Genomic DNA, 45,657 nt, shown 5'->3' on the forward strand with positions numbered 1-45,657 from the left:
ATCATCATCGCAGTTCGCCGGCATGGCGCGGCCCCGCCGGGGCGGGGCCCGGCGGCGCCTCGTGGGGTGTGACTAGAACATCGGCTGGCCGGCGCGGACGAGGCGCCAGGAGTTGGTGAAGAAGTCGGCGGGGTCGATGACGCCCTTGGCCTTGACCCAGGCGATCATGGTGTTGCGGATCTCGTCGGAGTTCGTCCAGACCACCTTGGCGGTGGCGACGTGCGGGAAGTTGCCGCCGCCGTTGGCGCGGTAGTTGTTGACCGCGAACACGAACTGGGCGGTGGGGTCGATCGGCTTGCCCTGGTAGGACAGGTTGACGATCCGGCTGCCCTTGGGCTGGGCGATGTCGATGTCGTAGCTCAGGCCGTAGACCGAGTCGTAGTTGTAGTCCGGGGTGGTCTCGGCGCCGGTCATGGCGTTCTTGTCGACCGGGGCGCCCGGGGCGAGCTGGTAGTAGTACTTGGCCGAGAACTCCAGGTAGTCCTTGAGCTGGGCGCCCGTCAGGACGCGGGCCTCCAGGGTGTTCTCGTAGATGTACAGGCCGGCCGCGTCGCGCAGCTTGACCTGGCCGGACGGGATCAGCGCGGTGCGGTTGAACGGGGCGGCCTGGGCCAGGACCGGGAGGTTGGCGTACTGCCCGCCCGCCAGCGCGGCCTTGACGGCGTCGGCCTGGACCTTGCCGATCAGGTCGATGATCGGGGTGGCCTTGAACCGGGCCTCGGCGATCGACAGTTCGATCTTGCTGGTGCCGATGTTCTGGTTGACGTACGCGACGGTCTTCCTGTGCTGCTCGAGGATCGCGTTGCTGATCTCCGGGTTCTCCGGCACGGTGTTGGAGTTCAGCACCCGGGAGGAGACCGAGGCGACCTTCCAGTGGCCGTCGACGAACTCGACCTCGAAGTCGAAGCAGCTCAGGCGCTGGCCCCAGCACAGCGGCTCGGAGAGCACGACCGTCTTGCCGGTCTTCTTGTTGACGAGGAGGCGCTGGGCGACCTCCTTGTGGGTGTGGCCCACCAGCACCGCGTCGATGTCCGGGACGGTCTGGGCCATCTCGCCGGAGGCGTCCTCGGGCCAGGGCAGCTGGTCGCCGTAGGTGGTCGGCTCGTCGATGCCGGAGTGGGCGGAGACCACGATGACGTCCGCGCCCGCGGCCTTCATCCGGGGCACGTACTTGGCGGCGGTCTCGACGATGCCCGGGAAGACCATCTGCCCGGCCACGTTGGCCTTGTCCCAGATCGCGATGCCGGGGTTGGTGAGGCCGAGGATGCCGACCTTGATCGGGGTGTCCTCGTCCAGCCACACCTCCTTGATCACGTACGGCTTGAAGGCCGGCTTCTCGTTCTTCGCGTGCAGGGCGTTGGCGCCGAGCAGCGGGAACTCCAGCTGGTCCTCGAAGGCCTTCACGGTGGGGATGCCGTAGTTGAACTCGTGGTTGCCGAGCGCGGCGGCGTCGTAGCCCATGAGGTTCATGGCGACGGCCATCGGGTGGTCCGGCACGTTGTCGCCGTCGGTGGCGATCGGCTCGACCCGGGCGTAGTAGTAGGACAGCTGGGTGCCCTGGATGATGTCACCGGAGTCGATGAGCAGGCAGCGGTCCCAGCCCTTCTCCTCGCGGACCTGGTTGGCCAGGGTGGAGATCTTGGCGAGGCCGACCGCGTTGTGGGCCTGGTCGACGTACTCGGCGTCGGTGAAGTAGTCCCAGTTGAGGACCCGGCCGTGCAGGTCGGTGGTGCCCATGACGGTGAAGGCCTGGCGGCGGGGCTGCTTCTTCTTGCCCTTGGCGGCCGCCGTGTCCGGCTCGGCGGCCGCGGCGGCGGGGGCGGCGGCGACGACGGCTCCGCCGGTCAGGGCGGCACCGGCGGCGGTGGCGGCGGACCGGGTGACGAAGTCACGGCGGTTCAGCGACATGGACGACTCTCCCGAGTGGGAACGACGGCGGATGGGCCGTCAAGTGGTGTGCGGATGAGGTGCGTGGCGCGTCCGCGAGAGCGGTGACGCGCGTAGAAGGACGCGCGTAGAAGTGTGCCGTGCGAGCCGGGCCGCTGGATAGCCCTCCGACGTTTCCAACAGGTGAGATCTTGGCGACTCGTTCGTGACCGGGATGGGCGGAGAAAGGGGTGGTACCGGGGCGGGACGGTCGAATTCCGGCCACCTCTTCCCCCGCCTCCGGCCACCTCTTTCTCCGCCTCCGGGGTTCGCTGCTCCGCCTCCGGGCCGTCCCGTCGGCGGGTCAGTCCAGTTCGGCGGAGAGCTGCTTCACCTCCCGGCCCAGCTCCGCCGCCGGGTCCGGCGCGTCCGGATCCGCCCACGGCAGCCAGGCCCGGGCCCGCAGGTAGCCGTCCACCGCGACCGGCAGCCGGTGCCGGACGATCGGGTCGACCACCGCACCGGGCCCCGCCTCGCGCAGCGCCACCAGCAGGGTGTCCACCCCGGCCGAGGCCGGCAGCGGGACGCTCGCCAGGTAGCCGGTCAGCACCTCCAGCTCGGTGTGCACCGGAACGGGCCGCGGCGGGGTGGGCGGCTCAGGCGGCTCCGGCGGTTCGGGCCGCGCCGTCCGGCCGGGCGCCAGCAGCGCGCCCACCCCGTACAGCCCCGCCACCACCCCCGGCCACCACGACCCGCCCAGGCCCGCGAAGTGCAGCCCCAGCCCGACCGCCCCGCCCCCGCAGCCGGCCAGGTTCCTGGTCGACTCCAGGTAGCCCAGCAGCAGCCGGCCGATCCCGGCGCGGTTACTGGTAGCCACGGATCTCCTCGAACACCCCGTCCAGCGAACCCCCGCCGTCGAACAGCTTGCCCCCGCTCACGTCCGCGATCCCCTGCAACTGGCTCACCGCCGCCTCCCCGAACTTGATCGGGAACACCGGGATCGACTTCTCCGCCGACGGCAGCCCGTCGTGGAAGCGCTTGAAGTCCCCGTCCGTCGCGCCCTCGTTGCTCTCCCCGTCCGTCATCAGCACGATCGAGGTGAACCGGTCGTCCCCCGCCGCCTTCTGCTGCGTCTCGATCACCCGGTACGCCTGCTCCAGCGAGTCGTACAGCGCCGTACCGCCCTCGGCCCGCAGCGACTGGACGTCGGTGTTGATCGACGCCAGCTCGGACTCCGGACCGGGTCGGCTCCCCGAGGCCGGGACGACGTGGGTCTTCGACCACTTCACCGAGGACGCGAAGGAGATCAGCGTCACCTCCTCGCGGTCCCGGAAGCGGCGCAGCCCCCGGGTGTCGTCCGTGCCGGTCAGCCGGCCCAGCGCCGCCTTGAGCGAGGCCAGCCGCTGGCCGTCCATCGAACCCGAGGTGTCCAGCACGTACACCGTCCGGGACGGGCGGCGCAGTTCGTTCTGGTACGAGGCCAGCAGGCCGTCCGCCACCTCCCGGGTGCCCGGGAACGGCAGCTCGCGGCGGCGGTCGGTGGGCAGCCCAGCCGCCGGGGCCACCCCCGCCGTCACCGGGCGGCGCAGCGTCAGCTCCGAGATGCGCTTCTGCACGTCCTCCTTCAACAGGTAGCCGACCAGCCGCTGGAAGGACTCCCGCTCGCCCTGCCCCGCCGAGGACAGCAGCGACAGCGGGTAGTCCGCCGACACCACGCCGTCCACCGGGCGCACCACCGTCAGCCGCTGGTCCGCGGGCAGGGTCCGGTTCAGCGACAGCAGCACCGACTCGTAGTTCACCAGGGCGCCGACCCGGCCCGGCTCGGCCTTGGCGTAGGCCTGCGCCAGCCAGCCCGAGGAACCCGAGGTCAGCTTCTGGCCGGTGAAGAACTGCTTCAACTGCGGCGTCGCCTTCTGCACGTCCGGCGCGGTCAGCGCCGCGCCCGCGCCGGAGAACGCCGAGGCCACCGCGACCAGCGCGGAGAAGCCGGAGTTGGAGCGCGACGGGTCGGACATCCCGTACGACAGCTTCCCGGCCGCGGCCGCGTCGCCGATCTGCGCCCAGGTGACCTTCGAACCGTCCCCCCAGCCCAGGTCGGCGAGGACCGAGGACCGCACCCCCACGGCCACCGGGGAGACCATCACCGGGGTCTCCGACAGCACCTTGGACCGGCCGGCCGGATCCAGCCGCAGGTACTGGTTCGACGGGAACCAGACCGCGTCGTACTTGCCGTCCGCCCGACCGGCGGAGATGGTGTCCGCGCCGTCCAGCGTGCCGCCGAACGCGAGTTGGACCGTCACCCCGGTCGCCTTCCGGGCGTCGTCCAGGACCGGTTGCAGGTCCTGGAGTTCACTGCCGGCCAGGACCCGCAGCACCCCGGGGCGCGCGGTCCCGGCCAGCGTGCCGGACGGGTCCGGGGGCGGCGTCGGCCCCGGGGCCGGCGAGGAGGTGCAGGCGGCCAGCGCGGCGAGCACCGCCGCCAGCACGGCGGCCAGCCGGGCGGGCCGCTTCGTCCGGAGGTTCACTTCGGGCTCCCCTTCGCCGCCTTGGTCAGCTTGGTCAGGTTGTCCAACGACGGGACGGTCGCCTGCTTCACCTTCGCCGCGTTCAGGTCCTGGGCGAGGACCGGCTGCTTGACGCCCTTCACCCGGTCGGCGAACGCGTCGTGGCCGGCCTGCGGACGGAAGCCGAACCTGATCTCCAGGGCGATCAGCGCCGGGTCGTTCTGCAGCAGCCCGGCCAGCTTCCGGCCGTTCTCGGTGCGGGCGATGATCGTGTGGTCCGAGTACGCCGTGGTGTCCGGGTACATCACCACCATGTCCCCGGTCGGCTGGCCCTGCACCGCCATCGCGGCGACCTGCGACTCGTAGCCGAAGATCAGCGGATTGCCGACCCCCGCCAGGAAGTCCCGGAACGGCTCGTCACTGCTGCTCTTCTGGCCGCCCTGCAACGCCGTCGCCTGGTACAGCACCGGCCGGGCCGCTTCCACGCCCTGGTCGTCGGAGACCACCAGGTTGCCGTTCAGGACGTACGACAGCAGCGCGACGTAGAGCGCGCCCGAGGACGAGCTCTCCGGATCCGTGGTGGTGACGAAGATCGGGCCCGACAACTCCGCGTGGCCCTTCGCGCCCGGCAGGTCCTGCCACTTGCTGCCCTTCTTGAGGGCGTTGACGTACTCGTCCATCCTGAACGTCCAGACGCCGCTCGCATCGTCCAGCGCCGCCAGGTTGCTGTCCCGCAGGATCTGCGCGACCGGCGCGTGCGCCACCACCACCAACGGCGAGTAGAACGGCACCAGCGGAGAGTCCTGCAACCCCCAGTTGCGCTGGATCTCGCGGGCCGGAGCCGTGCTCGCCGGAAAGGCGAAGTCCAGCCCGGACGCGCTCCGCGCCTGCTCGCTCATCGTCCAGGAACCGGTCGAATCGGCGTGCACCTCCAAGCCCTGCTTCGCCAACTCGGCCTTCACCTCCGGGCTTTCGAAGAACGCCCGCTTCTCCGAACCGATCAGCCCGGTGACCGCGACCGTCCTCACCGGATCGGCCCCCCCGCCGTCCGGGACCAGCGCGTACGTCACCCCGCCCAACAGGGCCAGGGCCGCGATCACCCCCAGAGCGCGTCGTCTCATCGCGCGCGCCTCCCCCCTCATCGCCGCAACACCCCCGGGTGCGACACCCGGGGGTGACGAGCGTCCCGCCGGGCGGGGAGCGCGGACGGAAGGTGCGGTGAACCGGGGGTGAACACCGTTTCACGGAATCGCATCGGCCGGGGCACCCGGGAGACGCCCGGGGACGGCCCTCGCACACCGGTCCGAGGATGTGTCAGATTGTTCAACTCGCCTTACGGCAAAGGTCATCCCGCAGTCCGGACCCGCGTCGAGGTTACGCACCGGTAATGCCTACCCTCAGCAGTATGCGCCGAGCAAAAATCGTCTGCACCCTCGGGCCGGCCACCGACTCGTACGACCAGATCAAGACCCTGGTCGACGCCGGAATGGACATCGCCCGATTCAACCTCAGCCACGGCACCCACGCCGAGCACGAGGAACGCTACCGTCGGGTCCGCAAGGCCGCCGACGAGACCGGCCGGAGCGTCGGCGTCCTCGCCGACCTCCAAGGCCCGAAGATCCGACTCGACACCTTCGCCCACGGGCCCGTACTCCTCGAACGCGGCGACGAGTTCACCATCTCCACCGACAACGGCGTCGTGGGGGACAAGGACATCTGCGGCACCACCTACGCCGGCCTCGCCGGCGACGTCAGCCGCGGCGAACGCATCCTCGTCGACGACGGCCGCGTCACCCTGGAGGTCGTCGCCGTCGACGGACCGCGGGTGCGGTGCCTCGTCATCGAAGGCGGACTCGTCTCCGACCACAAGGGCCTCAACCTCCCCGGCGTCGCCGTCTCCGTCCCCGCACTCAGCGACAAGGACGTCGCCGACCTGCGGTGGGCGCTGCGCACCGGCGCCGACCTGATCGCGCTCTCCTTCGTCCGCAGCGGGCGCGACATCGAGGACGTGCACCGGGTGATGGCCGAGGAGGGACGCCACGTCCCGGTCATCGCCAAGATCGAGAAGCCGCAGGCGGTCGAGAACCTCGACTCCATCGTGGACGCCTTCGACGGCATCATGGTGGCCCGCGGGGACCTGGGCGTGGAGATGCCCCTCGAACAGGTCCCGCTGGTCCAGAAGCGCGCCGTCAAACTGGCCAGGCGCAACGCCAAGCCCGTCATCGTGGCGACCCAGATGCTCGACTCGATGATCAACGCCTCCCGGCCCACCCGCGCCGAGGCCTCCGACGTCGCCAACGCGGTGCTGGACGGCACCGACGCGGTGATGCTCAGCGGCGAGACCTCCGTCGGCAAGTTCCCGGTCGAGACCGTCAAGACCATGGGCCGGATCATCGAAGCCGCCGAGAACGACATCCTGGCCGCGGGCCTGCCCCCGCTGACCACCGGCAGCAAGCCGCGGACCCAGGGCGGCGCCGTCGCCCGCGCGGCCGCCGAGATCGGCGACTTCCTGCACGCCAAGTACCTGATCGCCTTCACCCAGTCCGGCGACACCGCCCGGCGGCTCACCCGCTACCGCTCGCCCATCCCGGTGCTCGCCTTCACCTACGAACCGGCCGTGCGCAGCCAACTCGCCCTCACCTGGGGCGTGGAGACCTTCCTCGGCCCCTTCGCCCCGACCACCGACCAGATGGTCGAACAGGTCGACGCGGCGCTGCTCTCCCTCGGCCGCTGCCAGAAGGGCGACATCGTCGTCATCACCGCCGGCTCCCCGCCCGGCCTGGCCGGCTCCACCAACCTCGTCCGCGTCCACCACGTGGGGACCCTGGACGACTGAGCGGTACTCGAACGGTTGCGCGTGGGCGGCGTCCCCCGTTGGGAGGGATGCCGCCCGTGGGCCGTCGGAACCGCGTGAGAGCGTGCTGGCGTCTCCATAACATCCGTGTTATGACTTGGGGAGAGGTGGAACTCGAACCGGAGGTTCGGGACTGGATCCGCGCACTGAGCCAGGACGATCAGGAGACGGTCGCCTTCTACGTTGAACTGCTCGCCGTCCGCGGGCCCTTGCTGAGCGAGCCGCACAGTCGGCAACTCGACGGCAAACTCCGGGAACTGCGCTTCCACCTGAACGAATCGGACCTGCGGATCACCTACTGGATCGCGTCGGGCAGGAGGATCATCCTGCTGACGGTGTTCCGCAAGACCCGGATGCGGGAGGCCGGCGAGGTCGACCGCGCGAGACGGGCGTTGCGCCGTTGCGTGGCCGAGCAGCACACCGTTGACGAGGACGAGGAGTGGGCGAGATGAGCGAGCGCACGTCCTGGCGCGCCATGCGTGAGGAGATTCTGAACCGTCCCGGCGCCGGCGCGGCGTACGAGGCCGCGCGGATCCGGTTCGAGCTCGGGGAGAAGGTCAGGCTGCGCCGGGAGGCCCTCGGCATGACCCAGGCACAGCTGGCCGCGGCGATCGGCATGCAGCAGCCGGCGGTGGCGCGGTTCGAGGCCGGAGCAACGATGCCCACGATCGTGGTTCTGGAGCGGTTCGCCGAGGCGCTCGGCATGAGGCTCACGGTCGAGCTGGAGCCGCTGGACCGGGCGAGCTGAGCGACGCGTCGGGGCGTTCACCCGCAGCGGTGACAACACACGTCAACCGCATCTCCTTCGGATGGAAGGAGGACGTACCCCGAGTGGGATTCGAACCCACGCTGGATGGTGTTTGAGACCACTGCCTCTACCGCTGGGCTATCGGGGCCCGCCCCAGAATCGAAGGCTGGCCCCGACCCTGAGTGCCCTAAACATACCGTGTCTGGGTACCCTCGTGCATGCAGTACCCCGCCGGAACTAGGAGCCCCGTGAGCACCGCCGACGAGCAGGCACAGCCGCTTGAGACCGATATGCCCCAGATCACCCGGATCGTGATCGCCGAGGACGAGGCGCTGATCCGTCTCGACCTCAAGGAGATGCTCGAAGAGGAGGGGTACACCGTCGTCGGTGAGGCCGGGGACGGGGAGACGGCGGTGCGGCTGGTGCAGGAGCTCAAGCCGGATCTGGCGATCTTCGACGTGAAGATGCCGATCCTGGACGGGCTGTCGGCCGCCGAGCAGATCCACGAGCAGCACCTGGCGCCGGTGCTGATGCTGACGGCGTTCTCGCAGCGGGAGCTGGTGGACCGGGCGCGGGACGCCGGGGCGATGGCGTACATCGTGAAGCCGTTCTCGAAGTCGGACCTGGTGCCGGCGATCGAGATGGCGGTGTCGCGGTACACCGAGATGCGGGAGCTGGAGAAGGAGATCGGGGATCTCACCCAGCGGCTGGAGACCCGGAAGCTGGTGGACCGCGCCAAGGGCGTGCTGCAGACGAAGTTCGGGCTGAACGAGCCGGCCGCGTTCCGGTGGATCCAGAAGACCTCGATGGACCGGCGGATGACGATGGCGGCGGTGGCCGAGGCGGTCATCGAGGAGGGCGAGGCCCAGGACCGCAAGAAGGCCGACGAGGCAGACAAGCCGGAGTAGAAGAGTGTGGAAGGGCCCGGCGGATCGGATCCGCCGGGCCCTTCGCGTGTGCGGGGTCAGTCCTCGCCGAGGTAGGCCTTGCGGACGGACTCGTCGTGGAGGAGGTCGGCGCCCGTCCCGGAGAGGACGATGCGGCCGGTTTCCATGACGTAGCCGCGGTCGGAGAGCGACAGGGCGGCCTGGGCGTTCTGTTCGACTAGCAGGATGGTCGTGCCGCTCGCCTTGAGCTCGACGATGGTGGACATGATCTTCTGCATCATCAGCGGGGAGAGGCCCATCGAGGGCTCGTCCAGCATGAGCAGCTTGGGCTGGGACATCAGGGCCCGGCCCATGGCGAGCATCTGCTGCTCGCCGCCGGACAGCGTGCCGGCGGCCTGCTTGCGGCGTTCGCCGAGGATCGGGAAGAGGGTGTAGGCCCGTTCCACGTCGGACTGGATGCCGGCGGTGTCGGTGCGCAGGAAGGCGCCGAGGAGGAGGTTCTCCTCGATGGTCATGCGGGGGAAGATGTGCCGGCCCTCGGGGGAGTGGGCGAGGCCGAGGGCGACGATCTTGTGGGCGGGGACGGTGCTGAGGTCCTGGCCGTCGAAGGTGATCCGGCCGGCGGTGGGCTTGAGGAGGCCGGAGAGGGTGCGCAGGGTGGTGGTCTTGCCGGCGCCGTTGGTGCCGATGAGGGTGGTGACCTCGCCCTGTTCGACGGTGAAGCTGATGCCCTTGACGGCTTCGATCTTGCCGTAGGCGACGCGGAGGTCCTCGACCTCGAGGAGTGCGGTCACTTGGGGTCCTCCGGTGTTGCGGGGGTTTCGAGCGGGGCGCCGAGGTAGGCGGTGATGACGCGTTCGTCGTTCTGGACGGTCTCGCGGTCGCCTTCGACGATCTTCTGGCCCTGGACGAGGACGGCGGTGCGGTCGCAGAGGTTGAAGATGAACCGCATGTCGTGCTCGATGACGAGGATGGAGATGCCGCGGTCGCGGATGGCGAAGACGAGTTCCTCGGCGGCGCGGGTCTCCTGCGGGTTCATGCCCGCGGTGGGTTCGTCGAGGAGCAGCAGGCCGGGGTCGGAGGCGAGGGCGCGGGCGATCTCCAGCTTGCGCTGTTCGCCGTAGGGGAGGTTGCGGGCGAGGTGGTCGGCCTTCTCGGCGAGGCCGGTGAAGGCGAGGAGTTCCATGGCCTTCTCGCGGCTCTCGGCCTCGGCGCGGTGGTAGCGGGGGCCGCGGAGGATGGCGGCGAAGATGCCTTCCTTGGTGCGGCTGTGCCGGCCGACGAGGACGTTCTCCAGGACGGTCATGTTGGCGAAGAGCCGGATGTTCTGGAAGGTGCGGGCGATGCCGGCCTGGGTGACGAGGTGGGGCTTGGGGGGCAGTTGGGTGCCGCGGTAGCGGACGGTGCCCTCGGTGGGGACGTAGAGGCCGGTGAGGCAGTTGAAGAAGGTGGTCTTGCCGGCGCCGTTGGGGCCGATGAGGCCGATGATCTCGCCCTCGCCGACGGTGAGGGAGACGTCGTTGACGGCGGTGAGGCCGCCGAAGCGCATGGTGACGCCGGTGACGTCGAGCAGGGGGGTTGCGGTCGGTGGCGTTGCGGTGGTGGTCATCTGGCGCGTCACGCCCCTGCCTTGGTGAGTGCGCCCGGTTCGCCGGTGGGCTGGGCCGGGATGGCGGCTTCGTGGAACTCGAGTTGGCGGCGCCGGTTGGGGATGAGTCCTTCGGGGCGTACGCGCATCAGGACGATGAGGGCGGCGCCGAAGGCGAGGAGCTGGTAGTCGGAGAGGAATTCCAGCTTCTTGGGGATGAGGAAGAGGAGGGTGGCGCCGGCCAGGGGGCCGCTGATGGTGCCCATGCCGCCGAGGATGACGGCGGCGAGCAGGAAGGCGGAGTTGGGCGGGAGGGCCTCGGCGAAGGTGTACTGGTCGGGGGTGACGGTGTAGCTGACGTGGGCCTGGACGGTGCCGGCCAGGCCGGCGAGGCAGGCGCCGAGGGCGAAGGCGAGGAGCTTGAGGCGGAAGCCGTTGATGCCCATGGCCTCGGCGGCGGTCTCGTCCTCGCGGATGGCGACCCAGGCGCGGCCGATGCGGGAGTTGCCGACGCGGGCGAAGATCAGTACGACGACGGCGGTGACCAGCAGCATCAGCAGGTAGTAGTTGGAGAAGCGGCCGAGTTCGATGCCGGCGACGGTGTGCGGCTTGCCGAGGTCGAAGCCGAAGATCTCCAGGTCGGGGATGCGGGGGATGCCGTTGGAGCCGTTGGTGATCTTGGGGCCGGTGGTGCCGTTGAGGTTGAGCATGGTGATGCGGAAGATCTCGCCGAAGCCGAGGGTGACGATGGCGAGGTAGTCGCCGCGCAGCCGCAGGGTGGGGGCGCCGATCAGGACGCCGAAGACCATGGAGACGGCGGCGCCGGTGAGCATCGCGGCCCAGAACGGGAACTGGACGTGGATGGGCGAGGCGGGGGAGCCGGAGACCAGGGCGGCGGCGTAGGCGCCGACGCCGAGGAAGGCGACGTACCCGAGGTCGAGCAGGCCGGCCAGGCCGACGACGATGTTGAGGCCGAGGGCGACGGTGGCGAAGATCAGGATGTTGGTGGCGACCGAGGTGTACTGGTCGCTGCTCTGGGTGAAGGGGAAGCTGGCGGCGGCGGCGAAGGCGGCGCCGGTGGTGACCGGGCGGTACTTGACGGTCAGGGCGCGCAGCCGGCCGAGCAGTCCGGACTTGGCGAGGGCGGCGATCGAGGGGGCGGCGAGCAGCAGGTAGCAGATGAAGAGTTCGCCGTACTCGGTGTCGATGCCGAAGGTGATCGCGTACAGGCCGAGTCCGAAGGCCAGGACGATGAGCAGGACCTCGACCCAGGAGGGGAGTTGGCGGGCCGCGGGGAGCGGGCGCTCGACGGTGCCGAGGCGGATCCGGCTGTTGGCGAGGTGGCCGAGCTGGAGCAGCAGGACGACGCCGGCGGCGATGGCGAGGGCGCCGGCGAGGGCGGTCATCACCGGGGCGACGGGCTGGTCGTCGGGGATGGCGTGGGCGGCGAACCAGCCGACGGGCGCGACGGGGACGAGCAGGAAGAGCCGCTTGTCGAGGATGCGCAGCGGGACGGCGGTGCGCCGGTCGAGGGGGAGGCCGAGGGCGCCGGTGATGCCGAGCAGGCCGCCGGCGGCGAGGACCCAGCCGCCGGGTTCGAGGTTGGCGAGGCCGCCGAGTTCGACGGAGATGGCGGTGACGGAGTAGGCGGCGACGGCGAGGGCGCCGGTGGCGGCGTACAGGACGGCGTTGTTGCTGCGGCTGGGGGCGGCCCAGCGCAGGCCGGGGACGCCCTGGCCGGCGAGCAGCAGGACGAGGGTGAGGACGCCGGCGACGACGGCGAGCCACTGGAGTCCGGCGGGGGAGCCGTAGTAGGTGAGGTCGCCGGGGAAGTCGCTGGTCCAGGTCCAGGACATGGCGGCGGAGGCGGCGGTGAGCAGGGCGCCGAGGCCGGTGAGGGCGGTGGCGGCGGGGGCGGGCAGGGGGATGACCGGGGTGGTCTCGGTGCTGGTGGTGGTCATGGTGGTCACGCCCTGTCCGAGACGCGCTCGCCGAGCAGGCCCTGTGGCCGGACGAGGAGTACGAGGATGAGGAGTACGAAGGCCCAGACGTCCTTCCAGGCGCCGCCTCCGAAGAGGTGCATGCCGGGCAGGTGCTGGATGTAGCCGGTGGCGAGGGCTTCGGCGAGGCCGAGGGCGAGGCCGCCGAGCATGGCGCCGTAGATGTTGCCGATGCCGCCGAGGACGGCGGCGGTGAAGGCCTTGAGGCCGAGGATGAAGCCCATCCGGAAGTCGACCTGGCCGCTGCGCAGTCCGTAGGCGACGGCGGCGACGGCGGCGAACGCGGCGCCGATGGCGAAGGCCATGACGATGATGCGGTCGGTGTCGATGCCCATCAGCTTGGCGGTGTCGGGGTCCTGGCTGGTGGCCTGCATGGCGCGGCCGGAGCGGGTGCGGGTGACGAACCAGCCGAGGGCGAGCATGCACAGCGGGGCGGCGATGATCAGGAAGATGTCGCTGCGCTGGATGGTGACGGAGCCGAGGCTGAACGGGTCGCCGGGGAGCTTGGGGAAGACCCTGGCCTTCTTGGCGTCCGGGTAGAAGGAGAAGACGAGCTGCTGGAGGAAGATGGACAGCCCGATCGCGGTGATCAGGGGGGCGAGGCGGGGGGCGTTGCGCAGCGGCCGGTAGGCGAAGCGCTCGGCGGCGACGGCGGTGAGGGTGGAGACCAGGATGCCGGCGATCAGCATGAGGGGTAGGGCCAGCCACAGGGTGGTGCCGCCGGGGAGGGCGAGGTAGGCGGTCAGGGCGCCGAAGCCGCCGACCATGACGATCTCGCCGTGGGCGAAGTTGATGAGCTGGACGATGCCGTAGACCATCGTGTAGCCGATCGCGACGAGTCCGTAGAGGGCGCCGAGGATCAGGCCGTTGGCCAGCTGCTGCGGTAGGTCGTGCACCGCTGGGCCTCCGTAGTGCGTTCGGGGGTGTCCGCGTGGGTGGTGGATGTGGGGGCGCGCGGGGGCACTCGTGGTGCCCCCGCGCGCTGGTGGTTCGGTGGGGCCGGCCGGTGTGTCAGCCGTTGAAGGTGCCGGACTTCTCCACGGCCCACTTGCCGTCCTTGACGGTGTAGACGGTGAGCTGCTTGTTGGTGGTGTCGCCGAACTCGTCGAACGAGACCTTGCCGGTGACGCCGTCGAAGGAGACCTTCTGGACGGCGTCGCGGACGGCCTTGCGCAGGCCGTCGCCGGTGGGGAGCTTGCCGTTGTTGCTGGTCACGACGGACTTGACGGCCTGGATGATGGCCCAGGCGCTGTCGTAGGAGTAGCCGCCGTAGGTCTCGTAGGCGTCCTTGTAGCCGGCGGCCTTGTAGTCGGCGATGTACTTCTTGGCGGTGTCGAGGGACTCGACGGGCAGGCCGACGGCGGTGGCGAAGTCGCCCTGGCTCTTGGGGTTGAGCTTGATGAAGTCGCCGCTCTGGATGCCGTCGCCGCCCATCAGGGGGATGGCGACGCCGGCGTCCTTGAGCTGGAGGGAGAGCGGGCCGGCGGCGGGGTACTCGCCGCCGTAGTAGACGGCGTCGGCGCCGGAGGCCTTGACCTTGGTGACGATGGCGGAGAAGTCGCGGTCGTCGGGGTTGACGTGCTCCTCGCCGGCCAGGGTGCCGCCGAGCTTGGTGAACTCGCCCTTGAAGGTGGAGGCGAGGCCGGCGCCGTAGGTCTTCTGGTCGTCGATCAGGAAGACCTTGGTCTTCTTGGCGTCGTTGTAGAGGAACTGGGCGGCGAAGGGGCCCTGGACGGCGTCGGTGGTGGCGGTGCGGAAGTAGGACTTGAAGGGGCGCTTCTTGTCGCCGCTGGCCCACTTCTCGCCCTGGCTGAGGGCGACGCCGGTGTTGGCGGGGGAGATCTCGGTGAGGCTCGCGTCGTCGAAGATCTGCTGCATGGACTGGGCCACGCTGGAGTTGAGCGGGCCGACGACGCCGAGGACCTTGGGGTCGCCGACGAGCTGGGTGGCGTTCTGCTGGCCGGGGGCGGGCTTGGCGGTGTCGTCGAGGGCCTTGACCTCGAACTTGACGCCGGGGACCTCGTTGGTCGCGTTGGCGTTCTTGACGGCGAGGTCGACGGAGTTGCGGATGCCGAGGCCGAGGGCGGAGAGGTCGCCGGTGAGCGGGGCGTCGACGCCGATGACGACGGTGGTGGAGCCGCTGTCCTTGCCGCCGGCGGTGTCGCCGGACTTCCCGCCGCGGGAGCCGCAGGCGGTGAGGCTGAGGGCGCCGATCACGGCAATGCTCACGACAATTGCGGAACGATGACGCACGAGGGTCCCCATTCGGTTCAGGAGGCGCCCGCGCCTGAGTGGCGGGAGCCGGGATGCGCGGAGGGCCGGGCCCATTCCGGATGGCGCGGTGACTGGCCGTGACTCTAGATGCCCTTGGGCGGCTCGGGCAGTGCTGTGGGCAGGCTGTGATTCTCTTGTTATGAGCACACGGAGCATTTGTCTCAGCATGTGGTCGTTCCGGTTCGACCGATCCTGAACTGCTGGGCGTTTACGCGCTGGTGGAGGGATGTAAGGGCCAGAAATGGGGGTTGCAGCTGGCAGCGTCGATAATCGGACAGAGGTGTCCGGTGTACTGCATTCGACCGTGCACGTCCGCATTTCGGACGATGGGGGTGCGGCGAAGGGGTTCCGCGTCGCGGGGGCCGCGGAACTGTCACCTGCTGGGATTTCCCGCCTGTTACGCAGCGTTACAGGTTTGGGGGCGCGCCGAGCGCGTCCGGACATGCCGGCGCCCCCTCGTTCAGACCAACGCCTGCCCAGGGTGGCGGAAGGTCAAACAAGGGGGCGGGAAAGAGACTTGATGTTCTGGGTGGTGAACTGCTGCTGCCCGGGGGCCCGTTGTCCCCTCCGGGGAGGCCGTCGCGCTTCCCGGGGGCCCGTTACAGGTCGCGCAGCATGCAGGTCAGCCGGCAGCTGGTGATCCGCTTGCCGGTGTCGTCGGTGATCGCGATCTCGTACGTCGCGGCGGTGCGGCCCTTGAACACCGCCGTCGCCACGCCGGTGACCAGGCCGGACGTGGCCGAGCGGTGGTGGGTGGCGTTGAGGTCCACGCCCACCGCGTACCGGCCCGGGCCGGCGTGCAGCATCGCGCCGATCGAGCCGAGGGTCTCCGCCAGCGCCGCCGAGGCGCCGCCGTGCAGCAGCCCGTACGGCTGCTGGTTGCCCTCCACCGGCATGGTGCCGACGACCCGGTCGCCGGAGGCCTCGACGATCCGGATGCCGAGCTTCTCGCCGAGGTGGCCGCCGGAGAAGGTCTCCGGGTTCACCCCGAGCTTGGCGAAGTGGTCCAGCACGTCCTGCGGGACGTTCAGGACGGGGGCCGGGGCCGGGGCGGGGGTGCCGTCGGAGGCGCCGTCGGTGGCGGTGCCGGGGGCGGTGTCGGGGGCCGCGTCGGTCATCGGGGGAACTCCTGCCGCTCTGGGGTGACGTCGTCGTGCTGCCTGTGATCGTACGACCGTCCTACTCGCGGGTACCGGGCCAGGACCGACCGGCGCGGCGCCCCTTTTGTCGGTGCCGGGCCATAGGATCGGGGACCGGTAGTGGAATCGGCAGGAACGGACGTTGACGTGGCTACGCAGAGTACGGACAAGGGCGCGACGGGTGGCGGCGGGGCCGGCCCGCGACCCCGGCTGATGCTGCTCGACGGGCACTCGATGGCCTACCGGGCCTTCTACGCCCTGCCCGTGGAGAACTTCAACACCTCCACCGGACAGCCCACCAACGCGGTCTACGGCTTCGCCTCGATGCTCGCCAACACCGTCCGGGACGAACGGCCCACCCACCTCGCCGTCGCCTTCGACCTCTCCCGGCAGACCTTCCGCTCCGCCGAGTTCCCCGACTACAAGGCCAACCGGGCCAAGACGCCGGACGAGTTCAAGAGCCAGATCGGCCTGATCGGCGAACTCCTCGACGCCATGCACGTCCCCCGGATGACGGTCGAGGGCTTCGAGGCCGACGACATCATCGCCACCCTCGCCACCGCCGCCGAAGCGGCCGGCTACGACGTCGACATCGTCACCGGCGACCGCGACTCCCTCCAACTCGTCACCGACCACGTCACCGTGCTCTACCCGACCAAGGGCGTCTCCGAGCTCACCCGCTTCACCCCGGAGAAGGTCACCGAGAAGTACGGCGTCACCCCGCGCCAGTACCCCGACCTCGCCGCCCTGCGCGGCGACCCGTCCGACAACCTGCCGGGCATCCCCGGCGTCGGTGAGAAGACCGCCGCCAAGTGGGTCAACCAGTTCGGCTCCTTCGACGAACTCGTCGCCCGCGCCGACGAGGTGAAGGGCAAGATCGGCGAGAAGCTGCGCGACCACCTCGACTCGGTCAAGCGCAACCGGGTGCTCACCGAGCTGGTCCGCGACGTCGAACTCCCGCTGGGCGTCCCCGACCTGGCCCGGCAGTCCTTCGACCGGGACGCCGTCGGCACCCTGATGGAGTCGCTCGAGTTCCGCAACGCCAACTTCCGCGACCGGGTGTTCGGGATCGACCCGGCCGGCGCCGCCGAGGCCGCCGAGGCCGAACTCGCCCCCGGCGTGGAGGTCGACGGCGAACTCCTCACCGACCCGGGCACGCTCGCCGCCTGGCTGCGCGAGCGCGCCTCCGACGACAAGGCCCCGGTGGCGCTGGCCGCCGTCTACCAGTGGGCCCTCGGCACCGGCGAGGTCACCGAAGTCGCCCTCGCCGTCGGGGATTCCGCCGCCTGGTTCGACCCGGCGCAGCTCGCCGAGGAGGACGAGCGGGCCTTCGCCGACTGGCTCGCCGACCCGGCCGCCCCCAAGGCCCTGCACATCGCCAAGCAGGTCATGCGGGCCTTCGCCGAACGCGGCTGGACGATCGCCGGGGTCGTCGCCGACACCGCGCTCGCCGCCTACCTGGAGAAGCCCGGCCGCCGCACCTTCACCCTGGAGGTGCTCGCCGAGGAGTACCTGGCCCGCTCGCTCACCCCGGCCGCCCCCGCCGCCGAGAGCGGCCAACTCGCCTTCGACGCACCCGAGGACGACGGCGTCGACGCCGAGGCCGCGCGCGCCCAGGCGCTCATGCTCCAGGCCCGCGCCGTGCTCGACCTCGCCGCGCTCTTCGACACCCGCCTCGCCGAGGTCGGCGCCGCCGGGCTGCTGCACGACATGGAACTGCCCATCGCCGCCCTCCTCGCCCGGATGGAGCGCCACGGCATCGCCGCCGACCGCGACTGGCTCACCCGGCTCGAAGCCCAGTTCGCGGCCGAGATCCAGCGCTGCGTCGAGGAGGCCCACGCCGCCGCCGGGCGCGAGTTCAACCTCGGCTCGCCCAAGCAGCTGCAGGAGATCCTGTTCGGCGAACTCGCCCTCCCCAAGACCAAGAAGATCAAGACCGGCTACACCACCGACGCCGACGCGCTCACCTGGCTCGCCACCCAGACCGACAACGAACTGCCGGTCATCCTGCTGCGCCACCGCGACCAGGCCAAGCTGCGCACCACCGTCGAGGGCCTGCTCAAGACCGTCTCCCCGCAGGGCCGGATCCACACCACCTTCAACCAGATGGTCGCCGCCACCGGCCGGCTCTCCTCGCAGGACCCGAACCTGCAGAACATCCCGGTCCGCACCGAGGAGGGGCGCGCCATCCGCCGCGCCTTCGTCGTCGGGGCCGGCTACGAGTCGCTGCTCACCGCCGACTACTCGCAGATCGAACTGCGGATCATGGCCCACCTCTCCGAGGACGAGGCCCTGATCGAGGCCTTCGCCTCCGGCGAGGACCTCCACACCACCGTCGCCTCCCAGGTCTTCGAGGTCCCGGGCGCGGCGGTCGACGCCGAGATGCGGCGCAAGATCAAGGCGATGTCCTACGGCCTCGCGTACGGGCTCTCCGCGTACGGGCTCTCGCAGCAGCTCAACATCAAGCCCGCCGAGGCCCAGGGCCTGATGGACACCTACTTCGAGCGCTTCGGCGGCGTGCGCGACTACCTGCACCGGGTCGTCGAGGAGGCGCGGGCGACGGGCTACACCGAGACCCTCCTCGGCCGCCGCCGCTACCTGCCCGACCTCAACAGCGACAACCGCCAGCGCCGCGAGATGGCCGAGCGGATGGCCCTCAACGCCCCCATCCAGGGCTCGGCCGCCGACATCGTCAAGATCGCCATGCTGCGGGTCGACGAGGCCCTGCGCGCCGCCGGGCTGACGTCCCGGATGCTGCTCCAGGTGCACGACGAAATCGTGCTGGAACTCGCCCCGGGCGAGCGCGAGTCGGTCGAGGCCGTCGTCCGCGAGCAGATGGCCGGCGCCTACCCGCTGCGCGCCCCGCTCGACGTCTCCGTCGGTGTCGGCGCCGACTGGGAGGCCGCCGCGCACTGACGCGCTGCGCTGCGGTCGTCGGCGGCGGGCCCGGACACGGTGGGTGTCCGGGCCCGCCGTCCGTCGTTCCCGCCCGTTGTTCCCGGGTTCAGCTCCTGCGGTCCGTGACCGTCCAGGCGTCACCCAGGTCGTGGCGCAGTGCCGCCAGGGCGGCGTCGGCGGCGGTGCGGAACGACTCCCACTGCTCCGGGGTCCAGGGGGAGGGGCCGCCCGGGTCGTCCCGGTCGAGGGAGGGCTGGTACCGGTCGGAGAGCCGCCTCAGTTCGTCCCGGGTGGCCGGGGCCGGTGGGGGGCGGTTCGTCGAGTGTGCCCACCCACCCCGCCTCACCCCGGTCCGAGCGCGAGCATCGCCCCGGTCACCTCGCCGACCGCCGCGTCGGGGATCGCGGTGGCGGCCTCCGGGAGGACGAGCAGCCGCGCCCCGGGGATCTCGCGGGCGAGCGCCTCGCCGTTGCCGAGGGGGAAGAACGGGTCGCGGCGGCCGTGGACGACGAGCGTGGGGACCCGGATCCCGGGCAGGCGCTCGCGCCAGCGGGGTGTGCAGTCGAGCGTGGCGAACACCAGGCCCAGCTGGTTGGCCAGTTGGACCGGGGGAGCGGTGCCGGGTGTACGGTCCCAGATGCGCGCGGCGGTCGCGCGGGCGGTGCCGGGGTCGTTGCCGAGGATCTCCGCGCCGGCGGCGGCGAACTCCGCCACCGCCGTGCGGCTGCTCCAGTCCGGCGCGGGACGGGCGAACAGTCGGCTCATCGTCGCCGGGTCGTGGTCGGGGAGGTCGTCGTCGGGCGGGCCGGGGGCGACCGCGCGGGTGCCGACCAGGGTGAGGGCGCAGAACGCCTCCGGGTGGTCGAGCGCGGCCACCTGGGCGACCATGCCGCCGACGCCGATCCCCGCGAGGTGCGCGGGCCTTCCGCCGCCGCCGAGCGCGCCGGCCAGGGCGGCGGCGTCGGCGGCGAGGTCGCGCAGGGTGTAGCCGGGCGCCTGCGGGTCCACCGTCGTCGACGTCCCGCTGTCGCGCAGGTCGTAGCGCACCACCCGGCGCCCGCCGGCGGCGAGGCGTTCGCAGAGGGCGTCGGGCCAGGACAGCATCGTCGGCCCGCCCACGAGCAGGACGAGCGGCGCGTCGTCGGCACCGAACGACTCGGTGCCCGAGACGACCCCGTTGGCGTGGACGGCGGCGCGCACGGCGGCGTGGGCGGCGGTCATCGGGTCACCGGGCCCCGTCGTCCCCGAGACCGCGGTCGGGCAGGCTCATGTCGCCCGTCCTGGGCGTGCCCTCGGCGAGCCCGTACCGCAGGTAGACGGTGCCCTGCGGGCCGGCCACCGGGGGTTCGAGGAGCGTGAGGTTCGTGGGCACCGCGCCCTCCTCGAAGACCTTCTTCCCGACGCCGAGCACGATCGGGTGCACCCAGAGGTCGAGGCGGTCGAAGAGCCTCTCGCGCAGGAGGGTCTGCACCAGGTTCAGGCTCCCGACGACCTTCACGTGCTCGTGCCGGTCGCGGATCTCGCGCACCGCGCCGGCCAGGTCGGGGCCCAGCCGGGTGGAGCCGGCCCACGGGAGCCCGGTCGTGCCCCGGGAGGCCACGTACTTCGGGACGCGGTTGAACAACTCGGCGATCTCGCCCTCCTTCTGCTGCGGCCAGTAGGCGGCGAAGAGGTCGTACGTGCGCCGGCCGAGCAGCAGCGCGTCCGTGCCCTCGTACGCGGCGAGGATCTGCGCCCCCGTGGCCTCGTTCAGCAGCGGCGCCTGCCAGCCGCCGTACGGGAACCCCTCCGGGTCCTCGTCGGGCCCGCCGGGCGCCTGGCCGACGAGGTCGAGGGTCGCGAACATCTCGATGTGAATGAGGCCCATGGCTGTACTCCTGGTGAGGTCGGTCGGTCCCGTCGAGATGTAGACCGGTCGGGGCCGGAAAACTCATCGCCACGCCGACACCCGGTTTCACCATCGAGCAGGCTGGACACGGACGGCCCCGCGCGGGAAGTCGGCGGGGGCGACTTCCTGTGCCGGGCCGTCCTCGCGGGGTCGGGTGGTCAGGGGGCGGAGTCGATGCGGACGGAGCCGATCGAGGTCGGCGGGGTGAAGAACAGGGGGCTCCGGCCCTGCCGGATGACGGTGCCGGTGCAGTTGCGGGACTGGAAGACGGTGGCGCTGCCGTTGCCCGCCCGGTTCCCCACGGCGATGCTCTGGATGTGGGTGGTCAGCGAGGGGTTGACGCACTGCCCGACCGTGACCTGCCGGGAGCTGACGGTGGTGCCGTCGTCGATCTGCAAGGACGTGGGGCCGGCGGAGGCCGCCGTGGCGGCGGTCGCGAGGACGGTCGCCAGGGCGATCGATCCGATGGTGCCGCCGGTGCGGACGAGCCGGGACGGGGGGACGCGCATGGGGGTGCCCTTCCTCCGAGGGATCACGCGGGCCCGGGGAGGGCCCGGTGCCACCTTGACCGGGGGCGGTCACGGCTGTCCCGAGATCGGCCGGGAGTTCCCCCGAAAGAGCGGTCGGCCCTGCGGAGTTGTGGCCGCGGAGCGGGAAGTCGACCGGGCCGACGTCCGGTGCGCACGGGTGGGAAAAGGGGTTGAGGGATGATCGCCCGGGCTGGTAGCTTCCGTGTGACCGTGCAACCGCCCGAGGAGGTGAGACCCATGAACGCTGGACCCATATGGGTGCTCCCCCGCTCGTCACGGTCGGGCGATTGACGTAGGTGTCGCCGGGAGCGCCTCGACAGCCAGGCACTCCCGAAAGGCAACACCTCGTGCACTCTCCGCACTTCACCGCGCAGTCGTCCTCGAACGGCGTCCTTGAGCGCGACTTCACCCTGGGCGAAGTCCCCGGTGTCCTCTGGTCGCCGGCCTCCGGCGCGGCCGACCGCGCGCCCCTGGTCCTGATGGCCCACGGCGGCGGCAACCACAAGAAGCACCCGGCGATGTCCGGCCGGGCCCGACTCCTGGTGGCCGGCTGCGGCTTCCACGTCGCCGTCGTCGACGCACCCGGTCACGGCGACCGGCCGCGCACGGCGCACGACGAGGCGGAGATCGCCGCCCTGTACGCGGCCCGGGCGGCGGGCGAGCCGGAGGGCCCGATCGTCGTGCGCTACAACGACCACCTGGCGGAGCAGGCCGTGCCCGAGTACCGGGCGCTGCTGGACGCCCTCCAGGAGCTCCCGGAGATCGGCGCCGACGGGCCGGTCGGCTTCTGGGGCATCAACATGGGCACCGCGATCGGGATCCCCTTCGTGGCGGGCGAACCCAGGGTCTCCGCCGCCGTCTTCGGCCAGCACTGGCCCGACACCCTGGCCGAGCAGGCGAAGCGGATCACCGTCCCGATCGAGTTCGACCTCCAGTGGGACGACGAGCACATCACGCGCGAGGAGGGCCTCGCGCTGTTCGACGCCTTCGCCTCGACGGAGAAGTCCCTGCACGTGAACTCGGGCAGGCACAAGGACCTCCCCCGGTTCGAGGCGGACAGCGCGGCCCGCTTCTTCGCCCGGCACCTCGGCCGCCCGGCCGCCCCGTCGGCCTGACCCGTACGGTCCCGGCGCGGGACGCCCGGCGCGGGAAGTCGGCCCCGTCGACCTCCCGCGCCGGTTCAGCCCGCGAGGTGTTCCAGGAGCAGCGGTACGACCTGGTCGGCGTTGGCTTCCGGCAGCCAGTGGGTGGCGCCCTCCAGGGCCACGAACCGGTACGGGGCGCTCACGTGCGCGGCCGTCAGGTCCGCGGCGTCGCGGCCCAGGGCCCGGTCCTCGGTGCCCCAGACGTAGAGCGTGCGGACGGTGATCTCGCCGGCCGGGATCCGGAGTTCCTCGTTGACGGCCCGGTACCAGTTGAGCCCGGCCGTCAGCACTCCGGGCTCGGTCAGCCGTCGGACGTTGGACTCGGCCAGCTCCGCCGGCAGCACGTCCCGGTAGATCGCCCGCAGCCGGGCCGCGTCGTCGGCCAGCACGGCTTGCTCGGCCACGTGCTCCGGCAAGCGGAACTCCCTTATGTACTGCGAGCGTTCGCGCTGGTCGCCGCCGTTGTTCAAGGCCGCGTAGAGCGCCTCGGGGTGCGGGGTGGAGAGCACGGTCAGGCTGTGCAGCCGCTCGGGGTGGGTGGAGGCCAGTGCCCAGGCGACGAGGCCGCCCCAGTCGTGGGCGACCAGGTGGAAGCGTGGTGCGTCCAGGGCGTCGGCGAAGCCGAGGGCGTCCGCGACCAGCAGTTCGACGGCGTAGTCCGCGATGTCCGCGGGGCGGGCGTCGGGGGAGTAGCCGCGCTGGTCCACCGCCACCGCGCGGTAGCCAGCCGCGGCCAGTGCGGTCAGCTCGGCGCTCCAGCAGTCGGCGAACTCGGGGAACCCGTGCAGCAGCAGGACGAGTTCACCATCGGCGGGCCCGGCGGCCAGCCCGTCGAAGGTGTGCCGGCCGACGCTCAGGCGTACGGCGGTGGGGAGGGGTGAGGACACGGGTCAGCTCCTGTCGGTGGCACGTCAACGAGATGATCAGACCACGCGGTCGGGCCGGGCGACGGCGGATCCCCGGATCCCGCGTGGTTCACTCCGGGCGGGACGGGCCAGGGGGCGCGGCGGCTCCTGCGGGCGCCGGCATCATCCCGGCGCGCGCCTTCCGGGCAGGGGGGAGCGCCGATCGGTCCCTAGGCTGGGTGCCGGCCCGCCAGCCCCGTCGAAGGACCGCGTATGCGCCGCTCCCGTCTGCTGCTGTCCCTGGCCCTGTCCGCCGTGACCGCCGGTGCCCTCGTCGCCGCCGATGCCGCGCCGGACGGGTCGGCCGCGCCGGACGGGCCGGACGGGCCGGTCCGCTCGGTGAGCCTGCCGGTGCTGCGTGATCCGCAGGCCCAGCAGAAGCTCCACCGGATGACGGACCCGGTGCAGGACTGGGTGGAGTCCGGCGCCCCGGCGGCGGACGGCTATGCCGGGACGGTGATCGACGCGTCGGACCAGCACGCCGACCTCTACTGGAAGGGCGAGGCCCCGGCAGAGGTCCGGAGGCTGCTCGACGCGCACGCCGACCCCGGCTACACCGTGGACGTGCACCACAGCCCGTACTCCCGGGCGGAGATGCGCGCCGCGATCGACCGGTTCACCGCCGCAGTGGCGCCCGGGGCCTGGACGTCGATCGGCCCGCAGGAGGACGGCGCCGCCATCGCGATCACGTACGCGCCGACGGCGGCCGCGCGGCTGACCGGGGGCGACGCGAGCGAGCGGGCGTACTCCCGGCGGGCCGCCGAGCTCGCCGGGATGCCGGTGACGGCCGCCGTCGGGGGCGCCCCGGCGGCGCTGTCCGGCAGCCGGCACTCCGACGGCGCGCCGTACTACGCGGGCGCCGAGGTCAGCACCGGGAGGTCCGCGTTCTGCTCGACCGCGTTCAGCGGGTGGAAGGGCCGGACCAAGGTGCTGCTGACCGCCGCGCACTGCGGCAACGGCCGGTACTACAACGGCACCGGCGCGTACATCGGCGACCTGTCCGCGATCGGCGACGGTCTGGACGTCGGCACGGTCGCGATCAACGGTGACGGCGCCGGCCGGTTCTACGACGGCGCCTGGTCGGACCGCGGCGGTTCCTCACGGCACACCTACGGGGCCGGGCGCAACAACGTGGGGGACCTCGTCTGCCTGAGCGGTGCCCAGTCGGGGTGGACGTGCGACGTGCAGGTCAGGAAGGTCGACGTCGAGACGACGAACGACGAGGGGACGAGGATCAAGCCGGTGGACGTCGCGGAGTCGAAGGGCGGCGACCGGCGCGCGATCGGCGCGAAGGGCGACAGCGGCGGCCCGGCGCTGGCCAACCCGTCCGGTCCGAACGGCGACATGGAGGCCCGCGGCGTGATCGTGGCCGGAGGGTCGGAGGTCGGCTGCCCGGCCGGATCGACGGCGCACCCGACGACCTGCTTCGCCCAGGTGCTGTACGTGCCGATGACGCCGGTGGTGAACCGGCTGGGCTTCTCGCTCTCCTGACGTCACTTCCGGGTGTTGGCGCGGCGGGTGGGTTCGGCCGTGGTCGGGTCCTCGGGCCAGGGGTGGCGGGGGTAGCGGCCCCGTAGTTCGGCGCGGACGGCTCGGTATCCCTCGCGCCAGAACGACGCCAGGTCGCCGGTGACGGCGGCGGGGCGGCCCGCCGGGGAGAGCAGGTGGATGGTCAGCGGCACGCGGCCGGCGGCCACGGCGGGGGTCGTGGTCCAGCCGAAGAGTTCCTGCAACTTGACGGCCAGGACCGGGCGTTCGGTGCCGTAGTCGACCCGTATCCTCGAGCCGGACGGCACGGTGATGCGTTCGGGGGCCAGTTCGTCGAGGCGGCCCGCTTCGCCGGTGGCCCAGGGGAGGAGACGCTGGAGGGCGGCCGTGGTGTCGATCCTCGCGAGGTCGGCGCGGCGGCGGGCGCGGGACAGTTCGGGCTCCAGCCATTCGTCGGCGCGCTCCAGCAGGGCCTCGTCGGAGACGTCGGGCCAGGGGTCGCCGAGGGCGGTGCGGAGGAAGGCGAGGCGTTCGCGGAGGCCGGAGGTGAAGGTCAGCAGCTCGCTCACGCCCTCGCGGGCGAGGCCGTCCAGGAGGGCGCCCCGGACGAGGGCCGGGTCGGGGCGCTTGAGGGGCTTCTCGGTGAGTTCGACGGCGCCGAGGGATTCGACCCGGCGGGAGGTGACCTCGCCCCGGCGGGTGTCCCAGTGGACTTCCTCGCGGGCGGTGACGAGCGGGGCGCCGGCCTGGAGGGCGGTGGACTCCTCCAGCGCCGCGGCGTGCAGGATGCGGGCCGAGTGCGAGCCGGCCGGGCGGTCGGCGGCGGCGACGGCGAGCCAGGGGAGGGAGCCCAGGGCCGTGCCGGGCGCGAGTTCGGCGGCCGTGCCGGAGGCCATCAGGTACGGGCTGCGCTCGCCGGGGGCGGGCCGCTCGACCCGGGCGCGGGCGATGCGTTCGGGGAAGGCGAGGGCGACGACGAGGCCGACGGCGGTGGCGTCGGGCAGGGCGGTCGTGCCTTCGTCGGAGGTGGCGCGCCGCAACCGGCGGACTTCGTCGCGCCAGCGGCCCGCGTACGGGTCCCGGGAGTCCTGCACCGCCCGCCAGACCGCGCCGAGGTCGTCGCCGAGGGCGCGCGGCGGTTCTTCGGAGAGCAGGGCGACCACCTCGGCCGCCCGGCGGGCACCGACGGCCGCGGCCCCGTCGACCAGGGCGCGGCCCAACCGGGGGTGCAGCCCCGTACGGGCGAGCCGGACGCCGCGGGCCGTGGCCCGGCCGTCGCCGTCCACCGCGCCGAGGGCGGTCAGGGTCTGCCGGGCGGCGGCCATCGCCCCGGCGGGCGGGGCGTCGGGCAGGGCGAGCCCGGTGGCGTCCGGGTCGCCCCAGCAGGCGGTCTGGAGGGCGAAGGAGGTGAGGTCGGCGAGGGCGATCTCGGGGGTGGGAAAGCGGGCGGCGAGGGCGTCCTCGGCTTCGTTCCAGCAGCGGTAGACGGTGCCGGGGGCCTCGCGCCCGGCCCGCCCGGCGCGTTGGCGGGCCGCGGCGAGCGAGGCCCGTACGGTGACCAGTCCGGCCAGCCCCCGGGCGTGGTCGGTGCGCGGCTCGCGGGCGAGTCCGGCGTCGACGACGACCCGTACGCCGGGCACGGTGAGCGAGGACTCGGCGACGGCGGTGGCGAGGACGACCCGGCGCCCCTGGGACGGGGTGAGCGCGGCGTCCTGGACGGTCTGCGGGGCGCGGCCGTGGAGTTGCAGCACCTCGGCCGGGGCGCCGCTCAACTGCCCCGCCACCCGGGCGATCTCGCCGACCCCGGGCAGGAAGCAGAGCACGTCCCCGTCCTGCTCGCCCAGCGCCCGCCGCACCACGGCCGCGACGTGGTCGAGCAGCGCCGGATCGACCCTGGTCCCGTGCGCGGGCCGGACGGCGCGCGGCGGCGGAGCCCACACCACGTCGACCGGGTGGGACACCCCGTGCGCCGCCACCACCGGTGCGCCGCCGAGGAGTTCGGCCCAGGCCCCGGTGTCGGAGGTGGCCGAGGCGCAGACCAGCCGCAGTTCGGGCCGCAGCGCCGCCCGGACGTCGAGCAGGAAGGCGAGCGCGGTGTCGGCGTCCAGGTGCCGTTCGTGGCACTCGTCCAGGACGACCACGTCCACCCCGGGCAACTCCTGGTCGCGCTGGAGGCGTTGCAGCAGCACCCCGGTGGTGACCACCTCGACCACGGTGTCGGGGCCGACGCGCCGCTCCCCGCGCACGGTGTAGCCGACCTCGCGCCCCACGGACGAGCCGAGCAGCCAGGCCATCCGCCGGGCGGCGGCCCGGACGGCGAGCCGGCGCGGTTCGGCGACCAGCACCCGGCGCACCGGCCGGCCGTCGGCGAGCAGCCCCGCCAGGGCGAGCGGCACCAGGGTCGTCTTGCCGGTGCCGGGCGGGGCGGCGAGGACGGCCGTGCCGCCCCCGTCCAGGGCCTCGTGCAGCGCGGGGAGGGCGGTACGGACCGGGAGTTCGCGCCACGCGGGGTTCAAGGGGCTCAGCCCCGCTCGGTGACGAAGATCGCCGTGCCGGGGATCAGCCGCCCGCGCAGCGGGGACCAGCCGCCCCACTCCTGCTCCAGCCCGGCCGGCCACTCGGGCTCGACCAGGTCGACCAACCGGAAGCCGGCGGCGACGAGTTCGCGGACCCGGTCGCCCACGGTGCGGTGGTGCTCGACGTAGGTGGCGTGGCCGTTCTCGTCCTGCTCGACGTACGGGGTGCGGTCGAAGTAGGAGGACATCGCGGTCAGGCCCTCGACGCCGGGCTCGTCGGGGAAGGCCCAGCGGATCGGGTGGGTCACCGAGAACACCCAGCGCCCGCCGGGCCGCAGCACCCGGTGCACCTCGCGCATCAGCCGCTCGGTGTCGGCGCTGAACGGCACGGCGCCGTAGGCGGAGCAGGCGAGGTCGAAGGAGGCGTCCGCGAAGGGCAGGACGGCCGCGTCGGCCTGGACGACGGCGACCGGCTCCACGCCCCGGCCGAGGTCGATCCGGCGGGAGTGCTGGAGCTGGCGGTAGGAGATGTCGAGGGCGACGGGGCGGGCGCCGCGGGCGGCCAGCCAGCGGGAGCACTGGGCGGCGCCGGCGCCGATCTCCAGCACGTCCCGGCCCGCCACGTCGCCGAGCAGGCGGGCGTCGGCCTCGTCCAGGCCCTCGGGGCACCAGGTGAAGCGGTCGTCGCCGAGGAACTCGCCGTGCTCGTCCTGGTACTCGTCGGCGTTGCGGTCCCACCAGTGCCGGCTGGCCCGGCTGCTCTCGCCGAGCCCGGCCTCGCGCCGGACCGCGTCGTCGCCGTCCTCCTCCTCCAACTCGTCGGATCCGTCGGCCCCTGCGGGAGAGGTGTCAAGATCGTGAAGGGCGGACTGGGGGGTGGTGGCCACGGTGACAATGCCCATCGCGTAGGGTATGGAGTGCGGAAGCGCCGCTGCCGCGAAACGGCCCCGACCGGGGCCGGATCCTGGCGGTGGCATCCGGGGAAGGGCCCCTTCGGGCGCCACCGCGAGGTGCGCAACCGGAGGATATGGCCTGATCCGTACCAGGCTCCACCGTCTTGCCTCTTCTGGCGTTGACCGTGCCTGGCCGTCCCCGTATGCTACAAGTTGCGCTGCGGGCCTGCGCGCCTCGGACGGAGCAGGTCGCGCTCGCATCTGTCGAAGACCCCACGGTCGCAAGACGGACGCCGATTTCTCGTTGTTCACGGGATTTCCGGTGTGCCGTGTTCTTGGCTGTCCGGCTTTCGGTGGGAGCGATACGGGCCCTCCGCGTGGCATTACCTACGACTTTCATGTCCGTACCGGAGCCCTTTTCCTAATGACGAGCCCCACCGACTCCTCCCTCAGCACCACCCCGCAGGTCGCGGTCAACGACATCGGCGACGCGGAGGCCTTCCTCGCCGCCATCGACGAGACCATCAAGTACTTCAACGATGGCGACATCGTCGAGGGCGTCATCGTGAAGGTCGACCGTGACGAGGTCCTCCTCGACATCGGTTACAAGACCGAGGGCGTCATCCCGTCCCGCGAGCTCTCGATCAAGCACGACGTTGACCCGCACGAGGTCGTCGCCGTCGGTGACAACATCGAGGCCCTGGTTCTCCAGAAGGAGGACAAGGAGGGTCGTCTCATCCTGTCCAAGAAGCGCGCTCAGTACGAGCGTGCCTGGGGCACGATCGAGAAGATCAAGGAAGAGGACGGGATCGTCACCGGTACCGTCATCGAGGTCGTCAAGGGTGGTCTCATCCTCGACATCGGCCTCAGGGGCTTCCTCCCCGCCTCGCTGGTCGAGATGCGCCGCGTCCGCGACCTCCAGCCCTACGTGGGCAAGGAGCTCGAGGCCAAGATCATCGAGCTGGACAAGAACCGCAACAACGTGGTCCTGTCCCGCCGTGCCTGGCTGGAGCAGACCCAGAGCGAGGTCCGCCAGACCTTCCTCACCACCCTCCAGAAGGGTCAGGTGCGCTCCGGCGTCGTCTCCTCGATCGTCAACTTCGGTGCCTTCGTGGACCTGGGTGGCGTCGACGGCCTGGTGCACGTCTCCGAGCTGTCCTGGAAGCACATCGACCACCCGTCCGAGGTTGTCGAGGTCGGCCAGGAGGTCACCGTCGAGGTTCTCGACGTTGACATGGACCGCGAGCGCGTCTCCCTGTCGCTGAAGGCGACCCAGGAGGACCCGTGGCAGCAGTTCGCCCGTACCCACCAGATCGGCCAGGTCGTTCCGGGTAAGGTCACCAAGCTGGTTCCGTTCGGTGCGTTCGTCCGCGTGGACGAGGGCATCGAGGGTCTGGTCCACATCTCCGAGCTGGCCGAGCGCCACGTCGAGATCCCGGAGCAGGTCGTCCAGGTCGGCGACGAGATCTTCGTCAAGGTCATCGACATCGACCTCGAGCGTCGTCGCATCAGCCTGTCGCTCAAGCAGGCCAACGAGGCCCTGGGTGCCAACCCGGCCGAGGTCGAGTTCGACCCGACCCTGTACGGCATGGCCGCCTCGTACGACGACCAGGGCAACTACATCTACCCGGAGGGCTTCGACCCCGAGGCGAACGACTGGCTGCCCGGCTTCGAGAAGCAGCGTGAGGAGTGGGAGCGCCAGTACGCCGAGGCGCAGACCCGCTTCGAGCAGCACCAGGCCCAGGTCATCAAGAGCCGCGAGGCCGACGCCGAGGCCGCTGCCGAGGGTGGCGACGCCGTCGCCGCCGCTGCCGGTGGTTCCTACTCGTCCAGCAGCGACGAGGGCTCGGGCGCCCTGGCCTCCGACGAGGCCCTGGCCGCCCTGCGCGAGAAGCTGGCCGGCGGCCAGAGCTGAGGCTCTCGCCCCCCGCTAGCTGACAGCTAGGGAACGGGCCCCATCCGGATCACTCCGGGTGGGGCCCGTTTCGCGTTCTCCGACCGTTTCGCGCGCCCCTCACGCTTTCGTTTCACACCGTCGTTCGCACCTTCGATTCACGCCTTCGTTTTCCGGTTTGACTTATGTGTGGTTTATGTGAAGGGAAATGTGAGATGAGGCTCATTGCCCTGCTATAGGCCGGACTTCGGGTTGCACCTACATTGAGTGGAGCTGCCCGAAAGGCTCCTTCATGCGCATGCGCAACCCCTCCTCCGCCGTCCCCACCGCCGTGGTCGGTGGCCGGCTCGCCGCGATCGGCCGGTTCTGTTTCCGCCACCGTCGCTGGGTGCTCGGCTTCTGGGCCGCGGTCCTCGTCGTCGGGGTGCTGATCGGCGGCCGGGTGTTCGAGGGTTCGGTGGCCGGGGCCTCCTCCGCGACCGCCGAGGCGGACCGGGGCAGTGCGGTGGTCGCCGCGGCCGACCCGGTGAAGGGGACGCTGACCGCGGTGGTGGACGGCAGGCCGGTGGACGACCCGGCCGTACGGTCCGCCGTGCAGAAGGCCACCGCCGAGATCGCGGCGCTGCCCGGGGTCGCCGGCACCCAGGACCCGTACGGCTCCGGCCCGGGTGCGGCCGCGCTGCGGGCCGCCGACGGCAGGGCCGGCCTGGTCAGCGTACGGATGGCCGACACCGCGACCTCCGCGCAGACCGACGCGGCCACCCACCGGCTGGCCGCCCTGAACGGCGCGGGCGGGGCGCACGTGACCGTCGGCGGGGACCTCGTCCTCCAGCAGGAGGTCAAGAAGCAGACCGAGCAGGACACCCGCTTCGGCGAGATGGTGACCCTGCCGCTCACCCTGGTCGTCATGGTGCTGGTGTTCGGCGGCCTGGCCGCCGCCGCACTGCCGGTGATCGGCGCCGTCGCCTCGGTGGGCGGGGCGCTGCTGGCCATGTTCGGGTTCAGCCGGATCATGGACATCGACACCAGCGTGCTGCCGATCGCCACCGTGCTGGGGCTCGGGCTCTCGATCGACTACGCCCTGCTGATGGTGAATCGTTTCCGCGAGGAGCGCGGCCACGGCGCGGGCATCGCCGCCGCGGTCGAACGCACCGCCGCGACCGCCGGACGCACCGTCGCCTTCTCCGGACTGACCGTGGCCGTGGCGCTGTCCGGACTGTTCGTCTTCACCAGCCCGGTGCTGGGCGCGGTCGCCGCCGCCGGGGTGAGCGTGGTGGTGATCGCGGTCGCCGCCGCGCTCACCCTGATCCCCGCGCTGCTCGGCTTCGCCGGCGGCCGGATCAGGACACCGAGCGCGCCCGTCCCCGACGAGGGCTTCTTCAGCCGTACCGTGCGCCGGGTCCGCAAGCGGGCGGTGCTCGTGACCCTCGCCTGCGTGGGCGTGCTGATGGCGGCCGGGGCGCCGTTCCTGCACGCCGACATGCGCAGTTCCGGCGCCGCCGTGCTGCCCGCCTCCTCGGCCGGGCGGCAGGTCGCGGAGGCGATCGACCAGCGCTTCCCGCAGATCGCGGCCGCGCCGATCACCGTCGTGGTCGAGGGCGGGGCGCCGGTGGCCCAGGCGTACGCGGACGAGGTGGTGGCCAAGCTGCCGGGCGTCAGCGCGGTCCGGGCCGTGACACCGGTGAGCGGGGCGGTGTCGACGGTCGACGTGCTGGTGCACGGGGACCCGCAGGGTGCCACGGCCAAGCAGGTGGTGGACGAGCTGCGGGCCGACCGGGGCGGGTTGAAGACCTACGTCACCGGCGGCGCGGCCTCGGTGGTGGACTTCCAGGACGAGCTGCTGGCGCGCGGGCCGTGGGCGCTGGGCCTGGTCGCGGCCGGGACGCTGGTGCTGCTGTTCCTGATGACCGGCTCGGTGGTGATGCCGGTCAAGGCGCTGCTGATGAACGTGCTGTCACTGGGCGCCTCGCTCGGCGCGCTGACCCTGGTGTTCCAGGACGGCTGGCTGAGCGGGCTGCTCGGGTTCAGCTCGACGGGCGGGCTGGAGACCTTCATCCCGGTGCTGGTCTTCGCCTTCGCCTTCGGGCTCTCCATGGACTACGAGGTGTTCCTGCTCGCCCGGATCAAGGAGCTGACCGACCGCGGGTACGGCTGCGTCCGGGCGGTGGAGCTGGGCGTCCAGCGCAGCGGTCGGATCATCACCTCGGCGGCGCTGCTGATGGTGATCGTCTTCGCGGGCTTCGCGCTCGGGGACATGCTCATGGTCAAGCAGATGGGCATCGCGCTGGCGGTGGCCGTCGCGGTGGACGCCACCCTGGTGCGCTGCCTGCTGGTGCCGGCCGCGATGAGCCTGTTCGGCGAGTTCAACTGGTGGGCGCCCGCACCGCTGCGACGGCTGCACCGGCGGTTCGGGCTGAGCGAGCACGTGGACCTGCCGGAGATCGAGCCGGCGGTGCTCCCGGCGCAGCGGCCGGCGGCCAAGGATCTGGTCGAGGCGTAGCAGGACCGGGCGGCGGCTGCCCTGCCGGAGCGACGGCGGTTCACGCGAGGCGGTTCAGCAGGCCGACGGCGGTGCGCAGTTGCTCGCGCTCGGTGGTGCTGAGGCGGGACTCGATGGCGGTGGCGATGTGGTGCTCGCGGCGGGCGCGCTGGTCGAGCAGGGCCAGTCGGCCCGCTTCGGTGGTGGCGATCAGCTGCTTGCGGCCGTCGGTGGGGTGGGGCTGCTGGGCGACCAGGCCGGCCTCGGACATCAGGGCGACGGTGCGGGCCATCGACTGGTGGCGCACCCGGCGGAGCTCGGCGAGCTCGGCGACGGTGTAGGAGCGTTCGTCGCGGACCAGCAGACCGAGCACCGCGGCCTGGTTGGGCGGCAGGTCGTCGCTGTCGCGCAGGGTGCGGACCAGGCTGCCGAGGGCGGAGCGCAGGTCGGCGGCGAGATCCAGGGTGTCCGGGTGCGGGGCGTTGCTGGGCATGGGAGAAGTGTATCGGGAATTTGTGCAGCAAGACTGTACAGCTGTGCTGTATGGTTTCCTCCATGCGAATCACGAAGTTCGGACACGCCTGCGTACGCGTCGAGCACGCCGGAACCACGCTCGTCATCGACCCCGGAGCCTTCACCGACCCCGCCGCCCTGGCCGGGGCCGACGCCGTCCTGATCACCCACGAGCACATGGACCACTTCGAGCCGTCCCGGCTGCGCGCCGCGCTGGAGGCCGACCCTGCACTGCGGGTGTGGACCAACGGCGAGGTCGCCGCCCAGCTGGACGGCGTCGGGCAGCGGACCACCGTCGTCGGCGAGGGCGACGCCTTCGAGATCGGCGGGGTCGGGGTCTCCGTCCACGGCGAGTGGCACGCCGAGATCCACCGGGACATCCCGCTGGTGAAGAACATCGGCTTCCTCCTCGACGGCCGGCTGTTCCACCCCGGCGACGCCTTCACCGTGCCGCCGCACGCCGTGGACACCCTGCTGCTGCCCCTCGCGGCGCCGTGGAGCAAGGCCGGCGAGGTGGTCGACTACGTCCGGGAGTCGGGCCCCCGGGTGGCGGTGCCGGTGCACGAGGCGACGCTCAGCCCGATCGGGCACATGATCGCCACCCGGCTGCTCGGGCCGGACGGGCCGGGGACCGGATCGGAACTGACCGTGCTGGGCGACGGCGAGAGCCTGGAACTGGGCTGAGCCGGGCCGGGCTGACGCGTCCGTCGCCGCGCCGGTAGCCTGACGCCATGCTGAAGATCGGACTGACCGGCGGGATCGGCGCGGGCAAGAGCGAGGTGTCCCGGCTGTTCGCCGCGCACGGCGCGGTGATCGTGGACTCCGACCTGATCGCCCGTGAGGTGGTCGCCCCCGGGACGGACGGCCTGGCGGCCGTGGTCGCCGAGTTCGGCCCGCAGGTGCTGCGCGAGGACGGCGCGCTGGACCGGCCGGCCCTCGGGGCGGTCGTGTTCGCCGACCCGGAGAAGCTCCGGGCGCTGAACGCGATCGTCCACCCGCTGGTGCGGGCCCGCTCCGCCGAACTGGAGGCGGCGGCCGCGCCGGACGCGGTCGTCGTGCACGACGTGCCGCTGCTCGCCGAGAACGGGCTGGCACCGCTGTTCGACCTGGTCGTGGTGATCGACGCGGACGACGAGGTCCGGCTGGACCGGCTGGTGCGGCTGCGCGGGATGGCCGAGACGGAGGCCCGGGCCCGGATGGCCGCGCAGGCCTCGCGGGCGGACCGGCTGGCGGTCGCCGACCTGGTGATCGACAACGGCGGGCCGCTGGACGCGCTGTCGGCGCGGGTCGACGAGGTCTGGGCGCAGCTGGTCGAGCGGGCCGCCGTCTAGGACCTTCCCCGGCCCTCCTCCCCTGGGGACGACCGTCGGATCATGTGACCGATCCGGTGGTCCGGAGGGGACTCGGACGCCGTTCCGTGGGGAAGGGAGCATGGAGTGATGGATGATCGTTTTTCCCCTGAACCGCTGAACGTCGAGCGCTTGGAGAACTACTCCCGCGCCGAACAGGACCAGATCCTCGGCCCCGGCGAGGACCCGTACGGCGTCGCCTACACCGGGCTCGCCTTCCGGCCCAAGGACGTGCACTTCGGCATCCGGGCCGCCGACGGCCGGCTCGTCGCCCACACCGGGCTGCTCCCGGTCCCGCTCACCGTCGGCGGCACCGACCTGGACGCGATCGGCGTCGGCGGTGTCTGCGTCGCCGCCGAACGGCGCGGCGAGGGGTTGGCGCACGCCGTGGTCGGCAGCGCCGTGGACCACGGGCGCGCGCTCGGCTTCCGGTATGCGCTGCTGTTCTGCCGCCCGCCGCTGGCGGCGTTCTACCGGGGGCTCGGCTTCCGGGAGGTGGCCGAGGAGGTGACGGTCGAGCAGCCGGAGGGGCGGCTCGCGGTCATGCCGCTGCGCACCATGTGGCGGCCGCTGGCGGAGGGCGCCGGGTGGCCGGAGGGGCCGGTGCGGCTGCGCTCGCTGCCGATGTGAGGGTCGATCGGCTGCCGGCCGGCTGAGGCTCAGGCCGCCCTGGCCCAGCCGGTGTCCGCGTGGGCGACGGCGGCCTCCGCCAGGGCGCGGATCATCGGGTGGGCCCGGGTGCCGTCGCCGGACAGCTCCGGCTGGAACAGCGAGGCCAGGAAGAACGGGTGCCCGGGCAGTTCGAGGATGCGGACCTCGCCGGACGGGTCCGCGCCGCTGAAACGCAGCCCGTGGGCGTGCAGCCGGTCCAGGTAGTCGGCGTTGAGGCCGTAGTTGCAGCGGTAGCGCTCCTGGGTGGCGGTGGCACCCAGGGTGCGCTCGGCCAGGCTGCCGGGAGTGATCGCGACGGCGCCCTCGTGGCCGACCAGGGAGCAGCTGAGCGGGACGATCACCTGCTCGTCGAGGTCCGGGTCCTGCTCGCCGTTGACGGCGTTGGTGATGCCGCAGACGTTCCGGGCGAACTCCAGCGCCGCGTGCTGGAACCCGGCGCAGGTGCCGAGGAAGGGGATGCCGTTCTCGCGGGCGGTCCGGATCGCGGCCAGGGCGCCCTGCTCGCTGCGGTACGGGCTGCCGGGCAGCAGCCAGACGGCGTCGAAGCCGTCGAGCGCGCCCGGGGCCCCGGCGTCCTCGGTGGGGATCCAGTAGGCGTCCAGGACCAGTTGCTCGCGCTCGGCGAGGGAGGCGAGCAGGCCGGGGACGCGGGCGTGCGAGCGGACGGCGGGGGAGCGGTCGCCGACCAGGGCGATCCGGGGGGTCAGATAGGTCATGGGGCTATCCTGACCCCGCATCCGAGATCAGCGCCAACGATGATTTCTTACACCTCGATCAGATCGGTTGATGGCCGCCGTGGATCCGCAGCAGCTCCGCACCTTCGTCACCGTCACCCGGCTCGCCTCCTTCTCCGAGGCGGCCCGGGACCTCGGCTACACCCAGTCCGCGGTGTCCCAGCAGATCGCCGCGCTGGAGGCCGACCTCGGCACCGCCCTGCTGGGCCGCCGTCCGGTCGCCCCCACCGCGGCCGGACGGCGACTGCTGGAGCACGCCGCCCCGCTGCTGGTCCGCTTGGAGGCGGCGCGCGCCGACGTCGCGCGCCTGGCCGGCGCCCCGAGCGCCCGGCTGGTGCTCGGCGCCACCCCGCTGGCGGTCGGAGCGGCCCTGGGGCACGCGCTCGGCGAAGTGCGCCGGGCGTTCCCGCAGGTGGAACCCGTCGTCCAGGTGCTCGCCCAGGGGGTGCTGCCCGCCCAGGTCGCCACCGGCGAGGTCGACCTCGCGCTGATCGACGGCCTGGCCGCGCCCAGCGACCCGCTGCCGCTGCCCGAGGTCGGCCCGCTGACCACCGTCGCCGTCGACGAACAGCCGCTCGCCGTCGCCCTGCCGCTCGGACACCCGCTGGCCGGCCGCCCCGGCCTCGCCCTCGCCGACCTGTCCGCCGCCCGCTGGCTGGACGCCCCCGACCTCACCCCCACCGCGGACCGGCTGCGCGCCGCCACCGGCACCGACGGCTTCCGGCCCGCCACCCGCTACCGCGGCACCGACCTGCACGGGCTGCTCACGCTGGTCGCCGCCGGACACGGACTCACCCTGCTGCCCGCCCCCGTCCTCGCCCGGGCGCCCGGCATCGCGTCCGCCCCGATCGCCGCACCCCGACTGGTGCACCGCACCGAACTCCTCCACGGCAGCCTGCCGGAGGGGCCGGCGGCGCTGCTGGTACGGCTGCTGGCGGGGTGAGGGGGCGGTCGGTATTTCACTTGGCGGGTTGACCGGCACCCGGCAGAGTCGGCGCATGACGCGCGACGACCTCGTCGGGATGCTGGCCGGGCAGACACCGGCCTGCGGCCCCGCACGTGAAGCCCTGCTCGCCGGGGGCACCTTCGACATCGGGGGCACCCTGGTCCCGGCCAGACGGCACTTCGGCGTCTTCCGGCGTCGACTCCAGCGCACCCGGCGAATCGGGGTCGAGGTGCCCGGTCTCGCCGAGAGCGTCGTGATCTTCGAAGCGGCCGGGGACGAGGGCCTGCGCCTCGGCGTGATCAAGGCGCCGGACCAGATCTTCTGGGTCTACTTCAACGCCGCGGCCACGATGGTCATGGCCTGCATCGGCGGCCGCTGGCAGGGGAAGGGCTGACGCCGGGCCGAACGGCGCTCGGTCGCAGCGGTCAGGCCGCGGTCCGGCGGTCGTCGGTCCGGTGCTCGTCGGTCCGGTGCTCGTCGGTTCGGGTGAGGAAGGCGGCCACGGTGGCGGTGAGCTCCGCCGGGTCGTCGAGCCAGGGGTAGTGGCCCGCGCCCGGCTGGACGGTGAGGGTGACGTCGGGGAAGAGTGACGCCGCCGCGGTGGCGGAGGCCGCGGTGGGCCAGAGGTCGACCTCCCCGGCGAGCAGCAGGACCGGGCAGGTGAGCGTGGCCAGTCGGCGGCGCAGGGCCTCGGTGTCGGGGGTGTAGTCGGCGTAGTAGTGCTCGCTGACCGGCAGGGAGCGCTGGGCCGGGTCGGCGGCGGCGTGGGCGCGGGCTGCGGCGTCCCAGCGGCCGTACATCAGCGGCTCGAAGGCGAAGCGGTGCCGGGCGGCCTCGGCGAAGCTGGTCGCGGACCGCATCCCGTCGTACCCGAGGACGGCTACGGCGTGCCAGGGCTCGCCCGCCCGGGCGGCGATCACCTCCCGCGCACCGGTGTCGGAGGGCAGGCCGACGGCGGCGAAGGAGGGGGTGAGCAGGGTGAGGCTGGTCAGGCGGTCGGGGTGGGCGGCTGCGTAGAGCATGGCGAGGGCGCCGCCGGCGGAGTGGCCGAGCAGGTCGATCCGGTCCAGGCCGAGGTGGCGGCGCAGTGCCTCGACGTCGGCGACCAGGCGGTCGACCCGGTAGCTCGCCGGGTCAGCGGGCGTCCCGGAGGCGCCGGTGCCCCGGGTGTCGGGCAGGATCAGGGTGCGGTGGGCGCCCAGGCCGCCGAGGTCGCCGAGGTACTCGGCGGCGCGGCCGGGGCCGCCGGGGAGGCAGAGCAGCGGCGGGCCGTCGCCGAGGGTGCGGAAGGCCAGGTCGGTGCCGTCGTACGAGGTGAGGAACTCCATGGCGGACAGCCTGGAGGGTCGGTGGGCGCGCGGCTATCGTTCAGCCAGGACTGAATGATCGAGGACCGGGAGACCGAGCACCGGACGACCGAGGAATCGACGATGGAGGGGCGGTGGCCGCGTGGCGGTGGAGATCCGGTTGTCGGCGGCCGAGGTCGCCCGGGTGCGGTTCGCGGTCTCGCCGCTGGCCGAGACGGTGCTCGGGCTGCGGCCGGCGCTCGGGGTCGGTGGGCACGACGTGCACCGGGCGTGGGTGCGCGGGGCCCGGTCGGTGCTCGCCCGTGAACCCGAACTCCCCCTGCTGCGCGACCTGTTGACGGGGTGCCTGCCGTCCTTCCTGTTCCCGGTGCCGGAGCTGCGGCTGCCCTCCTTCGAGGCCGAACTGGCCGGGCTGCGGGCGACCGACCCGGCGTACGTGGCGGCCGAGTGCACCGCCGCCCTGGGCGCCGCCCGGGCGCGTCGGCTGCCGGACGCGGCCGAGCTGTTGGGGCGGGTCGCCGATGCGCTGGAGCGCCTCCACGGCGAGCTGGTCGCCCCGCACTGGGGGCGGATGCGGGCCCTGCTGGAGGCGGACCTGGGCCGCCGGGCGGTGACCCTGGTGGACCGCGGGGTGGAGGGGCTGTTCGCCGAGCTGCACGGTGATGTCGTCTGGCGGGAGGGCGAGTTGGTGGTGCACGGCCGCCGCCGTACCGGGTCGGTGTGGACGGTCGAGGCGGGCGGGCACGGTCTGGCGCTGATGCCGTCGGTCTTCGGTTGGCCGGACGTGATCGTCGACCACTCCCCGCGCGCCGCCGCCTCGATCCGCTACCCGGCGGCCGGGGTCGGGCTGTTGTGGGAGGAGCCCCGGCCGTCCTCCGCCGGGCTGGCCGCCGTGCTGGGGCGCACCCGCGCGGAGCTGCTCGCCGTGCTCGGCGAGCCGTTGAGCACCCCGCAGCTCGCCGAGCGGCTCGGCGTCACCCCTAGCGCCGTCTCCCAGCACCTCGGCGCGCTGCGCGGCGCGGGGCTGGTGGCCACCCGCCGGAGCGGGCGCAACGCGCTGCACCTGCGGACGGCGGTGGGGGCGGTGCTGGTGGGGGAGGCCGGCGCCGTGCAGCCGGGGGCCGAGGGCTGAGGGCCGAGGGCGGGAGTCCCGGGGGCGGGCGGATGTGGAGGGGGTGAACACCACTCGTTCACGTCCCGGACCTGACGATCGTCGCGCGGGCGATGCTGTCATGGGCACAGTCGCCCGGCGAACGGCCGGGCCGGACCGGGAGAGCTTCCCCCATGATGCTCCGTCAGCGTTCCACCGTCATCGTCGCGGTGGCCGCCCTCGCCGCCGCCGGATTCGCCACCGGTACCGCGCAGGCCGCCACGGCCGCGCACAAGCCGGGCAAGTCCGGTGCCACGAGCGCCAGTTGTTCGCAGGCGTACCTGCCGCTGCCCGACCCGTCCTGCACCCCCGGCGCGTACAACCCGGCGGTCACCCAGGCCACCATCGGCCAGACCATCTGCGTCTCCGGCTGGACCGCCACCGTGCGCCCGCCGACCAGCTACACCAACGCGTTGAAGACCCAGCAGATCGCCCAGTACGGCTACGCGGACACCAACCCCGCGGACTACGAGGAGGACCACTTCGTCCCGCTGGAGCTCGGTGGCGCACCGCGCGACCCGCACAACCTGTGGCCCGAGCCGCGCTACGGCAACGAGCCCGCGCAGAGCAAGGACTCGGTCGAGACCAGATTGAAGAACGCGGTGTGCGGCCACAAGGTGACCCTGGACGCGGCCCGCAGCGCGATCGCCAGTGACTGGACCACGGCGCTCAGCCGCCTGGGGCTGTGACCCCGCGGGGTTGAAAGAAGCCGCCAGGTCCGTCCGTTCCCCTGTGCCGGACGGGCCTGGCGGCGGTCTGTCGGTACGTCAGCGGCAGCCGGGGAAGGCCTCGCAGAGCGGGGCCGTCATGCCGGTGGCGACGTACTTGTCCTCGGGAGCCTTCCAGGCGTCCTTGGGCTGGGCGCCGGCCTTGGCCGTCGCCCAGACGGCCAGCTCGGTGACCGCCCCGCCGCCCAGCACCACGTACTCGTGCAGGGTGGCGGTGGAGCCGTCGGGCTGCGGGGCCGTCACGGTGGCGGCGAAGTAGGGCGCGTCGGCCGCGCTGGTCACCTTCACCGTGGCGCCCGGCGCGGTCCTGGCGCAGTTCGTCACGGCCTCGGTGATGCCCCGCTCGATCGCGTAGGCGGTCTGGGCGTTGCCGCTGCTGTGGGTCGGGTCGCCCCAGAAGTCCACGGTCTGCTGGGCCGTCCAGCGGTCCCCGCCGAAGCCGACGGCGGCCTTGGCCCGCGCCGCGCCGTCGGTGTACATGTACTCCTCGCCCTTGGGCGGCGCGGCGTGGCACAGCTCCATGCCCTTGAAGCCGATCGGCCCGGTGACCGGCTTGGCGTTGGCCGCCAGTGGGGCGAAGTGGTAGGTCTCGTCCATCGGGATGCTCTTGGTGTCCGCCCAGGCCTTGGCCGGGACGGCCTTGCCCTGGTCGGCGCCGGTGGTGGGCCCGGCGCCTCCGCCGGTGGGCTTGGCCGTGCCGCCGGCGGGCGCCGCGGTGGTCGGCGCCGCCGGGGCGGCGCTCTTGCCGCCGTCCTGGCCGCTGTCGTCCGGTCCGCAGGCGCTCAGGGCGCCCGCGCAGAGCAGGGCGGCGGCGGTGACGGTGATCAGGCGGGTGCTGCTGCGCACGTGACGATTCCTCGGGTGTCCGGTGTCGTGGAGCGGGGCCGGGGCCGGTGGCGCGCCGGCCACCCGGCCCCGCCGCCCGGCCGACCCGTGACTGCGGGCACTCGGCATGGCTGTTCCCCCCGTTGCTGCTGCCGTCAGACCCCCCTGGCTCCGCAGCTCACCGCAGGTCTGAGGAACGGTCAGAGCGGATGCTGCGTCGACGGCGGACGAAACCTATGACACGGCGGCGCCGGTCGCAAAGCGGGATTCCGCCGGGTGCGCGGGCGAATGCGACGGTTGCAGCGGGCTGGTGGTGAACATGTGTGCGGCCGCGGCGGAACCGATGTCCGGCGGGGAGTGCCGTCCGGCCGGCCCGCGGGCCGCCGGATCCCTTGCCGGGCACCGGATCCGGGCCCCCGGGGCCGGGAACCGGCGGTGGGTCGTGCCCGTTCGGGGCGGCGTCGGCCCGCCCCGGCCGGGGTGCCGATGCCAAGGCTTCCTCCCGGCCGCGGGGCGGATGTGATCCCACCCACGGTCCGGGTCGGGGCAGGTCGCGCGGGGTGTCCGCCTCGTTACGGCTCGGGGTGTCCGGCCCGCCGGGGCTGGGGGTGTCCGGCCCCGGCGGGGCACGGGGTGTCCGGCCCGCTACGGCTGCGGGTGGGTGCCCGGGACGCCGAGTTGGGCGGCGAGCCAGGGGAGGGCCTGGGTGAAGGTGGCGGAGCCGGTCTGCCAGGTGTGCTTGCCGGAGCCGACGGCGGCGGTGGTGCGGATGCCGTCCTTCTTGGCGGCCGCCTCCAGGAGCTTGGCGGACTCGATCTGGCCGTGCTCCTCGTCGCCCTGCCCGAAGTAGCCGGAGACGCCCTGGTACTTGGGGTGGTGGGCGAGCACCGTCAGCGGGTCGTGGGCGGCCCAGGCCGCCGCGTCGCCGCCGTACAGCTCCTGGATCGTGTGGTCCTTGTCGCCGATGTACGGGCCCTTGTCGCCGGAGAAGTCGCCGAAGTGGGTGAAGACGTTGGGGTGCTCGACGACCAGGTCGACGGCGCAGGTGCCGCCCATCGACCAGCCGGCCACGCCCCACTTGTGCGGGTCGGTGGCGGCGTTGAAGGTCTTCTGGACGTACGGGGGGACGTCCTTGAGCAGGTGGCTCTCGGAGTTGCCGTGCGGGCCGTCCACGCACTCGGTGTCCACCCGGAAGCCGCCGGTGGCGTCCACGAAGACCAGGATCGGGGCGAAGCCGTTGTGCTTCGCGGCGAACTCGTCGGCGGTCCGCACCGCGTTGCCCGAGCGGATCCAGTTGTCGGGCGCCGCGAACTCGCCGCCGATCATCTCCAGCACCGGCAGCTTCGGCCGGGCCTTGCTGCGGAACCAGGCCGGCGGCAGGTAGACCAGCTCCTGGCGGTGGGTGAAGCCGCTCGCGGTGTCCGGGATGTCGACCTGGACGATGCGGCCGGTCGTCGTCTTCCCGTGGATCGAGGAGACCTCGGCCAGGGTGATCTGGTCCGGCAGCGGCTGCCCGCTGAGCTCGCCGATCGCGTCGTCGACCGTCGGGTAGTAGCCGGTGGCCATGTTCACGCTGTTCGCGGCGCAGAACAGCGCCAGCAGGACGGTCGGCGCCACCAGCGCCCGCCGCCACCAGCGCGCGCCGCGCCAGCCGAAGCCCAGCACGGCGAGCGCGGCGACCGCCACCCCGCTCCACAGCCACACCCCGAACGGGATCGGGTCGGTGATCCCGGCCAGGGTGAGGACTCCCACCGCGAGGACCGCGGTGAGCAGCAGCGCCGTACCCAGCGCGATCGGCCCCCACTTGCGCTGCCACGCCCGGTCCCGCAGGCCCACCGCGGTCAGGAACAGGGCGAGGGCGGCGGCCTGGACGGTCCAGGGGAACCAGCCGTCGAGCAGCGAGACGTTCATGCGCGGAGGCTAGGGGCGGTGGATGAGAGAGGGCTTAAAGGCTGACCGTTCGCTGGCGACGTCCTGGGAGCGGGCTGGGAGCGCGTTGGGAGTGCGTTGGGAGCGCGTTGGGAGGCCGGGGCGTGGCCGCCTTCGCCACCGTCGCGGCAGCACCCGCCCGCCGTCGGGCGCCGGTCCGAACGGGACGGCTCTCAGCCGACCGGACAGGCTTCGATCAGCGCACCGACCACCACACCGATCGAGGGACGCGCGGTCGAGGTGGAACGCCAGACGGCGAAGACCCGGCGCCGTGGGGCGTCCACCAGGGGCACGAACCGTACTGGAGCGGTGGCCGGTTCACGTCCCAGGCGCGGGATGATGGCGATTCCCAGTCCTGCCGCGACCAGCGCCAACTGCGTGGGGTGTTCCGAGGCGGTGTGGGCGATGCGAGCACGCTTGATGTTGCGCACCAGCCATTCGTGGCACAGCTGCCCGTCGCTCGAGGTGATCCAGTGCTCATCACCGAGGTCGGCCAGGCTCAGCGTCGGGCGGCCGGCGAGCCGATGGTCCGGGGGCAGGGCGATGTCGTAGGTGTCGTCGAGGAGGGCGCGGTGGTCCAGCCCCTGGGGCAGGGCGAGCGGATCCCCGGCCCAGTCCTCGACGACGGCCAGGTCGAGCAGCCCGCGCCGCACCGCCGGGACGGCTTCGTACGGTTCCTGCTCCCGCGCCGACACCGTCAGGGCCGGGTACCGGGCCCGCAGGGCCCGCAGAGCCGATGGGAGCAGCGCGCGGGCGGCGGTGGGGAAGGCCGCGATCGTGAGGTCGCCGGTCACCAGTCCGTGGTGCTGCGCCATCGTCGCCATGACGCGTTCCATGTGCGCGAGCAGTTCCGCGGCCTCCCCGGCGAGCAGGGTGCCGGCCTCGGTCAGGCGAATGCCCCGGCCTTGACGTTCCGCCAGGTGAGTGCCGGTCTCCTGCTCCAGTCGCGCCATCTGCTGCGAGACCGCCGACGTGGTGACGTGCAGGAGTCGGGCCGCGCCCACGACGGATCCGGTCGTCGCCACCGCGTGCAGTACCCGCAAGCGTTCGAGGTTCAACATCTCAGTGATGCTACGAGATGCAGTCAAGAAACATTCACTTGTGCTTTCCGGTGATCGAACCCAGAGTGGGCGCGGCGCAACAGGCCATCACGAATGGCGACGGGGGTATGCCGAGTGACGTCTCGGCGTGCACGTCATTCGGCCTTCTCTACGCGTCCGGCCGATGCCGCTCCTGCCTCAGCCGCCGACCCGTCAGTCGGCGGGTGAGGCAGGGCGGGCACCCTTGACGTCGCGCATCTTCGGGTGGACGGCCCGGGCGGCGACGGGGAGCGGGTTCGTGGTCAGACCGTGTAGTCGGCGTGCGGGGTGCCGCGCTCCCAGACCGTCTCGAAGGCGCCGGAGACCAGCTCCACCACGGCCGGGTCCTCGGAGTACCGGTGCCCGGCCCAGGCGCCGTCGCCGCTGAACCAGTGGAACAGCACCAGGCGGTCGTCGATCAGCCACAGGTCGTTGCCGGGCAGCGGGATGTCCGAGGCCAGCCGCCGGGGCAGCCAGCGCACCTGCTCGCCCGCGGCGAGGTTCACCGTGGTGAGTGCGTGCTCCCAGCGGATGTAGTCGGTGACCGGCTCGGAGACGATCCGCGCCCGGCGCAGCCGGACGCCCCGGCCGACGGTCTCGCGCACCAGCGGCACCCAGCCGGCCCACCACGGGGAGTCCGGGTCGGTGTCGACCGTGCCGGAGCGTTTGAACTCCTCGAAGGCGGCGGCCTCGTCGGCGACGCCGTAGGCGTCCCGCATCTCCAGGTGGACGGCCGTCCGGCGGGCGCCCCTGAGCAGGGCGGTGAAGTCGGGCAGGGGCTCGGTCATCGCGGGCCTTCCGGGGGTGGGTGGGCGTCGGGTGCGGGCGGGCGCGGGCGTCGGGTGCGGGCGTCGGTTACGGGCGGGTGCGGGCGTCGGCGGTGAGGCGGCGGAGGGCGGCGCGGGCGGGCGGGCCCCAGGTGGTCTTGCCGCCGGGGCGGCCGAGGCGGCCGGCCTCGCCGATGTGGATGCCGCCGAGGGCGCGCATGACGGCCCAGCCGCGGGCGCGGCGCAGCGTCGCCCGGTCCGGGGCCGGTCGGTAGGCCCGGTGGAAGAGCTCGGCGCCGCCGTCCGGGAGGAGGGACCAGGCGGCCGCGAGGTCGCTCGCCGGGTCGCCCGCGCAGAGTTCGCCGAAGTCGACGACGCCGCAGAGGGTGCCGTCGGCGGTGAGGACGTTGGCCGGGTGGAGGTCGCCGTGGATCCACAGGGCCGGGCCGGTCCAGTCGGGTGCGCTGACGGCGTCCTCCCAGACGGCGCGGACGGCGCGGACGGCGTCCGGGTCGGGGAGCAGCCCCATGGCGGCGGCCGAGGCCAGCCCCTGGGTGACGTGCTCGGCCTGGGCGGCCAGCGGCTCGCCCCGGGCGCCGGTGGGCGCGGTGGCGGGGGCGGGCCGGTGCAGGGCGGTCAGGAAGGCGGCCAGGGTCCCGGCCGCGGCGGCGGCGCGGGTGACGGGAGCGTGGTCGGCCGGGGTGCCCGGGACCCAGGTGGTGACCAGCCAGGGGTGGGGGAAGCGCTCGGAGGGCTCGCCGAGGCGCCGGGGCGCCGGGATCGGCAGGGGCAGCGGCGAGGGGAGGGCGGGCAGCCAGGCATGTTCCTTGCGCAGCAGGGCACTTGCGTCCTCCGTCACCCAGGGCAGCCGGACGGCGAGGTCCTCGCCGAGCCGCCACATCTGGTTGGACCAGCCGCGTGCACCGAGCCGCAGCGGGAGCTCGGCCAGGTCGGGGTGTTGGTCGCGCAGGAGCTGCCGGACCAGGTCCTCGGTGATCTCGATCGCGGTACGGGGCATGGGGGGAAGGGTAGTTGGGTGCCCGGGTGCCCGGGTGTTTGGGCCTAGGTGTTCTGTCCTGTGAGGTTGGGGACGCGGCTGGCGGGTGGCTTGCCTGCGAGTGCGGTGTGTCCGCGGTGGTGATTGTAGGTGTGGAGCCAGTCG

41 protein-coding genes, 1 tRNA gene and 1 pseudogene are annotated in these 45,657 nt (G+C 72.6%); 16 read left to right on the forward strand and 27 right to left on the reverse strand.

Going from position 1 to position 45,657, the window contains the following annotated elements; genetic code table 11:
• Nucleotides 1–72: 72 nt before the first annotated feature.
• From ACFC1T_RS29660 to ACFC1T_RS29675, 4 genes are all read right to left on the reverse strand, one after another.
• On the reverse strand, nucleotides 73–1,908 hold the full coding sequence (locus ACFC1T_RS29660; RefSeq protein ID WP_375893380.1) for a bifunctional metallophosphatase/5'-nucleotidase: 1,836 nt from the start codon (nucleotides 1,906–1,908) through the stop codon (nucleotides 73–75).
• Nucleotides 1,909–2,230: 322 nt separating this feature from the next.
• A complete protein-coding gene (locus tag ACFC1T_RS29665) occupies nucleotides 2,231–2,743 on the reverse strand; it encodes a hypothetical protein (RefSeq protein ID WP_375893382.1) in 513 nt (170 codons plus the stop codon).
• The gene (locus ACFC1T_RS29670) at nucleotides 2,730–4,391 is read right to left on the reverse strand and encodes a VWA domain-containing protein (protein ID WP_375893384.1); all 1,662 of its coding nucleotides are present in this window, start codon (nucleotides 4,389–4,391) and stop codon (nucleotides 2,730–2,732) included. Before ACFC1T_RS29670 ends, ACFC1T_RS29665 begins: the two co-directional genes overlap by 14 nt.
• Nucleotides 4,388–5,491, reverse strand: coding sequence for a hypothetical protein (locus tag ACFC1T_RS29675; protein ID WP_375893386.1), 1,104 nt, complete (start codon nucleotides 5,489–5,491; stop codon nucleotides 4,388–4,390). Before ACFC1T_RS29675 ends, ACFC1T_RS29670 begins: the two co-directional genes overlap by 4 nt.
• A gap of 284 nt (nucleotides 5,492–5,775) precedes the next feature.
• Here ACFC1T_RS29675 and pyk point away from each other — a divergent pair, with 284 nt between their 5' ends.
• From pyk to ACFC1T_RS29690, 3 genes are all read left to right on the forward strand, one after another.
• Nucleotides 5,776–7,206: a pyruvate kinase gene (gene pyk, locus ACFC1T_RS29680; protein ID WP_375893388.1), complete on the forward strand. Its 1,431-nt coding sequence runs from the start codon at nucleotides 5,776–5,778 to the stop codon at nucleotides 7,204–7,206.
• 125 nt (nucleotides 7,207–7,331) lie between these two features.
• Entirely contained in the window at nucleotides 7,332–7,676 is a 345-nt protein-coding gene (locus ACFC1T_RS29685; RefSeq protein ID WP_375893390.1) for a type II toxin-antitoxin system RelE/ParE family toxin, read from the forward strand.
• A complete protein-coding gene (locus tag ACFC1T_RS29690) occupies nucleotides 7,673–7,972 on the forward strand; it encodes a multiprotein-bridging factor 1 family protein (RefSeq protein ID WP_375893392.1) in 300 nt (99 codons plus the stop codon). Before ACFC1T_RS29685 ends, ACFC1T_RS29690 begins: the two co-directional genes overlap by 4 nt.
• Before the next feature lie 75 nt (nucleotides 7,973–8,047).
• Here ACFC1T_RS29690 and ACFC1T_RS29695 read toward each other — a convergent pair.
• Nucleotides 8,048–8,120: transfer RNA gene (locus ACFC1T_RS29695), tRNA-Leu, on the reverse strand.
• A 142-nt stretch (nucleotides 8,121–8,262) separates the two neighbouring features.
• On the opposite strand from ACFC1T_RS29695, the gene ACFC1T_RS29700 reads away from it, so the two are divergent.
• A complete protein-coding gene (locus tag ACFC1T_RS29700; protein WP_375893448.1) occupies nucleotides 8,263–8,880 on the forward strand; it encodes an ANTAR domain-containing response regulator in 618 nt (205 codons plus the stop codon).
• Nucleotides 8,881–8,936: 56 nt separating this feature from the next.
• Here ACFC1T_RS29700 and ACFC1T_RS29705 read toward each other — a convergent pair whose 3' ends face one another.
• From ACFC1T_RS29705 to ACFC1T_RS29730, 6 genes are all read right to left on the reverse strand, one after another.
• A complete protein-coding gene (locus tag ACFC1T_RS29705; RefSeq protein WP_375893393.1) occupies nucleotides 8,937–9,653 on the reverse strand; it encodes an ABC transporter ATP-binding protein in 717 nt (238 codons plus the stop codon).
• A complete protein-coding gene (locus tag ACFC1T_RS29710) occupies nucleotides 9,650–10,468 on the reverse strand; it encodes an ABC transporter ATP-binding protein (RefSeq protein ID WP_375893394.1) in 819 nt (272 codons plus the stop codon). Before ACFC1T_RS29710 ends, ACFC1T_RS29705 begins: the two co-directional genes overlap by 4 nt.
• Nucleotides 10,469–10,476: 8 nt before the next feature.
• The gene (locus ACFC1T_RS29715; protein WP_375893450.1) at nucleotides 10,477–12,408 is read right to left on the reverse strand and encodes a branched-chain amino acid ABC transporter permease; all 1,932 of its coding nucleotides are present in this window, start codon (nucleotides 12,406–12,408) and stop codon (nucleotides 10,477–10,479) included.
• A gap of 5 nt (nucleotides 12,409–12,413) precedes the next feature.
• Complete coding sequence (locus tag ACFC1T_RS29720; protein WP_375893396.1) at nucleotides 12,414–13,343, reverse strand: branched-chain amino acid ABC transporter permease; 930 nt, start codon at nucleotides 13,341–13,343, stop codon at nucleotides 12,414–12,416.
• A gap of 115 nt (nucleotides 13,344–13,458) precedes the next feature.
• A complete protein-coding gene (locus ACFC1T_RS29725) occupies nucleotides 13,459–14,700 on the reverse strand; it encodes an ABC transporter substrate-binding protein (protein ID WP_375893397.1) in 1,242 nt (413 codons plus the stop codon).
• Nucleotides 14,701–15,320: 620 nt separating this feature from the next.
• Nucleotides 15,321–15,839 carry a PaaI family thioesterase gene (locus ACFC1T_RS29730; RefSeq protein ID WP_375893399.1) on the reverse strand — a complete coding sequence of 173 codons (519 nt, stop codon included), beginning with the start codon at nucleotides 15,837–15,839 and terminating at the stop codon, nucleotides 15,321–15,323.
• Between the two features lie 234 nt (nucleotides 15,840–16,073).
• Here ACFC1T_RS29730 and polA point away from each other — a divergent pair, with 234 nt between their 5' ends.
• On the forward strand, nucleotides 16,074–18,776 hold the full coding sequence (gene polA / locus ACFC1T_RS29735; RefSeq protein ID WP_375893451.1) for a DNA polymerase I: 2,703 nt from the start codon (nucleotides 16,074–16,076) through the stop codon (nucleotides 18,774–18,776).
• A gap of 88 nt (nucleotides 18,777–18,864) precedes the next feature.
• On the opposite strand, the gene ACFC1T_RS29740 is transcribed toward polA, so the two are convergent.
• The 4 genes from ACFC1T_RS29740 to ACFC1T_RS29755 form a co-directional block, all read right to left on the reverse strand.
• Nucleotides 18,865–19,104, reverse strand: a complete 240-nt coding sequence (locus tag ACFC1T_RS29740) for a hypothetical protein (RefSeq protein WP_375893400.1) — start codon at nucleotides 19,102–19,104, stop codon at nucleotides 18,865–18,867.
• On the reverse strand, nucleotides 19,101–19,979 hold the full coding sequence (locus ACFC1T_RS29745) for an alpha/beta fold hydrolase (RefSeq protein WP_375893402.1): 879 nt from the start codon (nucleotides 19,977–19,979) through the stop codon (nucleotides 19,101–19,103). Before ACFC1T_RS29745 ends, ACFC1T_RS29740 begins: the two co-directional genes overlap by 4 nt.
• A 4-nt stretch (nucleotides 19,980–19,983) precedes the next feature.
• A complete protein-coding gene (locus ACFC1T_RS29750) occupies nucleotides 19,984–20,625 on the reverse strand; it encodes a dihydrofolate reductase family protein (RefSeq protein ID WP_375893403.1) in 642 nt (213 codons plus the stop codon).
• 179 nt (nucleotides 20,626–20,804) lie between these two features.
• Nucleotides 20,805–21,155 carry a hypothetical protein gene (locus ACFC1T_RS29755; protein ID WP_375893404.1) on the reverse strand — a complete coding sequence of 117 codons (351 nt, stop codon included), beginning with the start codon at nucleotides 21,153–21,155 and terminating at the stop codon, nucleotides 20,805–20,807.
• A gap of 368 nt (nucleotides 21,156–21,523) precedes the next feature.
• On the opposite strand from ACFC1T_RS29755, the gene ACFC1T_RS29760 reads away from it, so the two are divergent.
• Entirely contained in the window at nucleotides 21,524–22,291 is a 768-nt protein-coding gene (locus ACFC1T_RS29760) for an alpha/beta hydrolase (protein ID WP_375893406.1), read from the forward strand.
• A 65-nt stretch (nucleotides 22,292–22,356) separates the two neighbouring features.
• Here the strand turns inward: ACFC1T_RS29760 and ACFC1T_RS29765 are convergent, their stop codons facing one another.
• The gene (locus ACFC1T_RS29765; protein WP_375893407.1) at nucleotides 22,357–23,208 is read right to left on the reverse strand and encodes an alpha/beta fold hydrolase; all 852 of its coding nucleotides are present in this window, start codon (nucleotides 23,206–23,208) and stop codon (nucleotides 22,357–22,359) included.
• A 231-nt stretch (nucleotides 23,209–23,439) separates the two neighbouring features.
• Here ACFC1T_RS29765 and ACFC1T_RS29770 point away from each other — a divergent pair, with 231 nt between their 5' ends.
• Complete coding sequence (locus ACFC1T_RS29770; RefSeq protein WP_375893408.1) at nucleotides 23,440–24,717, forward strand: hypothetical protein; 1,278 nt, start codon at nucleotides 23,440–23,442, stop codon at nucleotides 24,715–24,717.
• A 2-nt stretch (nucleotides 24,718–24,719) separates the two neighbouring features.
• On the opposite strand, the gene hrpB is transcribed toward ACFC1T_RS29770, so the two are convergent.
• Together hrpB and ACFC1T_RS29780 are read right to left on the reverse strand one after the other, a co-directional pair.
• Nucleotides 24,720–27,230, reverse strand: coding sequence for an ATP-dependent helicase HrpB (hrpB, locus tag ACFC1T_RS29775; RefSeq protein ID WP_375893409.1), 2,511 nt, complete (start codon nucleotides 27,228–27,230; stop codon nucleotides 24,720–24,722).
• 5 nt (nucleotides 27,231–27,235) lie between these two features.
• The gene (locus tag ACFC1T_RS29780; protein ID WP_375893411.1) at nucleotides 27,236–28,132 is read right to left on the reverse strand and encodes a class I SAM-dependent methyltransferase; all 897 of its coding nucleotides are present in this window, start codon (nucleotides 28,130–28,132) and stop codon (nucleotides 27,236–27,238) included.
• Between the two features lie 415 nt (nucleotides 28,133–28,547).
• Here ACFC1T_RS29780 and rpsA point away from each other — a divergent pair, with 415 nt between their 5' ends.
• Together rpsA and ACFC1T_RS29790 are read left to right on the forward strand one after the other, a co-directional pair.
• Nucleotides 28,548–30,038 (forward strand): 30S ribosomal protein S1, encoded by a 1,491-nt coding sequence (gene rpsA, locus ACFC1T_RS29785; protein ID WP_329928268.1) that lies wholly within the window; start codon nucleotides 28,548–28,550, stop codon nucleotides 30,036–30,038.
• A 271-nt stretch (nucleotides 30,039–30,309) separates the two neighbouring features.
• Nucleotides 30,310–32,517, forward strand: a complete 2,208-nt coding sequence (locus ACFC1T_RS29790; RefSeq protein WP_375893414.1) for an MMPL family transporter — start codon at nucleotides 30,310–30,312, stop codon at nucleotides 32,515–32,517.
• A 40-nt stretch (nucleotides 32,518–32,557) separates the two neighbouring features.
• Here ACFC1T_RS29790 and ACFC1T_RS29795 read toward each other — a convergent pair whose 3' ends face one another.
• On the reverse strand, nucleotides 32,558–32,989 hold the full coding sequence (locus tag ACFC1T_RS29795; RefSeq protein WP_375893416.1) for a MarR family winged helix-turn-helix transcriptional regulator: 432 nt from the start codon (nucleotides 32,987–32,989) through the stop codon (nucleotides 32,558–32,560).
• 62 nt (nucleotides 32,990–33,051) lie between these two features.
• Here ACFC1T_RS29795 and ACFC1T_RS29800 point away from each other — a divergent pair, with 62 nt between their 5' ends.
• From ACFC1T_RS29800 to ACFC1T_RS29810, 3 genes are all read left to right on the forward strand, one after another.
• The gene (locus ACFC1T_RS29800; RefSeq protein ID WP_375893418.1) at nucleotides 33,052–33,693 is read left to right on the forward strand and encodes an MBL fold metallo-hydrolase; all 642 of its coding nucleotides are present in this window, start codon (nucleotides 33,052–33,054) and stop codon (nucleotides 33,691–33,693) included.
• 47 nt (nucleotides 33,694–33,740) lie between these two features.
• On the forward strand, nucleotides 33,741–34,340 hold the full coding sequence (gene coaE, locus ACFC1T_RS29805; RefSeq protein ID WP_375893420.1) for a dephospho-CoA kinase: 600 nt from the start codon (nucleotides 33,741–33,743) through the stop codon (nucleotides 34,338–34,340).
• Between the two features lie 108 nt (nucleotides 34,341–34,448).
• A complete protein-coding gene (locus ACFC1T_RS29810) occupies nucleotides 34,449–34,988 on the forward strand; it encodes a GNAT family N-acetyltransferase (protein WP_375893422.1) in 540 nt (179 codons plus the stop codon).
• 29 nt (nucleotides 34,989–35,017) lie between these two features.
• Here ACFC1T_RS29810 and ACFC1T_RS29815 read toward each other — a convergent pair whose 3' ends face one another.
• Nucleotides 35,018–35,746, reverse strand: a complete 729-nt coding sequence (locus ACFC1T_RS29815) for a hypothetical protein (RefSeq protein ID WP_375893424.1) — start codon at nucleotides 35,744–35,746, stop codon at nucleotides 35,018–35,020.
• Nucleotides 35,747–35,816: 70 nt separating this feature from the next.
• Between ACFC1T_RS29815 and ACFC1T_RS29820 the strand changes: the two genes are divergently transcribed.
• Both ACFC1T_RS29820 and ACFC1T_RS29825 read left to right on the forward strand, forming a co-directional pair.
• Nucleotides 35,817–36,707, forward strand: a complete 891-nt coding sequence (locus ACFC1T_RS29820; protein WP_375893426.1) for a LysR family transcriptional regulator — start codon at nucleotides 35,817–35,819, stop codon at nucleotides 36,705–36,707.
• 55 nt (nucleotides 36,708–36,762) lie between these two features.
• Complete coding sequence (locus ACFC1T_RS29825) at nucleotides 36,763–37,104, forward strand: hypothetical protein (RefSeq protein ID WP_375893428.1); 342 nt, start codon at nucleotides 36,763–36,765, stop codon at nucleotides 37,102–37,104.
• A gap of 31 nt (nucleotides 37,105–37,135) precedes the next feature.
• Here ACFC1T_RS29825 and ACFC1T_RS29830 read toward each other — a convergent pair whose 3' ends face one another.
• Complete coding sequence (locus tag ACFC1T_RS29830; protein ID WP_375893430.1) at nucleotides 37,136–38,038, reverse strand: alpha/beta fold hydrolase; 903 nt, start codon at nucleotides 38,036–38,038, stop codon at nucleotides 37,136–37,138.
• Between the two features lie 121 nt (nucleotides 38,039–38,159).
• Between ACFC1T_RS29830 and ACFC1T_RS29835 the strand changes: the two genes are divergently transcribed.
• Both ACFC1T_RS29835 and ACFC1T_RS29840 read left to right on the forward strand, forming a co-directional pair.
• Nucleotides 38,160–39,149, forward strand: a complete 990-nt coding sequence (locus ACFC1T_RS29835) for a DUF5937 family protein (RefSeq protein WP_375893432.1) — start codon at nucleotides 38,160–38,162, stop codon at nucleotides 39,147–39,149.
• A gap of 152 nt (nucleotides 39,150–39,301) precedes the next feature.
• Nucleotides 39,302–39,856, forward strand: a complete 555-nt coding sequence (locus ACFC1T_RS29840) for a hypothetical protein (RefSeq protein WP_375893434.1) — start codon at nucleotides 39,302–39,304, stop codon at nucleotides 39,854–39,856.
• Nucleotides 39,857–39,934: 78 nt separating this feature from the next.
• Here ACFC1T_RS29840 and ACFC1T_RS29845 read toward each other — a convergent pair whose 3' ends face one another.
• From ACFC1T_RS29845 to ACFC1T_RS29870, 6 genes and pseudogenes are all read right to left on the reverse strand, one after another.
• A complete protein-coding gene (locus ACFC1T_RS29845) occupies nucleotides 39,935–40,741 on the reverse strand; it encodes a hypothetical protein (protein ID WP_375893436.1) in 807 nt (268 codons plus the stop codon).
• A 624-nt stretch (nucleotides 40,742–41,365) separates the two neighbouring features.
• Nucleotides 41,366–42,631 carry an alpha/beta hydrolase gene (locus ACFC1T_RS29850; protein WP_375893437.1) on the reverse strand — a complete coding sequence of 422 codons (1,266 nt, stop codon included), beginning with the start codon at nucleotides 42,629–42,631 and terminating at the stop codon, nucleotides 41,366–41,368.
• A gap of 191 nt (nucleotides 42,632–42,822) precedes the next feature.
• Entirely contained in the window at nucleotides 42,823–43,710 is an 888-nt protein-coding gene (locus ACFC1T_RS29855) for a LysR family transcriptional regulator (protein WP_375893438.1), read from the reverse strand.
• Between the two features lie 281 nt (nucleotides 43,711–43,991).
• Nucleotides 43,992–44,516, reverse strand: a complete 525-nt coding sequence (locus ACFC1T_RS29860) for a DUF6879 family protein (protein WP_375893439.1) — start codon at nucleotides 44,514–44,516, stop codon at nucleotides 43,992–43,994.
• A 67-nt stretch (nucleotides 44,517–44,583) separates the two neighbouring features.
• Complete coding sequence (locus ACFC1T_RS29865) at nucleotides 44,584–45,513, reverse strand: aminoglycoside phosphotransferase family protein (RefSeq protein WP_375893440.1); 930 nt, start codon at nucleotides 45,511–45,513, stop codon at nucleotides 44,584–44,586.
• A 44-nt stretch (nucleotides 45,514–45,557) separates the two neighbouring features.
• Nucleotides 45,558–45,657 (reverse strand): annotated as a pseudogene (locus ACFC1T_RS29870) (IS481 family transposase); the annotation flags it as partial.

The sequence above is a fragment of the Kitasatospora sp. NPDC056076 genome, from assembly GCF_042266305.1.
In the GTDB taxonomy this organism is placed as follows: domain Bacteria; phylum Actinomycetota; class Actinomycetes; order Streptomycetales; family Streptomycetaceae; genus Kitasatospora.

Coding starts and splice junctions, on each gene's coding strand:
- ACFC1T_RS29660 (WP_375893380.1), bottom strand. CDS start 1,908: ATGTCGCTGAACCGCCGTGACTTCGTCACCCGGTCCGCCGCCACCGCC.
- ACFC1T_RS29675 (WP_375893386.1), bottom strand. CDS start 5,491: ATGAGACGACGCGCTCTGGGGGTGATCGCGGCCCTGGCCCTGTTGGGC.
- pyk (WP_375893388.1), top strand. CDS start 5,776: ATGCGCCGAGCAAAAATCGTCTGCACCCTCGGGCCGGCCACCGACTCG.
- ACFC1T_RS29690 (WP_375893392.1), top strand. CDS start 7,673: ATGAGCGAGCGCACGTCCTGGCGCGCCATGCGTGAGGAGATTCTGAAC.
- ACFC1T_RS29700 (WP_375893448.1), top strand. CDS start 8,263: ATGCCCCAGATCACCCGGATCGTGATCGCCGAGGACGAGGCGCTGATC.
- ACFC1T_RS29710 (WP_375893394.1), bottom strand. CDS start 10,468: ATGACCACCACCGCAACGCCACCGACCGCAACCCCCCTGCTCGACGTC.
- ACFC1T_RS29715 (WP_375893450.1), bottom strand. CDS start 12,408: ATGACCACCACCAGCACCGAGACCACCCCGGTCATCCCCCTGCCCGCC.
- ACFC1T_RS29730 (WP_375893399.1), bottom strand. CDS start 15,839: ATGACCGACGCGGCCCCCGACACCGCCCCCGGCACCGCCACCGACGGC.
- polA (WP_375893451.1), top strand. CDS start 16,074: ATGCTGCTCGACGGGCACTCGATGGCCTACCGGGCCTTCTACGCCCTG.
- ACFC1T_RS29745 (WP_375893402.1), bottom strand. CDS start 19,979: ATGACCGCCGCCCACGCCGCCGTGCGCGCCGCCGTCCACGCCAACGGG.
- ACFC1T_RS29750 (WP_375893403.1), bottom strand. CDS start 20,625: ATGGGCCTCATTCACATCGAGATGTTCGCGACCCTCGACCTCGTCGGC.
- ACFC1T_RS29755 (WP_375893404.1), bottom strand. CDS start 21,155: ATGCGCGTCCCCCCGTCCCGGCTCGTCCGCACCGGCGGCACCATCGGA.
- ACFC1T_RS29770 (WP_375893408.1), top strand. CDS start 23,440: ATGCGCCGCTCCCGTCTGCTGCTGTCCCTGGCCCTGTCCGCCGTGACC.
- ACFC1T_RS29780 (WP_375893411.1), bottom strand. CDS start 28,132: ATGGGCATTGTCACCGTGGCCACCACCCCCCAGTCCGCCCTTCACGAT.
- rpsA (WP_329928268.1), top strand. CDS start 28,548: ATGACGAGCCCCACCGACTCCTCCCTCAGCACCACCCCGCAGGTCGCG.
- ACFC1T_RS29790 (WP_375893414.1), top strand. CDS start 30,310: ATGCGCATGCGCAACCCCTCCTCCGCCGTCCCCACCGCCGTGGTCGGT.
- ACFC1T_RS29795 (WP_375893416.1), bottom strand. CDS start 32,989: ATGCCCAGCAACGCCCCGCACCCGGACACCCTGGATCTCGCCGCCGAC.
- ACFC1T_RS29800 (WP_375893418.1), top strand. CDS start 33,052: ATGCGAATCACGAAGTTCGGACACGCCTGCGTACGCGTCGAGCACGCC.
- coaE (WP_375893420.1), top strand. CDS start 33,741: ATGCTGAAGATCGGACTGACCGGCGGGATCGGCGCGGGCAAGAGCGAG.
- ACFC1T_RS29810 (WP_375893422.1), top strand. CDS start 34,449: ATGGATGATCGTTTTTCCCCTGAACCGCTGAACGTCGAGCGCTTGGAG.
- ACFC1T_RS29815 (WP_375893424.1), bottom strand. CDS start 35,746: ATGACCTATCTGACCCCCCGGATCGCCCTGGTCGGCGACCGCTCCCCC.
- ACFC1T_RS29820 (WP_375893426.1), top strand. CDS start 35,817: ATGGCCGCCGTGGATCCGCAGCAGCTCCGCACCTTCGTCACCGTCACC.
- ACFC1T_RS29825 (WP_375893428.1), top strand. CDS start 36,763: ATGACGCGCGACGACCTCGTCGGGATGCTGGCCGGGCAGACACCGGCC.
- ACFC1T_RS29830 (WP_375893430.1), bottom strand. CDS start 38,038: ATGGAGTTCCTCACCTCGTACGACGGCACCGACCTGGCCTTCCGCACC.
- ACFC1T_RS29840 (WP_375893434.1), top strand. CDS start 39,302: ATGATGCTCCGTCAGCGTTCCACCGTCATCGTCGCGGTGGCCGCCCTC.
- ACFC1T_RS29850 (WP_375893437.1), bottom strand. CDS start 42,631: ATGAACGTCTCGCTGCTCGACGGCTGGTTCCCCTGGACCGTCCAGGCC.
- ACFC1T_RS29855 (WP_375893438.1), bottom strand. CDS start 43,710: ATGTTGAACCTCGAACGCTTGCGGGTACTGCACGCGGTGGCGACGACC.
- ACFC1T_RS29860 (WP_375893439.1), bottom strand. CDS start 44,516: ATGACCGAGCCCCTGCCCGACTTCACCGCCCTGCTCAGGGGCGCCCGC.
- ACFC1T_RS29865 (WP_375893440.1), bottom strand. CDS start 45,513: ATGCCCCGTACCGCGATCGAGATCACCGAGGACCTGGTCCGGCAGCTC.